The organism is Colwellia psychrerythraea, assembly GCF_000764225.1.
Taxonomy (GTDB): Bacteria; Pseudomonadota; Gammaproteobacteria; order Enterobacterales; family Alteromonadaceae; genus Colwellia; species Colwellia psychrerythraea_D.
The window spans coordinates 57672-115342 of sequence record NZ_JQED01000047.1; the positions used below are offsets into that span (position 1 = coordinate 57672).

Sequence of the window (57671 nt, forward strand, 5' to 3'; positions counted from 1 at the left end):
CATTTGTACGTTGGCACAGTAACCTGAGGTTTTATAATGACAATCGACTATCTAATAGAAAACGTAAGTGTAAACAAAAGTTTTGGCGGCTGGCAGAAACAATATAGCCATCATTCAAAAACATTGAACTGCACTATGCGGTTTGCTATCTACTTGCCTCCACAGGCATCAAATGGCAAGAAAGTACCTGTTCTTTATTGGCTTTCAGGGCTAACGTGCAGTGATGAAAACTTCATGCAAAAAGCCGGTGCACTGCGTATTGCTGCTGAATTAGGTATTGCTATTGTCGCGCCTGATACCAGCCCTCGTGGTGAAGGTGTGGCGGATGATGAAGGTTATGACTTAGGTCAAGGCGCAGGTTTTTATGTTAATGCAACTCAAGCACCTTGGAATCGTCATTACCACATGTATGACTATGTGGTTAACGAGTTACCTGAGCTAATTGAAGCGACTTTTCCAGTGTCTCAGCAGCGCTCAATCTCCGGACACTCAATGGGCGGTCATGGCGCGTTAACTATCGCGATGCTAAACCCTGAACGTTATAGTTCAATGTCAGCATTTAGTCCTATCAACAATCCAATGAAATGTCCTTGGGGGCAAAAAGCGTTTACCGCTTATCTTGGAAAAGACCAATCGACTTGGCGCAACCATGATGCGAGCGAGCTAATGCGACAAGCAACACAGTTTGTGCCAGCGAAAGTTGACCAAGGTTTATCCGATGATTTTCTTTCTGAGCAATTAAAGCCAGAAGTATTAGAAGCAGCAGCAAAAGTAAGTAACTACCCATTGGAGCTAAACCTTCATGAAGGTTATGACCACAGCTATTACTTTATTTCGAGCTTTATTGAAGAGCACTTGCGCTTCCATGCAAACCACTTAAATAAGTAGTCATCCTACTGTCTTAGATAAAACTGCCGTGTCATGGATGACATCGCAGCAGTTTTTATCCGTTATATTTTTCATCAGTCATATTAAGCTGCATCAATCCTCCCTATTTTAAGGAAAACAGTCTTGTCCGATTTATACCAGACTCGTCTTCAACGACTCTCAGCCTCAGAAAACTTACCCCTGTTAACCCGTATCCAGCGTGGTATTGAGAAGGAAGGTTTAAGGGTTACGTCGCAGGCAACAGTGGCTCAAACCGGACACCCACAGACACTCGGCTCACCGTTGACTCATGGCAGCATCACCACAGATTATTCTGAAGCCTTGCTTGAATTCATTACGCCAGTGTCTCAACAAGTTAATGACAGCATCGATTACCTGACTGATCTGCATAAATTTACCCTGAGCCAGCTTGAGGGGGAATACCTTTGGCCTGCGAGCATGCCTTGTCAATTAGCAGGGGATGAGAGTATTCCTATTGCCCAGTACGGCAGTTCTAATATTGCTCAGATGAAAAAGGTATATCGTCAGGGATTGGGACACCGTTATGGGCGCACTATGCAGTCAATTGCGGGTATACACTATAATTTTTCTATGCCAGATGACTTTTGGCTTTACTGTCAGCATCTTTGGGATGATAAAGGAGATATTCAGACATTTAAATCACAGCGTTATTTTGATCTTATCCGAAACTTTCGCCGCCATTCTTGGTTATTAATTTATTTATTTGGCGCTTCTCCAGCACTAGACAGTAGCTTTGTCGGCGACAATAAATCCGACAAATTAAGCAAGCTAGGCAAACATACCCTAGGATTACCTTTTGCCACCTCCTTGAGAATGAGTGACCTGGGCTATCAAAGTAAGGCGCAGAGCGAGCTAAATATTAGCTATAACAATCTAAAGAGTTACATTGAAGGCATGGAACAGGCAATGAATCGCCATTATCCAGACTATGAGCATATAGGTGTTAAAGTTGACGACTCGTATCGCCAACTCAATGCAAACATTCTGCAAATCGAAAATGAGTATTACAGCGAAATTCGTCCTAAGCGCATCACACAGACAGGAGAAAAACCTGTGGCGGCACTGAGAAAAAGAGGCGTTGAGTATGTTGAGGTGCGTATTCTAGACACTAACCCCTTGTTGCCTGTAGGCATTGATGAACAGCAGATCCATTTTCTTGATACTTTTTTACTGTATTGCCTGCTATTAGATAGCCCTGAGTTATCTACAGTGGAGCAGGAAGACATAAAATTTAATCAACAACAAGTTATTCTACAAGGTCGTAAACCGTCATTGTCGTTGAAGAAAAACGGCGAACTTATTGGTTTTGATATCAGAGCAAATGAACTCTTGGCTGATATGGTCGCTATTGCACACTTACTCGATACAGCACATGGAAATAAATCACACAATAAAGCGCTCACTGTCCAAATTAATAAGGTGGAAAATAGCGAGTTAACACCGTCAGCTATCCTCATGCAAACTATCGAAAAGGGGAATGAGTTTACGGATTCGATGTTATCTCAGGCTAAAGAGCATCAAGCTCACTTCACTAAGAGTGGCTTATCTGCTACAAAGGTTGCTCAGTTACAACTTGCCGCAAAAGAATCATTAAGGCTGCAAAAGCAGCTGGAAGCAAGTAATGAGAGTTCATTTGATGTCTTTCTACAGAGTCACAATGCGTCTTAAAGTTATTTATAGAGGGCTGAACTTGTGTCGGCAACCTATACTCAACACAAGTTAATTTGGTAATGTCTAATTCGAGGCAATAATGATTGTTCGTAATAAACCCAATGCATTTCAGCTGTTTTTTATTATACGCGGCTCTATTGTGTCGCTTATTTTCCCACAAATCGCTTTTATGACTACTCTTGGCGCAATGGTAGCGGCTGCTCAATATTATTATCCGGCAATATTTCCAAGTTTTACCTTGGCACCGTTAGCGTTATTGGGCATAGCATTGTCATTGTTCCTTGGTTTTAGAAACAATGCTTGTTATGACCGTTGGTGGGAAGCACGCAAGCAATGGGGGCAACTCATCGTTGATTCTCGTAGCTTATCCCGCCAAGTAATCTCCTATATTGATGGTCAGGCGCAGGGAGGTGAAGTAGTGCAGAGACGCATGATATATTTGACCATTGCTTTTAATCATGCATTACGGCACCAACTTCGACGATCAGATCCCTGGGGAGATATTGAAAAATACCTTGAGCCAGAGGATATGGAACCTTTACGTCAGTCGAAAAACTTACCTGATGCTTTGTTATGTCTGATGGGGAAAAAGCTAGGAACCTGCGGCCATAAAAAATTACTCTCAGACTTTTTAATGCAAAGTCTCGACGATCATATTACCTCAATGGCCTCAGTTCAGGCCGCATGTGAGCGTATTCAAAGTACACCACTGCCGTTTGCTTATATGTTGCTTGTTCAGCGTACCGCTTATCTTTATTGCTTAATATTACCTTTTGGTATTGTTGCCTCACAGGGGGTAGTTACGCCGTTGTTTTGCGCAATAGTGGCTTATACGTTTTTTGGTTTAGATGCCTTGAGCGAAGAGTTGGAAGAGCCCTTTGGTCTTTCTGCTAACGATTTAGCACTAAGCGCAATGTCTCGAACTATTGAAATTAATTTATTAGAAATTTTGGGTGAAACCGATTTACCAGATCCCATTCAGCCGGTAAAACATCGTCTTGAATGATCTATATGAAAAAGCTATTGAAGGATTTAAAAAATGAAAGAAACATTTAATGTATTTAGATTTATTAGTTGGATAGCGATTATCTGTTCGCTATTGGGATCAGTTTTATTGTTTATTGTTGGAGCAATGCAAACATTTTCGGCCTATACAACGGTATTGTTTGGTCAAGTAACCAATAAAAGTTTGTCACACCTTGCTACGTCAGAGGTAGCAACAACTTATTTGATTAAATCACTAGATACATTCCTTATTGCGCTTGTTTTATTTATTTTTGCTCATGGGGTATTTACCTTATTTATTTGTGATAAGAAACTTGCAAAGAAAACCTCTGTTCTAAAATGGATAAGCACACCAAACATTGGCCGTTTAAAGAGTATATTGGGTGAGGTCATTGTTATTATCTTATTTGTGAAGTTTCTTGAAATAATTTTAGTTAACTTAAATAACCTCACCTGGGAGATATTAATACTGCCTGTTTCTATTCTTTTACTTGCTTTGGCTTTAAAGTTTTTAGGGTTAGGACTTGAAGAGAAAAAAGGTGAAGGTGATGATATTTAATATCTGCCTAAATACACCTTAGTTATGCAATAAGTTCATTAACTACAAGTAAAATATAGCTACTTGTTGATGTGATTCACAAGAAAACTATTAGGGGCTGTTGATCTTTCAGGGTTAAAATTTATTCAATTGAAAACGGGTTTAATCGCGGCGCGAGCTTTGTATCATAGTTATTCTATTAAAAAAGCGAGCAACAATGAGTAAATTTGTTTTAAATGAACCCTAAAGGGCAGCACTTGTTTGAAATTTATACTACGTTATCGTATGTTCGAGTAGCCAGCTACACGTCACATACTCTGCCTTGTCTAAATACCAAACAAGTTGCTGTAAAAGTAATCTCGAAAGATCAACAGCCCCTAGCATATGACAAAAAACACATTTATTTTACACTCAAACTACGCACCTTTTGGTGACCAACCAGAAGCCATAGCAAAACTTATTACGGGTATAAACCAATTATTTTAAGTTATCAAACAGTGTGATTTTTTTCAATATTCATTTACATACGGTTTAAAGGAGTCTTGCTTAAATTTGAGTGTATATATTTAGATGGAATGTAACTCTTTGTTATTTAGGTTTTTATATTTTTAGAGATATTGAAAAGATTAAATTTGACACGCAATAAATTGCATTAACCTTACTGGTCACTTAAAAATCATCAGGCATCAAAAATAAAAAGTGAACACTATAACTATAACTATAATATAGAAGGGTATGTGATGAAAAAAAGTACACTAGCAATAGCGATTCAATCAGCCATTATGGGGGGGGCGATTTTATTATCGCCACAGGCATACTCTGCTGAAGAAAAAGAAGTAGCAAAACAAGCTATTGAAAATAATCAAATCATTGAACAAAAAATAGCACAAGAAGCCGATGAGAAAATAGTTGTTACTGGCTCACGCTTACGCCGTGATAATTTTACTGTTGCGACACCATTAGTCACTATGGATAAAGAAGCCATTAGTGATACAGGTTTAGGAGAGCTTGCTGAAATTTTAGTCGAGAATATGCCGTCTCTTTCTTATGGCACTAGCAACAGTAGTAGTCAATCGAGTGTATCAAATACAGGTATTACAACAGTTGAGCTACGTGACTTAGGCGCTAACAGAACCTTAACCTTGATTGATGGTCGTCGAGTAGTGTCTAACTCAAAAAGTGGCAACTATGTCAGTATGAGTACAATCCCTACAGGTATGGTGAAACGTGTTGAAGTTATCACTGGTGGTGCGTCTGCAACTTATGGTGCTGATGCGGTTTCTGGTGTAGTAAACATTATTACGCAAACCGATAAAGAAGGATTTGGTGCAAAAGTACGTGCCGGTGAAAGTGTTGATGGCGGTGGTGAAGAATTCACTCTTGATTTAGATTACGGAACAAGCTTTGGTGATGGCGACGGCTATGTATTTATGAGTGCCAACTATGATAAGCAATTTGGTTTAGAGTTTGAAGACAGAGAGCGTGCCGCAATAGAAGCGTCATGGGACTATAACTATGACACCATGCGCAACGAAATGCGCACTGCTGATGGTTGGCAGAATATGGCTGATATAACACAAGATCAATGGCGTAGTCGCGGTGATGGTACTTTCGGCGGTGTGTTTCTTGAAAAGAGCAAATATGACACTGAATATTGGTATGACGGGCAAGTATTACGTAATGATTGGAAAGACAATGAAGAACGTTACGGTATTAATACCAAACAATTTAGAATGTTGAGTGTACCCAGTGAACGTGTTTCTGCTGCAATTAAAGTTGATTATGATATTACCGATGACATCATGTTCTACTCACAAGTACAGTGGAGTGGTAATTATACAGTAAATGACAAATCTCCTGAAGATTCTTATGAAGGAGAGTTCGCCACTTATATAGACCGTGAGACTGGTGAACCAGGTATTGTCGAGTTAGGTTATATTCCTATTGACAACCCATATGTGCCTACTGAAATTCGTGAAACAGCTGGGCAGTACAAAGATAGAATATACTGGGATCGCCGTATGGCAGAAGTGGGTAATATACAAAGCGACAATACCCGTGAAACTGTTCGTGCTTGGGCGGGTTTGCAAGGTACTATGTTTGATGGTGAATGGGATTGGGATGTTTCAGTAGGTTACGGTAAGTTCCACCAAAAACAATTGCGAAATAATGAATTTAATATATTCCGCGCACAATATGCTTTAGATGCAGGTTATGCGGATGACGGCGTAACGATACAATGTAATGATGCACAAGCCCGCGCTGAAGGTTGTGCGCCTCTGAATTTATTTGGTGAAGGCTCTATTTCACCTGAAGCCGCAGACTATATTCGCGCTAACCCAAGATTAGATACTTATAATGAGCAAGCTAATATTATGGGTTATATCGCTGGGGATTTATTTGAAATGCCGGCGGGACCTGTTTCGACTGTTTTTGGTGCCGAATATCGACGTGATACGCAGGAAGCGATAACGGATGATGAATTAACATATGGCGGTATTACTTGGAACTTAGTGCCTGGGTTCAAAGGTGAATTGAGTGTTGCTGAAGTGTTTGCCGAAGCTTCTATTCCTCTTGTACGAGATGTGGTTGGTGTTGAATTTCTCTCATTAGAGACTTCATACCGTGCTTCAGATTATGATGTCAAAAATATTGGTTTAGTGTCTAGTTATAAGCTTGGTTTTTTGTGGACCGTTGGTGAAGGGTTAAACTTACGTGGTAACTGGGCTGTTGCACAAAGAGCGCCTAGTATAAATGAGCTTTACGAACCAGAGGCGGGTGATTTTGATGGATATAATGATATTTGTCATGACACAACAGCAACTTCAGATGATAAAGGCCATGATAACTGTCGACTAGAGCCAGGTATTGCAGCTGAAATAGCGTCTGAAGGTATTTTTGAAGATGAAAATAATGGTTATTCACCCGACGCTGGTAACCCCGAGTTATTTGAAGAGACAGGTGAGACATTAACTATTGGTTTCACCTATGAGCCGACCTTTGTTGAAAATTTAAGTATTGCAGCAGATTATTATGATATTACGATTACTGATGCTGTAGATCAGTATTCAAATGATCGAATCGTTGAAGAATGTTATGCCACGGGGATCCCTTTAGGTCAGGCGAATCAATTTTGTGACGCAATAACTCGTAACAGTGAAGGGCAAATAGATAAAATAGTGCAACGTAGCTATAACATTGATGAGCTTGCTACCCGTGGTGTCGACGTTGCTATGGTATATTCGTATGATATGAATCGTTTTGGTCGCTTAAAGTTCAAACTTGATTGGACTCATATGTTAGAGCATTCAAATACCTCTACAGGTAACGAGGGTAAAATCAAAGAAGATTCAGTTGGGTATTACGATATATTTGAAAATAAAGCCTCTGCCTCATTAGCCTGGTATTTAGATGATTTACGCATTCGTTGGAGTGCAAGCTACAAAAGCGATGTTATCGATTACCGCCAAACCCAAGAAGACTGGGAAGAAGGTATGGCTGAAAATGATGCGCGTTGTGCTGCCGGTGAGCCAGAATGTGTCGCAGATCCAGAATCATTAGCTTTTAATAGCCTACCTTCTTATATTAAACATAAAATATCAATTTCTTACGATATAGAGTTAGAAGATGATGCATCAATAAGAGTTTTTGGCGGTGTGAATAACGTTTTTGATGACAAAGGTCCATTTGTCTTAGGTGGTACGGGTAACTTTGGTGGCGAATATGACTCTGGTACTGGTCGATTTATATACCTAGGTGCTGAAATTCAGTTTTAGATCTCTGCTTAAAATAACCACACGGATGTGGTTTTCTTGTTAATTATTTTTAACTTTTCTACTTCTTAAGGAACTTCATGTTGTTTCGTTATATTATTTTCATGATTACTGTTTTTGGTCTTTCAGCTTGTGCATCCAAATCAGCACCAAGCAATGCTACGATCGTCAAGCAACCAGCTCAAGAAGAACTTACCACAGTTACTGACGGCCCTTATATTTTCGTAGAAAATCATCAAGCCGAGCGAGATTTATCTGCCTTTTGGTTGTGTCAAGGGGAGGTCATAAATAAGCAAATCAAAGTAGCACACTTTCCTATCACCACATCTGCTTGTGATTTACCCGCGAAAGTACATAGTTTTACTAGCTTAGAAACTAATGTTTTAGAATATAGTGGCGATTTTAAAGTCGCAGCATTAAGTGATTTTCATGGTCAATATGATCTCATGATTGAATTGCTGACGAATAATAGAATTATTGATGAACAGAAAAACTGGCTCTTTGGTAATGGTCACTTTGTTATCACGGGGGATATTTTTGACCGAGGCGATAAAGTTACTGAAATACTGTGGTTTTTATATGACTTAGAGCGCCAAGCTGAGCAATCAGGAGGTAAAGTTCATTTAACCTTAGCTAACCATGAAGTCATGATCCTTAATGGTGACCTGCGCTATTTACACCCAAAATACATTGAGACTGCACAAAAATTAAACAAACCTTTTGAAGCGTTATTTAGCAAAACGAGTATATTAGGTAATTGGTTACGTAGTAAGCCAGTACTCGTAAAAGTGAATAACATGCTCTTTACTCATGGTGGCTTCCATCCTAGCTTAGCTAGTAATAACCATAGCCTTGAAGAAATAAATAGTGTCTTCAAAAATAGTTTAGTTAAGGCTGAGTTAGCGCAACCTCGTCAGGGCTTTAGTGAGTATTTACATGGTAGCAATGGTCCTATTTGGTATCGAGGCTATTTTACTCAAGATCGTAATAAGACTCCTCAAGGTAAAGGCTCAAAGTCAAAAGCCACTGGGCCAAAAGATAAGGGTGCAACATCTGCTGAAATTGACTTTCTATTAAAACACTTTGATGTTGATCATTTAATTGTTGGTCATACTTCCCAAAAACAAATTGAAACCCGCTACCAAGGGCGCGTTATTGCCATTGATTCAAGTATAAAAAGTGGTAAGTATGGTGAAGTTTTGTTTGTTGAAAAGGGTCAAATGTGGCGCGGTAGCTTAACGGGCGATAAGCTCCCTTTAACCAACTAAAGTTTGGTAAACGACAATTAAAGTAAAGTAATCATCGAACTATAAAAAATATTATACGATGAATATCAATGAGTGTTAATACTTACCGCGTGGCGTGGCTTGTAACCACTGATAAGAAGATATTTACTACGCAGCGCTAAAGTAGAAACAAGGGCCTGTAGGGTGCAGCTATAAAATAAAGGCACCCTAGGACATTTTCAATTAAGTACATATACCCGCTCCACTTTAAGATGGCTGAAACGAGCATCTTCAAGTGGAACGGGTATATATTTCTAAAACTTGGATTATCATAAAAATGAAAACAATTAATTTTTTGTTATTACTAATAAGTCTTTCAGGCTATGCATTTGGGCAAGGTACAAGTTTAGATGAGATTCACAAACAGCTACTAATAAACAATGAAACTGAATGGAAATATCATGCTAAAACCAAAGACGTTCCTCACCAATGGAAAGAGATAACTTTTGACGATAGCCAATGGTCAACAGGCAAAGCAAGTATTGGTTATGGTGATGAGGACGATGTTACCGAGCTTAATAAAATGTACGGTAGTTTTGATAAAGTTTACTTACGTACAACGTTTACTATCGCCAATAAAAAAACACCGCTGCATTTATATATGTATTTTGACGACGCTTTTATCGCGTACATTAACGGCGTAGAAGTTGCTCGCTCTGGTATTGATTCCCAAGGCAATATCTCTGCAACGGGAGATCCAATAATAGATCGGTTCTCCATAAAACTACCTAAGACAAACAGTAATAACTATACTCTAGCGATAGTTGGTTTTAACCACCACCTAAAAAGTAGCGACTTTTCACTACTTCCTTGGTTAGGTACTACTTACCTTAATTCCTCTTCGCGAAGATGGATGGCAACGCCATATACATTGACAAAACAACAAGCGCAAGAAGATATTAAACAGTTGAAGTTTTATTTAGATGATAGAGCTAGCTATTTTACAAGCCGTAAGCAGCTTATTAATACCGGTTTAGATGAATTAGCAACAACATTGTCAGAGCAAGTGGCAATACAGACTTTTGCCGCGAAAATTAATCAGCAAGTGTTAAAAATGGTTGATTGCCATTATCGTATGTCGCCAAATCCTCTTTTGATAGAGAACAAAGGAAATTTACCATTCAGGTTGGCCAGAACAAATATAGGTTGGGTTGCTTTTGATAAGTCGAAAAATTCACTATTGAATAAAGATTACCCACTTATTGAAAAAATTAATGGTATTCCTTTTTCTCACTATATTAAACAAGCAAAAAGCCATGTAAACGCTTGTTCAAAACAAATGGTAGCCGATAGTGTTGTCTCTGTTTTGCAAAAACAATTCCCATTAATTCATCGTGAAATTGACAAAAATGAATTTAACAACCAAGAAATAAAGATAACTTTAGCTGGGACTAAATATAACGATAAAAAACAACTGACATTATCGTTAACTAAGCGCCCACTAAAACGTATCAAAATTGACTATCCAAGCAGTACGTTACTAGCGGGCGATATTGGTTATTTACGTATAAATTCTATGAACTCAGATACTGCACCGCTGCATAAAGCAATGACGGAATTTAAGGATAGTAAGGGCCTTATTATTGATATTCGAAATAACGGTGGTGGCACTTATGATATATTAGATGCTTTGTATGGTTACTTTTTACCCCCGGGTCATATTGGTAATATAGTCAATGTGGCGGCCATTAAAAACTCTCAGGCGTTTGCTCGCGATCACCTTGACTATCGTAGTACCTATGTTGCTGGAAGTGCGCATTGGAGTAAAAGTGAAAAGCTTTTAATTAATAACTTTAAGTCTGGCTTTACGCCTATGTGGCTATTTCCGCGAGAGGCATATAGTGACTGGCATTACCGAATTGTAAAGCCTTTAACAGATAAACAGTATTTTTATGATAAACCTATTATAGTATTAACCAATGCCGGCTCTGCCAGTGCCTCAGATGGTTTTGCTAGTGCGTTTAAGCAATTACCTCAGGTTACTTTGCTGGGTGAAGCATCGGCAGGTATGAGTGGCGCGAATCGACCGGTAGTATTAGCAAACTCTCGCTTGAGATTAAACTTATCTTCAATGTTATCCTTTAGACCCAATGGCAAGCTATTTGAAGGTAATGGCGTGCCTGTAAATATTAAGCAGTTGCCCAACTATAAAGACTACATCTCAGAGCAAGATTCAGTGCTAACTGCTGCACAGACACTATTAAAATGAGCTTTCTAATAATTCCGTAACCAAGCTAACAAGGCTTTAGTTGCATTTCAAAACATGCAGTGGCAAATAATAGATACAGCTGCCATTGCTATACCCGTTACCAATCAAGATGTATGTTTCACCTGCACTTTGAATGGTAACGGATATATATTCACCGATTCAATTAGTTATCTCTTAATTTGTCCGCAGGAGTCTGTTTAACCCACCGCCTTTAGGTTATGTTTGTAGAGTAACTTTCCATTTTTATCCTACCGCTATCATATTATTTCTCTACTTTGGTTATACCAGGCAAAAGTCATTCCATTGCCGGCTATAAGCTTCACCTTATAGTGCATTTGTGATTACGGACCATAAATCAACAACCTACTTTTATGGAGCCACTGTTAATATTAATAAGAGTGAAAAATTCCCTTTAAGTTGCCAAAGTACATGAAATAAAATTATCAATGAAATAAAACCAATAAAATACATGTTTAATACGAGTGTTTTAAACTCTGTTATCAAAGGAGGTAATACCTGATCCTTTTAGGTGCTTGTTTTAATCGAAATTAGGTCATTTATACTGTTGCTTTTGACTTTTTTATTCATTATAAATAATTAGGTCTGACCAGTTTTAATATAAATTTTCTTCTATTACAACAATAATAAAGGTGAAAAAATGATTAAAAAATTTCTATACTTACTCACTGTCTCGATTATCGCTCTTTGCTGTATATCGATGCCAGTTAAAGCTGATACATCAGGTAATACCAAGTATCCTATTGTATTAGTACATGGTTTATCTGGTTTTGACAGTGCGCTGGCCGACTATTTTTACGGTGTGAGAGGCGCATTAGCCGATGTCGGTTCGGTACAAGTTTATACACCTCAAGTGTCTGGCTATGAAACGAGTGAAGCTCGTGGGGAAGAGCTGTTAACTTATCTTGAAGAGTTAAGAGCCGTAACTGGAGCCACTAAATTCAACTTGATTGGTCACTCACAAGGTGGAATAGATTCGCGCTATGTCGCGTCTATTCGCCCTGATTTAGTGGCATCGGTGACATCAGTTGGTTCGCCTCATTTTGGTTCAGGTACAGCAGATTTTATTAAAGATTCTCCTCTTGAAAGTGTTACTTTATCAATAGGTAATGCTGTTGGTGCCTTTTTAGCAGCAGCAACAGGTGATGATTCACAGCAGTCTAACGCTATGGGATCGTTAGAAGCACTGAACTCGACCGATGCGGCAATTTTTAATGTAAAGTATCCAGAAGGTCTGCGTCAGGGAACATGTCAGGAAACGCCGAGTTATAATGCGGGTTCTTGGTGGTGGCCTAACTGGGTGAATGATTACTCGGTAAATGACGGAGAACACCATGTTAATGGTGTTGCTTACTACTCTTGGGCAGGCACCTATAACCCCATATTTGATTCAAATGTGTTAGATCTTGCCGATGGCTTGTTGTCAGTGACTTATTTAACTATTGATGAAGCTAACGATGGTCTAGTAGGGCGTTGTTCAACCCATTTAGGTAAGGTTATCCGTGATGACTACACCATGAACCATGCAGATGAAATCAATGGTATGTTTGGTCTACGTAGTTTGTGGAGTGCAAATCCGCTGCAATTATATAAAGATCATGCGAGGCGATTAACAGCTATCGGTTTGTAAAAAATCAAAAACGGTTCACTGGTGCGAACCGTTTTTATCAAATTTTTTTAGCTAGTTCAGTATTAAGGTGTTAATTTTGAATCTAAATAAATTGAAAGTTTTTGTTTTGTTGATAGCTCTTATTATGTTCACTGTGACGCTGTTCAACTCGTTGGAAAGTAATAAAAAAGTAGAGCAACAAAGGCAGGCGAGCACGTTAATTGAGCAGAGTAGAGCTAACACACCATTAAAACCTCAGTTGCTCAGTGAATTGGTACTATCTCAAGGTGACTGGGTAATACCTCCAGAATCCACCAAGCAATTACCAACATCACTACGTAATACCCCAATGCCTGAGCATCTTGATGTAAATCAAGACGGTAGCTTGTTCATTAATAAAAAAATACTTCATTTATTTGAATTCTATTTGTCAGCAATAGGAGAAGAGTCTCTAGAGCTTGTTATCACTCGGATTAAAAGCAACCTCAAAGAGCAATTAACGGCACAAGCGTTGGATGAAGCGTTACATATTCTAGAAGGGTATTTACAATACCGTAATGAGATCACAGCGCTCAAGCATGAGTACAATCAAGCTTTTAGCAATAATGAATATTCATTGGAATATGTCATTAATACCCGAAATGAGCTTATAGAGGCACGTTGGCGTTTCCTGCCAAAGGATGTTATTACCGCCTTTTTTGAACAAGAAGACGAATATGAAAACTACATGCTCAGCCTTGCGACTATTGCCAGAGATAATAGTTTAAGCAAAGAGCAAAAAACCAGTGCGATTTCTCTTCTAAATACGCAGACCCCTAGTTGGTTAATTGAACAGCAAAATACAGCTAATCAATTAAATAAATATCGGCAGCAATTCCGTGAGTTACTTTCGCAAGGAGCGAGTGATAGTGAGTTAAGAATACTCAGAGAACAGGAGTTTAGTAGTGAAGTCTCAGATAGATTGTCAAACCTTGATACGCAGCGATTACAATGGCAACAACGACTAAGCGAATATAGAGTTGAGTTGGTCACTATTCTGGCCATTGAGTCTGATCCTAAAGCTCAACAAGTATTGATTGATGAATTACGTAGCCAGCACTTTACTGTGCAAGAAATTAGACGGGTAAATGCTCTAGATAGCAGCTATTTATAGCAACTCCATTAGTTAAATTTCTATTTTATCCAGTTCCTGTTGGTAATGCCCACCCTTCGCTTTAAACCCGCTTAAGTACTAGTAAGGGAAATACTAGCTTAAACGCAGTCAAATTTCGCTTTATGAAGGTTTGTTTAATATCAGTGTCATGATTAAAGTTATGATGATGGGGATCTATTTGGAGCTAATGTGGACTAACTCTACGATCATAAAACGCGGGAGGAGAGTAACTGTGGCTATATACCCGTTATGGATTAAGTTTCGGTATGGGGAAATAGCAAGCAGATATTTGGTCCCGATATGGGCACTTAACAGGCAAGTATTCGACTAATTTACAAACATGATTGTGTTTGAGCATCGCTACCGGCAACTTGAAGCAGATATTTTTACAACATTTAAAAAGCCCTACAACCGCCAAATAAAAGAAAGACGAAAGTAGGGAAAGGGAGAAGCTTTTACTGCGTTTAAATTGGCCAAAGAAGATGAATGTTCAATCGTAGTGGCAAGGTTAGCACTCAAGTATTACGATATTGAGCCTAAAGTAGCTTTTGAAATTTCTTTATATTTTCATTCCTTATCTAAACCTATCTATAGTAACTCTCCATTACATTATCAAAAGACAATCTACCATCTATGGTATGATTAACTGTCATTCTAGCGGTATATACCTGTTACCATTCAAAGTGCTCGATTTCAGTGGGAATTAAAATGCCTTTAGACAAGGAGAATAATGTAAACATAGTCACTCTATGTTTTGATTATTTACCGCAGCATAAAGTCATTTTAAACCCATCGTAGAAGCGTTAGAGCAATTCCACTTCTTCGTTGCAGTGACTTAAAAGGGAATAACCATTCCTTCATCACTGCGCCTTGAATTGAAATCGCTCAACCGCTCTGAAACATGCATATTGAATGGTAACGGGTATAAGCAAAAGAGTTGTATAAAGTCACGTAATATTTTTTACTTATGCAAACATTGGCTTTGCTTTAAATCTATTGAAAAATGAACAAAACCCTCAGGCCTAACGGTATGAGACCTAGCAGGGAAAAAGCATATAAATAGCATTTCAAAATACTATTTATATCAAGCTCCATTGATAAGGTAATAGTTTAACTTACGACTTATATCGGTATTGTCCTGAAAGCCACGAAATGCTCTTGAGCCAACACCAGCAGCGAATACTTGTACATCAACAGCGTCATGGCCCTTTGTTGTCCAACCTGTTTTACTACGGTTGATTATTATTTGTCGGACAACATCTTTAATTTCATCTTTGTTATCAATAACGGCTGCTAGTGTGCGCTCTTCAGATTCGGTTAAAGAGAAGTCGATAAACTTATGCCAGTCAGTAGCGATTGCTTTGCTGCCTTCTAACTGCTCGGCTATTCTTCTTGTAGTTGCATGTACTTGTTTAACTATGTCTGCCTTCCATTGGTAAATTTTATTATAGCCAAGGCTTAGGCCACCTGTTGAGTGATCTGCCGTAGCGACCATAAGCGTGTTTTTACTTTCATCAACATAATGTTTAACCATTGTTAAGGTTTTAGCGAAATCATCCATTTCGGCCATAGCACATGAAATATCGTTAGAGTGCCCGCACCAATCAATTTGACTTGCTTCTATCATTAAGAAAAAAGGCTTCTCGTCTTTGCCTAAAACTCTCAATGCGGCTTCGGTCATTATACTAAGGCGATCAGGGTGTTCTGAATTAATGGCGGCTGTTAAGCCCTTTTCTGCAAATAAGCCTAGCGCAGGTAATGTGTTCAATTGGTCAAGTTCATCTAACGATTTGAAATATTTATAACCGGCGCTTTTAAGCCACTTTGTTACTGTTTTAGTTCGTTTGCCGAGAGTTAACTCTTTATTAAAATATTTTGTGCCACCGCCTAACATTAAATCAACAATTGGTTTGCCATCAAATTTATTAGTATAAAATTGTTTGGCTATGTCATATTTATTTTTACGTGATGTCGAATGAGCAACAAACCCCGCTGGTGTGGCATGGCTTAACTCGGAAGTAACGACAATCCCTGTATTATAACCACGACTTTTTGCTGTTTTTAATATAGACGTTAATTTTTGCTTGTTGCGGTTTATACCTACGGCACCATTATAGGTTTTATGACCTGTTGCTAGTGCTGTAGCGGCAGCCGCAGAATCAGTGACTATAGTATCATCATCTGGATAAGTTGAGGCTGACCCAATAAGCAAAGTATCAAAAATGGTCGATTCGACTTTGGGAGTTTTTGGGTTATCTGAATAATAGCGGTATGCCGTGGTGTAGGCTGGCCCCATTCCATCACCAATTAAAAAAATAATATTTGTTGGTTTTGCTTCAATGCTCATTGAAAGCAAAATTAGAGAATAGAAAATAAATTTTTTCATAAAATGATACTCCTAAAGTAGTGCTTTACTGTAAGGCTGTAAAACAAAGTTCTGATTAAATTAAAAAATCATCTAGCGTGTTAATAAAGCGCTTTTTATATTCCGCACTTGTTATAATGAGGCTAAATTAATAAACATACATTCACCCGATTGTTATTTGCTTACGATATTATTATTTATTGTGTCGAGTGATATTTTTTGAACGCTAATAGTTTTGTTTTTTTAATCGCAAAGGGAAAGTCCAATTGACTCGAAAAGTATCAACTAAATATCTCTAAATATCACCTAGAAGTGTCACTTGAATATTGTTAAATATCTTTATTGTTACTTATCAAGTTATTACGCACATTGTTTTTAGATGGCTTTATCAGAGCACAGGTATTTTTATTTGGCGAAATTTGCCATAATCTAACTATAGATTTATACAAAGGTATTCCAATTTGATAAAAGTGACACTAGGTAAGTTTGAAGTTAATCAAGCCACTCAATCACTGAGCTTTGCAGGCGAAGAAATAAGCCTAACTCAAAAAAAATTCTTTGAAGTATTGAGTTGTCTTGTTGATAAATACCCAAATTTTGTCACTCGAGAAGAGCTGATTGAACAGGTTTGGCAAGGTAATTATTTTATCGGTGATAAAGCGGTAAATAATGCTATTTGGGTGCTTAGAAAAACGTTAAAGGACTATGATCCTGAGCAACAATATATTGTCACTAAACGTGGTGTTGGTTATCGATTGGCCATAGAGCCCGTTGTCGCTTCACTTAAAGCTAAAAGACAGAATTTTATTTATTTGGCCGCTGTATTTGGGGTTAGTGTTATTGCAATAAGTTCGTGGCTTTATATCGATACTGAAAAGCCAGTTAAACTGTCCTTAATCACCGATTCTAGCGGAAATGAGTCTCAGCCTGCTGTCTCTCCCTCAGGAAAGGAGTTAGCATTTACCTGGAGAAAACCAGGGCAAAGTAGTAATTTGTACATCAAAGATTTAACAGATAATCAGAAAATAAGGCAAATAACATTTAATGATAATAAGGTTTATAGTCCTGCATGGATAAATCATGGAATAGGGTTAGCCTATGTGGAAAAAGACAAAACGAATAAGCAGTGCAATATAAAAAAGGTTATTTTATCAACACTAGATACAGAAGTGATTGCCACTTGTAACTATAATTCTAATACTTATGTCAAGGCAAACTTTGCTGGAGATATAGTGTTATTTAACAAATTTGACCAAGATAACTATCGCAGTGGCTTATACAAGGTTAACGTAAATGAACAGCCTTATAAGGAAGTCAGGATTTCTTGCGGGGATGAATGTTCATTTGAAGATCGGGAGGTCGCTTTTACACCTGAACCTGACAAAATTGTCGTATCGAGACGTTTTGATCGCCTATCAGAAAACTTGTTTTTGGTAAATTTAATCACCAGAGAAGAAAGTCAACTTACCTTTGAAGAAACTGATATAAAGGGCATTGCGGTTTCAACTGATGAACAAGTTTACTTTGGTGCAAAAGAAGGAGGACAAAATATTGCCAAACAGGTTTCTCTTGCTGGTGGAAGTGTGAAAAATTTAAATGTAATTGGTTTTGTTTCACCAAGTTTTAATCCACGAGACAGTAGCTTATATTTCTCTCATAGTAGAGCTGTCAAAGATATCCATTATATTAATTTAAACCATGCTCAAAAATTTTCTACCTCATTACTTACTTCAGCGTTTGCACATCGAAATGCTGAGTTTTCTGCCAGTGCAAATAAGCTCGTTTTTATTTCTGGTCAATCTGGGCATATGGAGGTTTGGTCAAGCAATTCCGACGGTAGTAATAAACAACAGCTCACTTATTTAAAAAGTGTTGCTATAACACCAAGTTGGTCGAATGATGGCAAAAAGATCGCCTTTTTAACACCTAAAAAAAATAGTGGTGGTAATGAAATCAAGGTAATAGACATTGTCACGCGAAAAATCACAACCATTAATTCCCCTTTTAATAATCATAATAGACCGACTTGGTCAAATGATGATAGAACGCTTTTATCTGCGATTTCTGATGATAGAGGTTCATTGCTTTATCGTTTTACTTTTGATACTACAGCGCCAATGCAACTTAGTGATAAGCAAATACGTTTTATTCGCCATTATAAAGGAAATAAATGGTTATTTAGCAAAGGCATTCAAGGCGGCTTGTGGATTGCCAGTGAAAATGAAGATGGGACTTTCACTCAACTTAATAAATTATTAGCAAATGATGAATTCAATTCTCGATATAATTGGACAATTCATCAAGAAACAATTTTTTACACTAGAAAGCATTCGGATAGAGTGGAAATTAAATCATATAATTTAGTAAAACAAATTGATAAATTGCTGATATCACTACCATCAGAAAAACTGGAAACTTATGGCAGCTTTACCTTTGATTCAATGAACCAATGGCTTATTTATACACAAAGAAAAGGTAATCCTTACGATATTGCGAAAATCACTCTGCCAAAGCACGACTGACCAATATAAGATAGATTGCCGTACCTGTTTATAGCAAATTATTACAAAATTATCCTGCCTATAGCACCTTTGATAAAGCGTATCAGTGATATTTAAAATGTGCGGCAATGATCAGTGATGATTATGCCGCTTGATGATGTGCTTGAATGATCTTTGCCATTGTATACCCGTGCTACTTGAACGTGCTCGTTTCAGGAAGTCTGAGCGACTCATCATAAATCACGTTCAATTATGGGTTTGCTGTAACTGACTTAAAATGAGTGATTTTTGTTAGTTACAATTTACTAAACTCACATTCTGAAAGTTATCATCATTATACTTGTTGCTTCCCCCTCCCCTCTGAACATTGAGCAATTATAGTATGCTCCTTAGATTGCTTTAAAATTAACACCTGTAACACATTGAAAAATAACCAGATAAATATTTAGAGATATTGATTAGTTGTTTATAGGGACTAAATGACTTGGTCGATGGTTATAAAAAACGTATTTTATATAATTATTTTAACGTTTGACTATAAACACTTGATTATTCTTGTACTGTTTGTTTATCACTAAATTGAAAATGGAAATTAGCAAGTTACCCACGTTCTAAATTCAGTAAAAACAACGCATCACCTATAACCATTTCAATATATATAGTAAAGCACCACTCTATTAACAGAACGCTCATAATGTAAACTTAGATTTTCTAATATCAAAGCGTTGCAGCATGAGTCATAAGTTAATAAGGGCAGAAACCAAAGGAGTTTTTAATGCACAGTATTTTTGACATGTTTACAATCGGAATAGGACCATCTAGTTCGCATACAGTTGGCCCGATGAAAGCAGCTTTCAGATTTCTTCAAGCACTTGGGAATGTTCCATATCAAAATGATATAAATAGAATAGAAGTGACACTTTATGGCTCCTTGGCTAGCACAGGAAAAGGTCATGGCACCGACACTGCTATAATATTTGGCTTACTGGGGTATATACCAGAAACGATAGATATAGAAAGTGCTAGATTTCAATTAGAAAAAGTCAAAAAGTTACAGTCTTTGAGTTTACATGGTTTCCACCCGATACCTTTTAAGCCTTATAGAGACATCATTTTTAAAAGTAGAGAATCTCTGACACAGCATTCGAATGGCATGACATTAGAAGCTTTTAATTGCAATAAAAAATCGTTATTAAAACAGACATACTTCTCTATTGGTGGTGGTTTCATTGTTAGGAACGATGAAAGTTTTGAGGTAATAAAGCAGGTAGATGCAATTAAGTACCCCTACAACAGTTTTGAAATGTTAAAAACCCTATGTAAAAAAAATAAAAAGAATATAGCAGAAATTATTATAGAGAATGAGCAAGCCTACACATGCAAAAGCGAAATAGATTTTAAATGTAATCAATTATGGCTAGCAATGTTTAAAAGTGTTGAACACGGTCTAAAAAATAAGGGTGAACTACCTGGGGGTTTAAAGTTAAAAAGGAGGGCAAATATGTTATTTGACTCCTTGATTAATCAACAACACGAAGATCCACTTGATAGAATAGATTGGTTAAATGTTTTTGCTTTAGCTGTAAGTGAAGAAAATGCCGCTGGAAATCAAGTTGTGACAGCACCGACGAATGGAGCAGCTGGCATTATCCCTGCTATACTTGCCTATATTAACCGATTTGAAGCTACTATATCGAAAGAACTATTAGTAGAGTTTTTTGCGGTAGCTACAGCCATAGGTAGCTTATATAAAATGAATGCGTCCATTTCAGGTGCTGAAGTAGGTTGTCAAGGGGAGGTAGGAGTAGCTTGCTCTATGGCTGCGGGTGCCCTAACTCATATTTGGGGAGGTGACACCGCACAAGTTGAAAATGCCGCTGAAATAGCTATGGAACATCATTTAGGCCTTACTTGTGATCCTGTTGGTGGACTAGTACAAGTCCCTTGTATCGAAAGAAATGCGGTGAGTGCTGTTAAGGCTATTAATGCAGCTCGGTTGGCTTTAAAGAACCCAAATGAGCCAAAAGTTTCATTAGACAAAGTTATACATACTATGTACCAAACTGGCAACGATATGAACCTAAAATATAAGGAAACCTCACGGGGAGGGCTGGCAATCAACGTAAAGCTAGTAGAGTGATAAATTTACAGTTTTATTGTCTCTTAAAATGTCAAACAAAATATATGAAAGTGAAATAAGCATTTAACATAATTCGGTTTATTCGCAAGTTCGTGATTGTCTATTTACGGTTAGATTCCATTTCATTGTTTATCGTTGGTGAAATGAAGATTTATTACGCTAAGATAATAGTTAACTAGCACTAAATGAAAAGGGAAGCTCTGTGTTTTTCCCTTTTCAAATTCGAACGTCCACATATTATCGGAATGATTTGGATTATTCTTGCTATTTACTATCAAGGTTATTTTTAAACAGCCAGCGTCAGGCTATTTATAATCACGGTGTAAACCTTTAATATCAATTTGTAGCCATTGCAGAGTTAAATCTGCCACGGCACCATAAAACAATCCATGGTCATGTTTAGTTACTTGCTGAGTAAAACCTCTTAGCCAAGTCATTAAGTAGCTGTTAATGAAATTAAGCTGCTCTTTAGGCTCAGCAGTAACAGACAGATGAGCAATATAGGCCAAAATTACTGCGATATGATCGCCAGGCTCAGGAAAGTCGCTGTGATTTGTAGCTTGTTGTCAGTTAAAAACTCAGTCATTTTCTGATGTAGCTCACCAAATATTTGTGGTCTATCTGACTTCCTCTTAACGTTCTTATCGGCACCAAGGTACTGACCTGCATAGGGCGATACACTAGCTCTGCCATCCACTAAAAATAAACCACAAAAATCTGCAGCAAGCTCAAGTAATGACTCTTTAGCGTTAAGCGCTGCCAACTTGGTATTAATCTCATTTATTGGCGCTGATAAGCTTGGCTCAAGGGCAAGGGAGTTTAAAAAACTCTGTCCTTGCTCAGACGTTAATTGCGACACTAAATCACTTGATACTTCTTTAGCAAAAAGTGAAGAGAGAAAGTTATACACTACCGCTCTTGCTGCTTTTTCTTCAGAAATTTCTTGTGTTATTTCTTTATTTACCTGACTCATGCGCCTATCTCCAATGGTCCTTGAAATGAAGTGACTTGCGGTAACTTACCACGAAATTTCTCATAGTCGACTAAACAAGTATAAGCTGAACAAGCTTGCGCTAATTTAGATGAACCAATATCTTGCGTTAAAGTATTTGGATCGCCATAGCTACACAATGCACCAACTTTAGCGCCACCAGTGATGCTGCCATCATCTCCAACAGGACCATACCAAGCTCCTTCATGAATACGAATAACGCCTTTAGGGAAGTTTTTGCTAACAACGGCACCAGCAAGTAATTGGCCTCGGTCGTTAAATACTCTCACCACATCACCACTTTTTATGCCACGTTTTTTAGCATCCTCTGGGTTTAAATAAACCGGCTCTCTGTCTTGTACTGTATAAGTTTGACGGTACTCTTTTGATTCACACATTTGTGAATGTAAACGTTTGTCAGGGTGACAAGATTGCATCCAAATAGGGTGTTTATCTGAGCCAGGACCGCCATGACTGCGTTCACTTTTTTCCATCCACGTTGGGTGACCTTTACAGTCATCGTATTGGTAGCGTTCGATTTTACGGCTGAAAATTTCTATTAATCCAGAAGGTGTGCCTAGAGGATTAATTTCAGGGTCGTCTCTAAAGTCAGCATGGCGTGTCCATGGTTTACCTTCGCCAAAGTGAACGTAACCATCTTGCCAAAATTGTTCAAATTCTGGCATAACAAACTTGCCGTCATTAGCGGTTTTACATTCGCTATAGAGCTTTTTAAGCCAATCAAGCTCAGTCATACCACGGGTATATTCTTTTTCTTTGCCTAAAATGCGGGCAAAACGGGTGAATATTTCATAATCCGACAAGCTATCAAATAATGGCTCAACCATTTTTTGCATAGCTAGCAAGCCTCTGTTTGCGTAACTACCATAAATATCAATATCGTTGCGTTCCATTGTGGTACAAGCAGGCAATACAATGTCTGAGAAGCGACAAGTAGCCGTCCAGTTAATATCAATACTTACTACACACTCTAGCTTATGAAATGCCTCTTTCATACGGTTACGGTCTTGATGATGATTCCATGGATTATTTCCTGAGAAAATCATCATTTTAATATCTGGGTAAGTGACTTTCGCGCCATTAGCATCAATCACTTTTCCTGGTTCTAAAATCGCATCAATCCAGCGTGCTACAGGAATAGTACTACTTGCGCCTTTAAAGTCTTTGCTATCAAAGATCGGCTTTTGGCCTTCATCTAAGTTTCTTGGGAAAGCCCCTGGAGCTGCTGCGCCAGAAGAAGGAACACCAATGCTTGAATAATGATGACCATAGCTTATACCACCACCAGGTAGTCCTATTTGACCAACCATAGAGGCCAATACTGCAGCCATCCAATAAGGCTGTTCACCATGTTGCTGACGTTGAATACACCACCCCATTAAAAACTGCGTGCGGTCAGCGACCATGGTTTTAGCCAAGTCTTTGATAACATCAACAGGTACTGAAGTGATTTTCTCTGCCCACTCAGGTGTTTTAGCAATGCCATCAGTTTCGCCTGTTAAATAAGGCACAAAGCGGTCGAAACCTAAGCTATAACCATCAATGAATTTTTGGTCATGTAAGTTATTGCTATAAAGCTCATAAGCGATAGCAAGCATCAGCGCGACATCAGTTTGTGGATTAACATAGATTTTTTCACAACCTAAATAATCTTGTGTTTTTGATGCGACGGGATCTATGCTGATCACGCGAATTTTGCCTTGTTTTACTTTTTCTTTTAACTGGGCAAGATACTCATAACTTTCATGGGTTTCGGCGTTCCAACCTACTTGTAGGTTTTTATAAGGATCGTTAGCCCATAAGATAATGGTTTTGGCATTATCTAAAATAAGCGGCCATGAGGTGCCTTGGGCATAAACCTCCGTTGAACCTAACACATAAGGCAGTATTGTTTGGCCTGCACCGGTAGAGTAGTCACCTATTTTCTTAACAAAGTTTCCATGCATAGCAACAGCGCGTTGCATATGACTGGTACTAGAGTGTAATTGTCCAGTAGCGCGCCAACCAGTTTGGCCTGCATGTAAGCCTGATGGTCCATAGTTAGTTTGCACTTCATCTAGTGATTGTTTGAACAATGTTAGCGCTTGATCCCAAGTCACTCGAACAAATCGGAAATCACCACGTTGTGTGGTATCACTTTTATGACCTTTAAGTAAAAAATCTAAGCGCACCATAGGGTAACGAATACGTGATGGGTTATAGACCAACCCCTTAACGCCGTTAATCATATCCGTTGGGTACTTATCTAAATCAAATGGCTTAACTTGGTCGATAACACCATTTTTACGTTTTATCTTAAAGGCGCCAAAGTGTGAGCCTGTCGTTAACCAATCATCACGGTTTTTTGCACCAACCTTTGCTAAAGCGCTTAACGGAGTTAACACTGAAGCAGCACTTGCTAGGGTAAAAGAGGTTGCTAATATGCCCTTTAAAAAACTTCTTCTTTTCATGACTATTTCTTTCATGGGATAAGCTCCAATTAGTGTTTTTCTTTAACAAACGTTGATGAATGTTGTTGTAAGTATTTTTGTACCAGTGCTTGAGTATCTTGGTCCATGTTGACAAAAGCTATCATACCTTGGAACATACCTGGCCAAGTGTTGGCGTCAAAGTGAGCTTCGTCAGGTTGGGTATGACAAACACTACAGCTGCTTCTAAAGGTGTCTCTGGCATAATCCCAAAGTGGTTGTTGCTCGGTAATTAAGTACTCTGCATCAGTCCAAAGTTCTGTTTCAACACGTTGCCATTTTAACCCCGTCATATCGTCTTCTTTTTCTTCAAAACCGTTAATAACACCTTCTGTTTTGGCTGCATCTTTGGTTAATTGTGCGGTGAGCATATTGATACCAAACTCAAGGTAAATGACTCGACCAGCGCCCATTTTTTTACGCCAGCCGTCAATGGCAATTCTTACGCGGTTATCTTTGCTTTCTAACACCTTAACCTTAGTCGCAACATTCAAAGTACCCGCTTCAACATCACCGTTTGAGCTAAAGAATAATGGTTTAGTTAAGGCGGTAAAATATTCTTCTCCATCGTCAAATTTACTTGGCCCAGTTCCTACTTCGGCAATTAATTCTGGTGCTCTAGCTGTCCCCATATCAGGTAAGGTATGTGCAATGCCTTTATGACAATCAACACAACTTTGATCTTTTTCAGCCGCACGCTTCATTTGCTTTTGCGCAAGTTTTGACATGTCATCCCATTTCATCGAGTCATAGTTGTGACAGTTTTTACACGCTAATGAGTCATCTCTATCAAAACGTCCCCATTCTCTTGATGCCATTTCTAAGCGTTTGCTTTCGAATTTTTCATCGGTATTAACCGTTTTAAAAAACCAGCCCCAAACATCACTTGATGCTTCCATTTTTCTGGCAATTTTTCGGCCCCAGCTATGTGGCACATGGCAGTCAGGGCAAGTTGCACGTACACCTGAATGATTAGACCAATGCACTGTTTTTTGTAATTCTTGGTAGGGTTTACTTTCCATGCTGTGGCAGCCGATACAAAACTCTTCGGTATTGGTTGCTTGTATTGCTGTGTTGAAACCACCCCAAAACATAATGCCCATCAAAAAAGCGGTTAAGCTGATAGAGCCTAATGTTAAGTATTTGGCTGGCGTATTAAGTGTTTGCCAGAGGTTTTTGAACCATTTCATAATGTTAATCCTCGTTATTCTTAATTTTTTACTTTACTGCTGAGAATGCTGTTTAGCTTGCTAATCGGTTTTACAATGACTCTCTAATGAATTCTCTAATGAATTCTCTAATGAGGAATGACACCGCCGAATACTTGAATCAACCAAATGATCAAGCCATAGCCACCGATAGCAAAAACGCTTAATACGGGAAATAGCACAATAATAATGAAGCCCAATGCTTTCAGCTCTTTCAGCTTTTTCTTTTCACCTGTTTTTTTATCTATATCTTTATTTAGCTGTTTCGCAGTCATGTCGAAACTCCTCTTTAATAAATCGCGGGTAATATTTTTTTGATAAACTAACTATAGATGAAAAATGTGAATAACCATGGGAGAGGAAATGACAGCTTACCTTAATTTGTGAAAGAATATGAACAGAAATGTGAAAGGGGGGGATATTTACCCTGAGCCATTAACAGGGAAGTTGTTAGGAGCGGTCTGCTACAATGTACAAAAGCAGGCAAATCAAGTGGAAGGTCTAGTGTTTTCTTTGTGCTTTATTACGCGTATTCTATTTTATACCAATCAGATTAATTAATGGTTCAAATTTTAATGAGTGTAAATTTTCAAGAACAAGGCGCTTGATTGAGCAATAGCTAGCTATTGTGATTGAAAGCAACGATGTTATTGAGTATTTAAGCCATTTTAAATGATCACTTAGTTAGTCTGATTGGTATTATTAAGGGCTAGCGGTAGTTAACTAAAAACTTTTACTGACACTAAAAACAAAGCGACTATCGAATATTCTTAGCCCTTGTTCATCGCCATATACAGGGTGTGAACTATCCATCGTAGAGTCGTGATAACGAAAATCAACATTTAGACCATAGAGTTCTTTGCTAAACCCTAGGTTCCAGTGACCCCAGCCATCAGCACCTTCACCTGTTAAATCTTGGTAACCGACTGACCCTGACAGTGTTATGCCATTCTCAAAGGTAGTACTAGGGTGAACTGCATAGTTAATGCCGCTCCAACCATCAACACCGAACCAGTCGTCTAAAGTTGGTGTAACTTCAAGCTTCATGTTTACCGGGCCAAAGTCTTTCGCAACTTCCAGCCAAAGTTCAGTGTAATTAGAGTTACTTGAACCAGAGTAGGTGTAATGATAAACAACAACATTGTAGCTAATATCACTGTTACCAAAAGTACCAAACCTACCTATATAAGGTGAAAGGTTTGCTCTTATGTCAGGGGTTGATTCGTATTGTGCGGTGGCGCCAGACACACCAGCATAGAAGCCATTATTGTGTGTCCAAGTAAAGCCTGCTGACATTGCTGCTGTATCTCCATCTGCTACGGTTGACTCACCTCGAAAAACTGAATCTGTTGCTATTTTTGCTGAGCCACTGAAAGTACCATTAAATAATTCTTCTTTGCTCTGCTCTGCACTTGCTAATAAAGGGCAAGATAGTAACATTGTGCCAATGAGAACGCGGTTTGCTGTTTTTATTACTTTATTCATAACGTAGTACTCCAAGATTGATATAAATCAGATAAATTATTTTTGATGGCGTTATTGTATCGCTTAGTTATGAACAGCATTATGTGCTTAGATGAACACAATATGTAAAAATAATTATAAAATTATCTTTAATTGAACAGAGATAATGGTATTTTTGTTGATCAGCCCTAATAGGAAGCTAGTTTGAACGATAAACATATTTTAGTGGTAGAAGATGAAGCAATAACACGTGCCAAGCTCGTTGGTTATTTTCAACATGCTGGGTTTTATGAAGCTGCAAGGGTTTGATTTAGTGGGCGATCACCAAGCTTGTTAAGCACCTTAACTCTTCCTTCGCATACGGAAATTATTGCTTTGCCTTTTTTGAAACTCGGAGCAATAACCACTCTGCCTGATTCAGCCAAAGGACACTCACCTATATATACTCCTAATTCTACGGAGTCTTCACAATAATAGAATATGCTTACAGTTTTCTTTTTCATTGGCTTCTTAGTATTTGTTGTCTGTATTTTAAGTCTATCGGTTTAAAAAATGTTTGGTGATTTACACGGTACATTTAACTTATATACCCAAATCACTTCAAGATACGGTTTTTAGTACCTGAAAATTGTCATTAATTCTACTCCCTAATGTATCACCGACACTTGGGAGTATATTGATAAAAAAGTTATCGATGGCTTCTCGAAATTCACGAGCTGTTGCAAAATACTTATTATTCCTGACATGCTCATTCATCACTTTCCATAACCTTTCTATTGGGTTTAGGTTTGGACTGTAAGGGGGTAAATAATAAAGCAATATATTTAATTCAACTGCCCTATCTTTAACTACTTGCGAACGATGATATCCAGCTCCATCTAAAATTAGATGAATTGTTTTGTCCGACTTTTCATTACTTCTTAATTCAGTAAAACAATCAACAATGGTTTCACTATTTACTTTTTCATAGCGGTTGACATAAGCGGATGCAATGTTTTGCAAATCAACCGCGCCAACTAAGTTCAAACGGGTGCGACTACCTGTAGTTTCGATACTTTTATCTGTCCCTGTTTTTATCCAACCACAACAGATCTTCGTCGCTTGAGTGGGGTGCATTGCATCCATGAATAATATAGGCTCATTGCCAACACTGTTTTTCAATCTGTCATATTGTTCAATAAAATTAGCTTGTTTAACTTCATCAAACTTATGAGGAACACCTTTAGGTTGCTTGTAACTGAAGCCTTGTTGATGAAGCCATTTGTTAAGACCTGAAATACTAAATCGAATCTCACACGTTTCCCAAATATATGCGCTGATTTGATGAGCATGGCAATACGTATGCGCTGTTATGTGTGAAATGATTAGGCTTGTTTGCTCGGCAGATAAACATGAGACAGAGCCGCCCTATCAAAAATAACCATAAGAATCTAAAAGTACCACGTAAAATAGATGTGTGTTAGTAAAGTTAGGCTAAAAGAACAAGTGCTTATATTTTCTTATAACTCACTAATTTTTAACAACTAGAATACTTTTTAAATTTAATTTAGTGTGGAATGTAGTGGGTTATTATACTTATAAATAGTAGATGATTAAGTATTATTAGACATGAAAGACGCTACAATAACGATGGATGCCATGGGCTGTCAGTTTGTTATTGCCGATAAAATAGTAGAAGCTCAAGCCAATTATGTTTTAGCGTTGAAAGATAACCAGGGTGAATTTCATGATGACATTAAGCTATTCCTAGAAACAAATTTGGCAAATAAATTTAAAAATATTTCTCATACCGTCAATAAAACAGTCAATGGTGATCATGGACGCATTGAACAGAGAAATGTTTGGTTGACCTCTGATATACAATGGCTAATTGAGCGCCATCCTAGATGGAAAAGCATGGCAGAAAACTTCTCAATGATGAACAAAGTAGCACTGAATCTATTAGAGAATGAGAAAAGCATCAAAGTAGGAGTTAAAACTAAACGGCTAAAAGCGGGCTGGGATGAAGCTTATATGATGAAGGTAATCACCGTTGGCTTTACATCTGTATAGTTTAAACCCGTTTGCCCTGTAGAGGTTGATAATTGCTGTTGTTGGCTATAATCAAGGATGGTTAAAGCGCTGGTTTGTTGATCTTCAATAATGGATTGCCATTGATCTTGGCTACGAAAAATTCTCATGTTATCTCCTAAATTAAGTGAAGAGATATGTATCTGAGAACAAACGCTAGAGGCAGGTACCGTTAGCTATACCCTTACGAATTTTACCCATCAAGACCAAAAGACGAACAAGCAATCCCCACAGGACACCGATTTTGATTTCCGCGGTTTCTTCATTGTGAGCCTTTTAGACATCAGCCTTTGGATAATGGGCTGCTGATATCTAAAAACCTTAACGATACGGACGTGACCTTGGCATACCTAACGGCAAGTAATCCGACAAAGAGCGAACATTAGCATTAATAATTTGAAGTAGTTCAGACATGCTCTAACACTGCCAATTGGCGTCAGGCTTCCAGTCATGAATCCATAAAGGAATATCACTCGCAGGCATCGGTTTGGCAATGCCGTACCCTTGTGCTAGTTCACAGCCCAATTGCAATAAAGCTGTGCCATGGTCAATGGTTTCAACCCCTTCAGCAATCACGTCACGTTTGAACGATTTAGCTAGGCCTATAACACCTTCAACAATCGCCCTATCATTCTGATCATTTAACATATCTCGTACAAAAGTCTGGTCAATTTTAATCAAACCTGCGGGTAACCGTCTTAGTTAAGTCAGGGATGAATAACCCGTACCAAAATCATCTAGCGCAAAATTTACGCCTAGCTCCATACAATCATTCATGATAGTGGAGACGTGATGAACATCTTCTAAAGCGCTTGTTTCAAGTATCTCTAACTCTAAGCGGCAAGGGTCAACCTCAGGGTGGTCGGCTAGCTGTCTAATTAGCCTCTGTGTGAAGTCAGACTGTTGCAATTGTACTGCGGCAATGTTTACGCTAGCGCTTATAGGGAGGGTAAGCCCCATTTTCTGCCATTGGCTAATTTGTGATAATACGCTATCAATAACCCACTCCCCCATTTCAATCATCATGGCGTGATTTTCAATGGCAGGTAAGAATTCCATTGGATTTAATAATCCACGTGTTGGATGCTGCCAGCGGATAAGCGCTTCAGCGCCTATCACTTTCCCTGTTTTCATATTAACCTTTGGCTGATAATGCAGAATAAACTGCTGATTATCTAATGCACTGCGAATAGCCTCTAGGCTTTCCCGTTGCACTTTAATCGCGTCATCTTGAGCCGTATCAAATAAGTGATAGCGGTTCTTACCTGATTGCTTAGCCACATACATAGCTTGGTCTGCATGACGTATGAGCTGTTCGGCATCAACATTATCTTGAGGATAAATAGTGACACCAATACTGGCAGATACATTTAACACCACATTACCAATATTGACTGACTTAGATGCTGCTTGTAATAACCGCTCCAATACGGGTTCACAGTCTTCAACTTTGTCTAAATCTGCTAATACCGCGATAAATTCATCTCCCCCAATACGAGATAAGGTATCATTTTCACGTAACGCTTCTTTCATACGCAATGATAAAACAATCAATAAGTCATCACCTACATCATGACCATAGCTATCATTAACGGCTTTAAAGCCATCTAAATCGAGAAATAGAACCGCAAGTGACTGCTCATGACGACCACATTGCAACATAGCTTGATTTAATCGGTCAGCAAGTAATACACGGTTAGGCAAATTCGTCAGTAAATCAAAATGAGCAACACGCTGTAATTGTTCTTGATGTTTTTTTATTGTGGTGATGTCGTTAGCTAAGGAAACATAATGGGTGGTAACTCCATGTACATCTCTAACCGCACTTATCGTTGTCATGACAGCGTACACTTCGCCATTTTTACGCCTGTTCCAAACTTCGCCAGACCAATAGCCTTCATTTAGTAACGCTTGCCACATCTCAACATAGAACTGGTGGGATTGTCGGCCAGACTGCAGAATGCGTGGGTTATTGCCTATAGCCTCTTCACGACTATAACCTGTGGTGTGTGTGAAAGTATCATTCACATCAAGTATTATGCCTTCGGCATCTGTGATAGCAATGCTTTCACCTGCATGCGTAAATACGCTGGCCGCTAATTTCAGTTTTTCTTCTGATAGCGTTTGCTGAGTAATATCAACATGAGTACCCACCAAACGCGTTATTTCTCCTGCTTCATTTTCACTTGCGAATGCGCGTGAAAGAATATTGATATATTGCCCATCCTTATGCTTCATTCTGAACTCAGCTATATATTTTTTAGTTTTATGGTTCAAAAACTCTCTAATACTGGATAAAGTGATGGCTAAATCATCCGGATGTACTAATCGTTCCCATTCTGAAATTTCATCTTTAATTTCATTTTCTGTATACCCCAACATGCTTTTCCATCGTGGGGTATACATAATTTCATTAGTTAGTATATTCCAGTCCCATATTCCATCTTGAGTTCCTTTCATGGCGAGGGCATAACGCTCTTCGCTAGACTGTAATGTTAATTTAGTCTGGATATTCTCTATAGCAATACTGGCCAAGTCAGCAACTTGCTCGATTAATTCAATATTATCTTCTGTTGGTTTATGTACATCACGGTGATAAATAGCAAAAGTACCAAGTACTTCTCCTTCGGTTGAGCGTATCGGCTGTGACCAACAAGCACCTAACCCAGCTTTGCCTGCGGTTTCTTTGATGTCTTTCCAATACGGGTGGCTTTGAATATCATCAACAATAACGCGCTTACCTGTAAAGGCTGAAGTACCACAGGAGCCTTCCCCTACACCAATATCCATACCGTGAGTCGCTTCGTTATAAAAATCTGGAAGACTCGGTCCTGCACCGTTCAATAGATGTTTTCCTGTCTCGTCAAGTAAGAGAATACTACATAGCATTTCTGAATTTTCATCTTCAACGCCAAGCACAATGGCTTCTAGAATTACGGGTAATAACTGACCATTCGTAATGAGCTTTAATATATGTCTGTGGTACTTATCACGTTTTTCAGCAAGTTTTCGAGCGGTAATGTTACGAGATAAAACAATAAAAACAGGCTGGTCTTCATAACTTAGTTCTTTTTTCTCTACCGATATTTCAAACCACCTATCGTGATTATTCAAAGACAATGTAATTTGATGACCTGCACTAAAGTTCTTAACATTCGCTTCTTGCAATGCTTTTAAACAAGTCTTTGCTGCTTCTGGCTCCATTACATCAGAAATTTTCTTACCTATTAATTTGCTTTCTTCTGCTAATAGAAAATTGGAATCAGGAGTCCATATTCGATAATAGGTTCCGTCAAGGCCAAGCTCAAACATAGAGTCAGGAATAGCATTCAAAGTACTATTTAAGTTATCTTGAACGGATAATAGGTGTAGTTCTTTTTGCTTTATAAATCGGTTTTGAATGATTAACCTTAAACCTATAATGATGAGTAGCAAAATTAACCCCAATATGATGGCAATTTCGCCTTTCTTCTGTTCCCAGATTTCCATCACTGTTATTTCAGGAACTATATTAAAGGGGGCAATGCGCAGCTCTCTCAATAAGTTTTCCACCTGAGTATAATTAGCAGGAATGGTAAACCCATGAATATCTGCTTTAATAGCCGCAGGGTTTTTTGGTTGTAATGACAGTAAAGCAACGGTAATTTGACGAGCTAAATGAGCTTCTACATGACTCATAGTCGCTATCGGCCATTCCGGATAAAGCTGAGTTGACGTTACAAACGGAAATGGCTTAAGCGCTTGGGGATTTAAAATGTTAATCGCAGCTAATTTTATTTTCCCATCTTTTGTCATCGACTCTAGTACGCCTGAGCGAACAAAGCCGACATCGGCTTTTCCTGATAATACGGCATTAACAACATTATCATGTGGCATACCTGTAATAAGTAATTGTTCATTTTGGGGAGCTTTTAAACCTAAAAGAAATAATTCATAAGCCTGCATTTGGTAACCGCCCAGTGACCCGTACTTAGTTACCGCAACTTTATGTTCATGAATGTCAGATAGCTTCGTTATATGTGAATCAGCTCTTGTGAACATGACACCACCAAAAGAAGTTAACTCGTTACCATTATTATTAGTAATGAGAGTAACTAGGGGAGCCGATAGGTTATTATTATGTTGCAATAATATATAGTTAGCCGGATTAGTTATTACAATATCCAATTTTTTGTTCAACACCGCATTTTCAAGCTCTGGATAACTATATGCTGTTAACCTTACGCTGTGTCCAAGTTCCTTTTGAAGATATGAAGCTAAAGGTCCCCACTGTTCTATCACTTGTATTTTAGGCCGAAAAGCGAGAATCCCTACCCTAATAGGTTCTTTGGCCCAACTAGGTAAAGCAAGAACAAGTAAAAGCCAAAGAAGTAATAATGTTAACAAGCGCTTTATTGGTAATAAACCAACTTGAACAAGGGAGTTATAAAATATGCTTTTTAAGGGGGTACTGCTTCGATCCATTAATATAGGAACCTTTATTTTATGATGGTCAGTTTAGCCATCTTTAAATTATTTATGTAACCTGAACTCGGTTTAAGATATTTTTAACTACCTGAAATATATAAATTAAATATTTCAATGTATCTCTGGCCCCTAGATAGTTTTACTTAATTCAAGGCAAATTGACGCGTCAATAGCGAGTCTATTGCAAGTGAATTTAACGCAGAAGTCAGTAAAAGTAGCTGCTAGAGAATAATTTATTAAACCGAGCTCAGGTTATGTATGTTAATAATTTAAAAGCTCGTAATAAACTAGATAAAGTTATTCGTCATCAACCTTATCTAGCGATAAGTGAAGCAAAATTGCAGTTATTAACATCAATAACTTTTTCAAACATTTTTAGTATTCATGTGGCGTTGCTCTACCTTTAACTTAATAGACAACCAAGTTACTTAAATTCTATGCCGCAAATTCAGTCAAGAGGCTAAGATTAGGTGTTGATTTTTATCGATTGTTCTGTTTTATCGAGTAAATGAACAATATTATCCGATAATGGGGAAAGCTCTTTATAAAGGCTATCGGCTTTATTTAAATCTCCCATTTCGTATAGTTGATAAACCTCTTTAACTATTTCGTGTAACCTAGCATGAGGAGCTTCAATTTCCTTAAATGTACTTAAGTGACCGTAATTTTTAATGCCTTCAGAATAATACCATTTCCCGAGCATGCACTCACGATGAGAACAAACCTGCTCTTTAGTGATAGCCTGTAAATCTCCTTGAAGAAAATCCCGTACTTTTGATTTCCAAGAAAGGTGAGCACTTTTAGCTTTATTGAAATCAAATTGGCTTGCTGTTTCTCCCAAATCATATTGATTGATTTGTAACCTTAATGAAGCCAACATATCTGTTAATGAATGTACTCTCTCTTCAAGGCTTAGTACATTTTGACTTGTTTTTTCGGATTGAGTATTGATGGAGTGAACATTGCGATTCATTTCTTCGGTCACGCAGCTTTGCTCTTCGGCAGCTGTTGCTATTTGTAAATTCATGTCATTAACACTAACAACAGAATTTACTATTTGGTTAAACGCATCTTCTGTATTGCCTATTTGCTCAACGGACTTGCTAACTTTTTCTAAACTGTGTGTCACTGCTGATACGGCATCCTGACTTCTGCTTTGTAAGGATTCGATCATAGCATTTATGTCCACTGTAGAGGATTGCGTCCGTGAAGATAAAGTTCTAACTTCATCTGCAACTACTGAAAACCCTCGTCCAAATTCACCCGCTCGGGCGGCTTCAATTGCTGCATTGAGAGCCAATAAGTTAGTTTGGTCGGCTATTTTACTAATAGAAGCTGTAATATCTTTAATTTTCTGACATTCAAGTGCAAGATTATCAACAGTTTCACCAACATATTGTATGTCTTTAGAAAGTTCTACTATTGTGTCTTTGGTTGAATCAACTATCTGCTTTCCTGTAGTAGCATTTTCATCTGCATAAGCCGAGAATTCCGAGGTTTTAGTTGTATTTTGAGCGATTTCTGAAACAGTAGCACTCATTTCATTCATTGCTGTGGCAACTTGCTCCGTTTCTATATTTTGCCTATCTATATTTATTTTAGTTTGATAACTACTTTCAGATAAAACGTCAATGGCGACACTTAAGCTTTGAGTCGACTCGGAAAACCTCCCTATAATGGCCTTAATTCGCCCCTGAAGCATTTTAGTAGAAATAATGGTATTACCGATTTCATCAAACTTATTAATTGTTATATTTTCAGTTAAATCACCTGAGGCTATAATTCTTAACGATTTTGTTAAACTTGCCAGCCTTTTTACAACATCGATATTAAACATGTATACAAGAATGAGTGATAACGAACAGAAAGTTATATTCAATAAAATATCACTTGGAGCTAAAGTAAATAGCTGTCCTGAACTCACTTGTTCAAAAAGAAAGATGGATAATAACAAAAGTATTAACGCATTGATTTTTGTCGATAACTTGATTCGTTTATGAAGTGAAGGTTTGGGTAACTTCTTTGAACTATCATTTTTAAGTAAACTATAGAGCCGTTCAGCATCCTTTATTTGTTGATGAGTAGGGCAACTTCTAACAGATTGATACCCCACCTTTTTACCTTTTTCAAAAATTGGCGTTACGTGAGCTTCAACCCAGTAATAGTCACCGTTTTTACATTTATTTTTAACTAGACCTTGCCATGGTTTATCCTTCTTAACAGTTTCCCACAAGTTTTCAAATGCCGCAGCTGGCATGTCCGGATGTCGAACTATTTTATGATGAGAAGATATTAGTTCTTTTTCTGTGTATCCACTGATTTCTATGAAATCTGAATTACAATACTCTATTCTCCCCTCTAAATTAGTAATAGATATTAAAGTGGAGTTTTCAGCAAATTTCTTTTCATTACCGGACATTTAACACCTTTTAAATTGTAAAACAATAAATGAATTTAATTATAAATTATCAATTTTTTTGGTCAAGAAATATATGTAATATAGACCTGTAATCGTAAATTTTAATTACTTTTAAGAGATTTTGCATATTGTTGAAGCGACTCCTTCGACAATTGAACTAGTTCTTCGATCATGAGTAACTGTGAAGAGTGAAGTTTATTCTCTGCAGTGTTGATTTCAAGTGTCTGACAAAGCTGATATAACCTAATTAAGCCTAAACCGATAGCCGCGCCTTTTAGTTTATGTAATTTTGCTTGTTGAGCTATGGCCGATAAACTTGAAAAATCACTATACTCGCTATTTAGTTGTTGGCAAAATAACTGAATAAGTTGCATTACTTTATCGCTACCCAAATACTCTATATCTTGATTGGGAATACTGGCATCAAATAAATCAAAATTGCTAAGCTCCTGACTTTCAACTCGAGAGTCCTTATCAGCTGGCACAAGGGCTTCTACTATTTCAAACCTCTGTTCAACCTCAGTATCAATTCGCTGGTTTATTAATCCTTCAATATTCGACATTACTTTAGCTATGCTTGGCTTTAATTTTTTCATTTGTACTGGTTTGGCAACAAAACCATCAAAACCTGATTTTATAAATTTAGCTATATCTTCATTAAATACATGGGCAGATACAGCGATAGTTTTGAAGGGCGTTTGCTTTTCTTTAGCAATAACTTTGAGTTGTTGAGATAAAACCACGCCATCAATATCGGGTAGATTGATATCAAGTAAGGCTAAATCAAAGCGATTATTGTGCATACATTTCAGCGCGCTCGCACCATCTTTGGCGGCTATTACTTTATGACCCAATTTTTCAACCAAAGCGCAGGCGACCTCAAGGTTAATTTCATTATCCTCAACGATGAGTACTTGATATTGTTGAGATAATGCTTGTGATGGCGAAAATAACACTTGCTGAGCGTTAATTGCTTCCGTTGAAGCACGAACTAATGGAATGGTAAAAGTAAAACAACTCCCTCGATTTTCTTCACTTTCAAGAGATAAAGTCCCTTGCATAGCACTGACAAGTCGCTGACATATTGCTAACCCCAAACCAGTACCTACAGCACTTTGAAGATTATCTACTTGAGTAAACGCCTGAAAAACATCGGCTTGTTTCTCTTTAGCAATGCCGCAACCGGTATCTGTCACTGAAAATGTTACCTCTGAATCTCCGGTAATATTTTCATCATTAACCGCTATTGATAAAACAATACTGCCCCGTTGAGTGAATTTAATGGCATTATTAATCAGATTTATTAATATTTGTCGCAACTTTCCTAAATCAGCAAGGCGCCAATGTTCAATACTACCTCTTTTTTCAAAGTGCAGCTGCAGCGATTTATTTTGTGCTCTGGCACGCATTAAATGTACAACATCATCTCCTAATTTAGCTAAATCAATGGCGCGGTATGAAAGTGCTATATGGCCAGCTTCAATTTTAGAATAATCAAGAATATCATTTAGAATATCTAATAAACTTTCTCCTGAATATAAAATAGTTTGAGCATATTTTTGTTGCTCTAAGGTAAGCTTGGTATCGGTTAATAGCTCTAATGTGCCTATCATGCCATTCATGGGGGTACGTATTTCATGACTCATGCTCGCTAAAAAGACTGACTTAGCTCTATTGGCTTCATCGGCTTGCTGCTTTGCTAAGGCATGTGCCTTAGATTCGCTGTTTAATTTTTCGTTGGAATATTGTAGCTCTTGCGTTCTAACATTAATCAATTGCTCTAGGTTTTCTTTATGTAAGCGCAATTCTTGTTCTGTTTGTTGTTGCTCATACTCAAGCTGTTGCTTTTTAATAGCATGCTCTCGAAAAACATCGAGTGCTTCAGCTAAATGTTTTAACTCTTCATCATTTGATGACTCGACCGTAATTGCTAAATCGCCAGCAGCTAGTTTTTCTATTGCGTCAGTATGTTTTTGTAATTTAAAAACAATGCCTTGATAAACAACTTTCCACATCACTAAGATAGTAACAACGAGTGACAATAAAGTAGTAATTAAAAAGACGTTCTGAGACCAGGAAACTAACTTATGATGCTGTTGACTGGTTTGCTTTGCTAAAACCCCTTGTTTTTCAATCAGTGACAATATGCCTTGGTTTAGCTGGGTTAATTGATTGGAAATATGCTGATGTAGCAAACTTTGTTTTTGCTCTAATTCAATGGCTCTTTGTTGATTAACAAACAAGCTATCAAATAAATTAAGTTTAGTCAGTGCGATACTGGCCAAGTTCACTCTATAGGGATCAGTAATCGAATCTACTAAGTTTGAAATCAGCAATAAAAGTCTATCTCTGTTTTGAGCTAGTTCATTAAGTTGCTGGTATTGTTGTGTCGTAATAACCAAGTTTGCTATTTGCTCTAACTCCAGAGCATGACGCTCTAACGCAGCCATTTTATCAAGTAAGTTAAGGTCTTCATCAATGACTAAATCAATATCTTTTTTTGCTTGTACCAGTTTATTTTTCTGTTCAATTAAATCATAAAGCCCAGTCAAGCGTACTAGGGCAAAGGTACTCGCGTTGGCTACTTGCGATTGAGATAGAACAGAAATCTCATGTACTGAAGCTTTTACTACCTTAAAGGCTTGCTCAAGTTGTTGTTGATTGGTGATTTTATTTTTCGCATAGACATCAAGTTGTCCAATGCCTTGATTAATATCTTTCTTTAAATTAACTAAAGTGGATAAACTTTTCTTGTTGAGATTGAGTAATACAAGGGCGGTAAACTTATCTTCAACCGCTAAATGCAGTGATGTGAGTGTTTGACTGATTTCTTGGCGCTGCTTCTCATCGTTGACATTTTTCAATAACGTCGTTTGATGAGTGATGTGTAAACTAAGGTTCGCTAACTCTCTTGCACTTGAAAGTGTAGGTAAGGTTTGTTGAGTAATGATATCACCCGTGCTGGCGATAAGGCTGAGACCATTCCAAGCAACAATACTGACAAACAACAGTAAACCCGCAACAAAGCTAAAGGCAAATAATAGTTTGTTCCCTATACTTCGACGAAAGTGCAATGTAATATCCTCTTTTACACGACCCGTGTATTCATTTTAAATAGAGTTTTTTGTGAAAATACTTTTAGTGTTACAACTAATTTTTGTTCATTGCTTATTACTGTTATCAACTGCAGCGACAGCTAACCATGGTCACATAAATAATAACCTATCAATGGCTACTATATCAGGTAGCGAGCTATCAGTAGGTAAAGTATCCCAAGATAAAATTAAATTATGTGCGGTCTACCCACATCTGAAAGATTCTTATTGGCTTAGCATCAATTTTGGCATGACTGAACAGGCAAAACAAAGATCAATTGAATTAAAAGTTCTCGATGCCGGAGGCTATCAGAATAAGGATGAACAGTTAAGACAAATTGAGCAATGTATTCACTGGCAAGCAAGCGCAATATTAGTCGGCTCGGTTAATTTTGAAGCCTTAAATCAAAAACTTGCCCAAGTTAACCAGCACACGCCAGTTTTTGCCTTAGTAAATGAAATAGCCACGAATAATATTACTGGCAGAACAGGGGTGTCTTGGTATCAAATGGGCTATCAATTGGGTGAGTACCTAGTTAAGCACCATCAAAATCAGTTCAATGACACTCCTGCCACACTTGCTTGGTTTCCAGGTCCTAAAAGGGGAGGAGGAAGTTTGCAATCAACTCAAGGTTTACAGGCTGCGCTTGTCAATAGTCCTATTGAAATAATCGCCATAGAGCATGGCTTAAACGAGAAGATAGCGCAGTTTTCGTTGTTAAAAGGCGTCTTAAAAAAATATAACAATATCGATTATTTAGCAGGTAATGCCGTGATGGCTGAAATGGCAATAAATGAAGTGGCGGGATTAGCTAAAGCGCAGCAGCCTGAGATCTTAAGTCATTATCTTAGCCATGGGGTTTACCGTGGTATCAAGCGCCATAAAATCTTAATGGCTAATTCAGATCAAATGGTATTACAGGGAAAAATGGCGATTAACCAAGCTGTTGATTACCTGATAACAGGAGATATAAAAACAGAACAAGGGCCTAAAATAATCACCATTGATCAAATCAATATAAAGAAGGTGGCTGCTGACTTATCGTTATCGCCAAGTCACTTTAAGCCAATTTATAGTATTAAACCTGAGAAGATAAAATAATCGCTAGCAGCTGACAACTTTGGTAATTGAATAGATCATCTATTGATTGAGCTAGGTTATATCAGCAGCGAATAAATACCCTTCGCCATGAATCGTGGTGAAAATCTGCGGTTCTTTCGGGTTCTCTTCTATTTTGTGACGTAAACGACGAACAAGTACATCGATGGTTCTATCATTGGGGGCATCCACTCTATGCTCAATTAAATTAAGTAATCGTTCACGGCTGAGAACACGGCTAGGATTAGCGACAAAAGCCACTAAAATATCGTATTCTGCTTTGGTTAATTTGATTGGAATATTATTTTTGAGCAACTTTCGTTTTGGAATATCGAAGCTGCATTGACCAAAATGAAATAAATCGTCATCTTCTTCATCTTCTGTTGCGATAACTGATTTTTGTTCCGTCAATGATATGCGCCATAAAATATTTTTAACACGTACTAGGGGCTGTTGATCTTTCGAGATTACTTTTACAGCAACTTGTTTGGTATTTAGACAAGGCAGAGTATGTGACGTGTAGCTGGCTACTCGAACATACGATAACGTAGTATAAATTTCAAACAAGTGCTGCCCTTTAGGGTTCATTTAAAACAAATTTACTCATTGTTGCTCGCTTTTTTAATAGAATAACTATGATACAAAGCTCGCGCCGCGATTAAACCCGTTTTCAATTGAATAAATTTTAACCCTGAAAGATCAACAGCCCCTAATAACTCTCTTAGCTCAAAAGGCTTAGTGACATAATCATCAGCGCCCATCTCTAAACCAATTATTTTATCGATAGAGTCTGTTCGTCCCGTTACTAGTACTATACCAATATCAGAATGGCTACGTAGGTTTCGCGTGATCATCAAGCCATCTTCATCAGGTAGAGTGATATCAAGCATGATCAAATCAATGTGATGGTTTTCCAAGACCACATTCATTTGCGCTTTATTTTCTGCCTCGCTAACTCGATAACTCGATAACCTGTATGGAATATTTATATCTCCGGCACTAGCCATAAATCTATGGAGGACTTTAAAACCTTCTTCACCATAATCACAAATAACATCATCGTCACGTAAATTACTAACTAATAATAGCCCCAGCTCTTTTCTCTGGGTATCATCAAACTCCGCGCTTGTCCAATGAGATCAAAAGCATCTTGATTTAACACGCGAGCATTAAACGTAGAAAAGCGAGAATGTTTCACTTGTTTAACACCAGCCCCCTTACTGAGTAATTTTTTAAATAAGCTCATTTTACTACTTCGTTAAAATACCTTATAGCCATGATACACACCTAAAATAAAATAGTTTTTTTATCCGGCACTTTACGAAATAAATAAACAAGCGATTTATCGCCCCAATTGTTTAGCAACTTTTCCCATACCCGTTAATTTAGCCGATGCTTTTTTAGTGTAAACCGCTGGCATGTGTTCACTGGCCCAACGCCCTGCACGTTGTATATCAAAAAGTGTCGCGCCAGATTCGGCTAATGTGACCGCAGCTCCAACACGCCCGCTATGTCCCGTATAATAACCATATTCCTTCCCGGCCAAAACTGAAGCAGAACGAAAAGCATCGAGTACCGTTCTGTATTTTATCGGGGCACTTCTTATGTGCTTTTTCGGGCTTAAACTACGCAATAAATAACCATTTTTAACAGTAAGCAAAGCAAGCCAAATACCAATTAAAGTCAATGTGGTATTTGACAAAAACAGGTATTCTCCTTCCCCTTCTTTATCCGTTTTACTCGAGGGTATAAAAAGTGTTTCTGCTGAAAAATCAATATGTTCAATTTTAATCGCGCACACTTCCTCTGCCCGTAATAAGGCATCAAAAGCGATATTGAGTATGAGTTTGTTTCTCAGATCTAATGGGCAATCATTTGACAGTTTTGAGTTAATCATTTCTAACGATTTATTGCCCATATCTTGCGCTTGCTTTTTCGCTGACGGTTTTTTATTTAGCGCTAGTTTTAACCAATCATTAAACAGGCTATTAGCTGTGAATGGGTTCGCTAACATCATCCCTTTAAGTAACTTTTTAATGGATGTTTTCTGACGAACTATCGTAGAACGCTTCAAGTCACTAGCAATCATCTCCGTGAAATATTGCTTCAAAACATCTTCATTATTGATTAAGTCAGTATTTAAAATCAGATCAGGATTTTGGTCTAACCACGCTTTTAAGCAATTCCCATCATATTTCAGCGCGTCTTGAGAGTTTTTAGTAGTAAGGGCGAATATTTCTGCAAACCATTTTGCATTGCGCTCAGCATTCTCGGTATGCTGTTTATTTGATTTCGGCTCGATATTATTGTTGTTATTGCCAACATGCGTTTTTTCAACATCACGATGTGTTGGAATAATTGTGTTTTCTGGTTGAATGATTTCTAACATCACAAAAAGCCTAATTAATATGTATGTAATAACAGTCTGTTTAAATATACATGTTATTTTTTAGAAAGCAAGGTAAGTGAGAATAATTCTCTAACACACATAACTGTAATTATGTGTGGTTAGCAATTATTCTCATTTATAGCTAATTTTTAGCGAGGGAAGGGTATGACAATAAAAATTGCCCAGGAGTAGGGTGGTTAATTATTGTGCCTTCGTGGTAGTGCGTACAGTGTTTTTTTGTGGGGAATTACTCACTAAGTCTATTAAATTTCACGTAGCGCACGACTTTTTTATCATTAACATTGCTTATCGTCAGGTATATAGAGGGATGTAGGGAAATTTACACCATATTGAACCCCTTACTTTAAAAGCGATGAATATGAAATACATTCGAAATTTCGGGGGCCGGGCTGTAAATATAAGTTCATAGTTCAAATTGTAGACTCAAGGTTAATTTCGACGGGAGTGAATACAAAAAACCAACTGGCTTGTTTTTCGTAAACATTACGGTCATTACAGCAAGATTTATCCAAGAAAACCTGCTGTAATTTTCAATAAAAATATTCATTAAAATACTTTTGAATAATAAGATCCCATTCTCATATTATGCTTTCACCTTATCACTAGAAAACATAATAATGAAAAAAAAGAGAAGTCAACCATACCTTCCACAACAGCTACAACCACTTGATTTTATGGTGATTTCACGAATAAAAATCTTCATAAAACCTTATAACAATACAATGAAAATCTAAAAACAATATAAAAAATCATCAGAAAATAACATGTAAAATTATAATTCGAACCTTTAAAAGCCCTTTCAATAACCTTTAAGTAACCTTAAAATAATATTTTTAAATTATTTAAACACCCTTAAGTAAATCTTTTAATAATTCTAAGTAACATTTAAAAAATAAAAAAAGATTATATGATTGGGGGAGGGCTTAAAGTTATTCCATAACAGCACTTAATTGACTTATTGAGCGTTAATTAATAAACGGGATTGTTGCTTTTATGTTGTTATATATAGTGAAGGTTGCTGTTTTTAGTTTCTAAATGGAGGATTTGCTTTTTTTGATGTTGTATAAATTCCTGTTATGACTTTGTCAAATCACGATTTGGAGTCCTTTATTCTGAGTCCGGTAAAGAGCCAAAATGACTGTACTCAATGATAAAATCAGCCAACTTCGATTGATCACCAACTCTAAACTTGATGGATGAAATACTGCATGGTGATTCAATCGTTATAGATTTTGAGAAAGTTTTATCTAAATAAAAGGTATTTTTATGAACCACAGTTTAAAAAATAAAGAATATGATGATCAAAATTTTTTGGTTAAGCAGATAGCCAAAGAATCGCAACTGTTTAATAGCTACATTCAAGAAACATTAAAGGATGTTGATACTGATTGTCCAACTAGGGGTTTTGCGCCCATCCCCTCGAAATCGGCATTAAGAATTTAGTTTTTTTTAATATTCAAAAAAAATCGTATCTAGTGGTAAACACATAAGTCATTGAAAAACCTTGTGACCTCACAACTGGTGGTAAACTCCACCATGAAAAGCTTACCACTTAGCAGCTTAAATAGGTCTTTTGGTAATGTTCAGCAGTAAGCTGGTAATCCTTAATCTCATATGTTGTTTTATCCTATATTCATTATCTGATTGATTAAGGTATGATTATTACAAATAATAATTACCAAGGCTTGCCACTATCGCTGTTCAACATACTAAACGTATTCAAATACTCACATCGTCAGAAATTAATGAACTCTATGCTCTACCAAACTTTAGCCGTACTGATCGAGAAGATTATTTCTCTCTCGATAAAGAGACTCAAAAATTAGTTAATACGTTAAGGCAAGCTGAAACGCGAATATACTTTATTCTTTATTAGGTTACTTCAGGTCACGGCCAGTAGTTTTTAATTTCACGTTTTCAGATGTTGAAGCCGACTATAACTATATTAAGACGGAGTACTTCAATGATAAAAATGTCGATACTGAAGACTTGCCACTAAGAACTAAAACAGCATTAATTAAAAAACTACTTAGCTATACCGGCTTTTCAATTTTCCAAAGTAAATTAGATAAAGACCCGTTATTAATAAGGCTCAACGGTAAAGATGGCTTTCTGAATTTGCAAATATTATTATCCACGAATACTTTATGACTTCAATTAGCCCAGCCTGTGTGAAAACTAATTATTGTAAGTTTTTACTATTGAAGTTTTATATCAGCTCTTTATAAGGCTTCGCGTAGCGAAGCCGATATTTATGAATATCCATGCTTTATATTTTTTATTCGTTCAAAATTGCTGATATTGGCTCCTATTTGGAACATATTTGGGTCTTTTAATGAAAGAGTTACCTCTTACGGCAACATCACTTCCTTCATCAATATTTCTGATCCAAATATACTGAGCATTCTTTTTAAATTATACGCCAATACATGCAGGTTCAATTCTGTACTGACATTTTTAAACCCTCTTGTTAAAAGATGCGTGACTCCTGCCCACAACTTAATCGTACCAAAGGGATGTTCAACCGTTTGTTTTCGTTGAAGCATCGCATCAGGCATTGCTTTGAGCAAGGCTTCCATTTTTTCCATATCAGCTTCATGGATCCAACGTCTCATTCTTCTTGGGTCTTTTTTAGAACGGGTACATTGGCTTCGAATAGTACAATTTTTACAAGCCATACCATTGAAGTAAATTTTGATATCTAACCCTCCTTCTATCGCATTGAATCGATGTTGAAGCTCATTGCCCGCGGGGCAAATATAAACATCATTATCTTGATTGTATTGAAACAGTGACTTGTTAAAAATCCCCTTCTTTTCTGAGCCTGATGTATCGGTTTTAGGTACAAGAGTCGATACACCTAAATCTTGAGTATCTTTAATATCTTGTCTGCTGTAATAACCTTTATCTGCCAATATCGTGGTAACACTTTTCCCTAACGCATTAAGTGTCTGTTTGGTCATATTGCACAACTGGCCTCTATCGGTTGTATTGGTGACTTCGTGAGCAACAATTAAATGATGTTTCGTATCGACAGCGCTTTGTATGTTATAGCAAACCGCTCGTGTCATACCCTGTGTTTTCATCAAGCGACTATCTGGATCGGCCGTTGATATTTGTTTATCAGGATGATTATTTACGGTTAAATCCATCTCTTTTAGTTCAACGAGATATTGTTTTAGGAAATCTAACTTAGATTCAATATTAGCAATGTTATTTGGTGATTTCTCTTGTGAATCTGATTGTTCAAGTTGCTGAAAATATCTATTAATATGTTTTTCTACTCGCTCAATATGTGACTTTATTTTACTCGGTGTGTAGTTTTTATCTTTGTTGTTGGACGCCTTAAATTTACTACCATCAATGGCAACGGTCGCTTCACTAAACATATTGAATTTATGGCACATTTGAACGAACGTTTTAAAATCTGGTGACAAACGTTCTGTGAGCCACATAAGTTCAACATTACGTTTTGTTTCTCGCTCTAGACAGCGTGAAGACTGAATTCTGTTTAAATAACCATAGATATAAATCTTGAGTAATATGGCGGGATGATAACCAGGACGTCCAGTTGCTTTAGATTGAACTCCTTTAAAACCAAGATTTTCTAAATCTAACCCATCGACAAATACATCAATTACTCTAACGGGATTTTCTTTAGCGACAAAATCTTCAAGAATTTCTGGAAAGAGAGTTGCTTGGGAGGGAGATGAACCTTTAATATGACGTGACATATAGCCAACATATAATCAATTAACCTAATGAATATTATAGCAAATATAGAGTGATTTATTATCTTGTTTTGAGATTGATTGATCATAAGTATTCGGTGCTTATTCGAAAAAGTGATCAAAACGTTTTCACACAGTCTGAGCCAAAAGCTGACTTTATCTTTTGTGAAATCATAAACAGATTTAGGGTGATTTTAACCAAATTTACTATATGTTTGAGAGACTAATTTAAGCTCATTAATGCCATTGAACTTTCATCACTTGATGTTAACTTTGAGCCTAAAGCTGCAATTTTCAATTAAAAACTCACACACATTTACAACTGAATTTTTACCTAACATTTTTTGCATGGAGTTAGGTCACAAATCACCGAAGCGGACATTAGAATTATTTAAGTTTCAAACGAAGTTAGATTATTAAATCTAACTCGCTAATGAGATGGTCCGCCTCCCCTAATCTACACTTAGGGCAGACTTTTAAATGAGGAGAACCATCATGTCTACTATTAAGATTCTTGGAATTGATATAGGTAAGTTTACTTTTCACCTTGTTGGCCATGACTTATCTGGTCGAGAAGTTTATCGTAAAAAGTTTAGCCGTCCAAAACTGATTCAAGTACTTTCTACTTTAGAGATGACAACTATTGCTATGGAAGCCTGTAGTGGCTCTCATTGGCTAGCAAGAAAGTGTCAAGAGTTTGGGCACAAAGTAAAGCTCATTCCCCCGCAATACGTTAAACCTTATGTAAAAACAAATAAGAATGACTTCATTGATGCTGATGCTATCGCGGAAGCTGCTGCTCGACCTACTATGCGTTTTGTGAGTGTAAAAACTGAACCATCTCAGGTTATCTCTGTGATTCAACGCATACGCTCAAGTTATGTAAAAGATAGAACTGCGTGCATGTCACGGATTGGAGCTACCTTATTAGAGTTTGGCATGAGTTTCCCTAAGTCTCACGCCAAAATGAAAGTATTATTCCAATGGCTAGCTGAGCATGGCGAGCCAATACCACCGATGTTACTTTTAGAATTAAGAGACCACCATGACTACTACTTGAAACTTAATCAACTGATTTTGGTACAAGAGAAAAAACTCAAAGAAATAGTTGACCATGACGAACGAGCTCAACTGCTCCAAACGATCCCAGGAGTGGGAACTCTAACAGCTAGTCGTTGTTTATCAGATATAAGCAGTGCTACTGATTTTAAGAATGGAAGAAATTTTGCGGCGTGGTTAGGACTAGTACCTCGCCAATACTCAACTGGAGGTAAGCCAACATTACTCGGCATAAGTAAACGAGGAAATAAAGGTTTACGAGAGCTATTCATTCACGGTGCAAGAGCTGTTCTTGTTAGGCCAGAAAAGGCCGTTGCCGTTTTTGGTAACTAGATATTAGAATTACTATCGAGAAAACATTTTAACGTTGTGGTGATCGCGTTAGCCAATAAACTAGCACGTATCGCCTGGTCGGTGCTTTCAACCAAACAAGCATTCGAAGTTAGAGTGCAAGCCTGATTTGCAAATGATGATAAAGATGACACAACGGGTAGACCACTGGATTGAAGACCTGTGGGGCGTTACAGCAACATAAGTAAGTATGCTTACTCGTTTTTGAGGACAATCTAGCGCGGATCTCATCGTGGAGCTGAGCCTAATATATTGGGTAACCAACAAAGACTCCGAATACATTAGCGCAAACCAACTACGTTATCGATATTATTACTTGCAATATCGAGGCGGACCATACAAATCGCCCCCAAAGGCTCAGGGCGTGAAGCGAGTTAGAAACCATACATTTGTGGTCAATATTATTAAGCCACAATACTTGGTAGAAGCCGGAGTACATCATGCCGCCCACACATCGGTTATCTATCGTTTTTTATCAAACTAGTTACATTGGAAAAAGTAGCAATACCCCGCCTTAACCCCTTGAATATATCGTTATAGCACTAACTTATTTAAATGTATGAAATTTCAAGGTTCACTGCTAATAAAAGTTGTATTCTTACACAAAATACATAGTCAATAGTCACTATTTATTAAGATAGACTACCATGTTAAAGTGTTATGTTATAACATAACACTTCAGCATAAAAAATAGAGATATTAACAACGTGATTGAACAGAAATTACCTGTCACTGTGCTATCCGGTTTTCTAGGTGCCGGAAAAACGACTGTGCTAAGTCATATTTTAAATAACCGTCATGGAAAGAAAGTAGCCGTTATCGTCAATGATATGAGTGAAATAAACATTGATGCGTCAATAGTGAAAAATGATGTATCACTCAACCGTAGTGAAGAAAAACTGGTAGAGATGAGTAATGGCTGTATTTGTTGCACTTTGCGTGAAGACCTTCTTCTAGAAGTAAACAAATTAGCAAGAGATGGACGCTTTGATTACTTAATTATTGAATCAACTGGTATTTCTGAGCCACTACCTGTGGCTGAAACCTTTACTTTCGCCGATGAAGATGGCATTTCATTATCAGATGTAGCTACTTTAGATACCATGGTAACGGTTGTTGATGCGGTAAATTTTTTAAAAGATTATGACAAAGCTCAATATTTACAAGACACCGGTGAATCACTCGGTGATGAAGATGAAAGAAGCGTAACTGACTTATTGGTTGATCAGGTTGAGTTTGCTGATGTCATTCTTATCAGTAAAGCTGACTTGGTAGACTCATCAGATATAGCAAGACTTACTGCTATTATTAAAGTGCTTAATACACACGCTAAAATCATACCTATATCATTAGGAAAAATTGATCTTAGTGAAATACTTAATACAGGATCATTTAATTTTGAACGTGCTGAGCAAGCGCCCGGCTGGCTCAAGGAACTGCGTGGCGAACACGTGCCAGAAACAGAGGAGTATGGCATTGGAAGTTTTAATTATATCGCACGAAAACCATTTAACCCTGAAAAATTCTATCAGTTTCTACATAGCACAGAAAAATTTGGCAAGCTAATACGTTCTAAAGGTTATTTTTGGTTAGCGTCTCGCCCTCAGTTTTGTGGGCAGTGGAGCCAAGCAGGTGGCATAGCACGTTATGGTTTTGCCGGTATGTTTTGGAAATCAATTCCAAAGGACAGTTGGCCAACCGATAAAGAGTCTCTAGAAGAGATACAAAAACAATGGGTTGAACCTTTTGGTGATATGCGACAAGAGCTTGTTTTTATTGGACAGAAGTTAGATAAAGCAGCCATGACTTTAGCGCTTGATCAGTGCTTATTGTCAGAAGAGGAGTTATTGAGAGGAAAGGACTATTGGCGGTCATTAAGCGATCCTTTTCCTCAATGGGAGGAAACCGCATGAACACCTTAGCGATTAACCATAATATTAGTGGGAAAGCACAAAATCACACCGATAACGACAATCACAGCTTACTTTTTAGACGCTCAGTTGAAGGAAGTACCCCTGACGTATTAACTGATATATACCAAGATGATGTAAATATTGTAACTTGGCAACGTAACCTTGAAAATGAATTAACGACTGCCGTAGGTTCATTTTTAGAGCATAACTCAACATTAGCCTCTGTATTGGTTGTAGCGCCAGAGAACTGCGTTGAAGTTCTGAGTGAAAAATTTGATAAATCAGACGCTATTACTGCATTAATTGATGATATTACCTTACTAGTGGATATGTTTTGCTGCCTATTTGAACTTAAAGGTGCAGGATTAAGACTAACAGTACTCGACCGACCTATGTGCCCTCGTTTTCATGTTGATCGCATACCTTGTCGTTTAGTAACAACATACCACGGCACAGCCACACAATGGCTTAATAATAATATCATAGAGCGCACTAAACTAGGCTCAGGAAGCCAAGGAAAACCTGATGAACAATCAGGTTTAATGAAAAATATCGATGATATTAATCAACTAACTCAAGGTGATATTGCTTTACTTAAAGGGGAAAATTGGGATGAACAGGAAGGCGCAGGGCTTGTTCATCGCTCACCTGCTGTATATCAAGGCGAACGTAGGTTATTACTAACACTCGACTTTATTAACGATTAACAAGGTTCGATTGAATGAAAAATAATATTATAGCGTGGAAACAACAGATAAATCACGTCATAAAATTATGTGTGGAAGTGGGCATTGTATTATTTTGTTCTTTTATACACATACATAGTTCGGCCAAAGAAGGCGCGATACTTAGCACTCATGCCCATGGTTTATCCGAAATGAATATTGCTCTTGAAAACCAAAAACTTGTCATTGAACTATTATCGCCAGCGATCGATTTAGTCGGATTTGAACACAAAGCTAAAACAGAAAAAAGCATTAATAAAGTAAAAAAGGTAGAAACAAAGCTACGTAAGCACAATGATATAGTTTCCCTTTCAGGTGGGAATTGTCAGTTGATAAGTACATTTATCGATGTATCAAACTTAACAAATATTCCTGATGACCATCAACATCACCAAGTTCATAGTAATAAGAAAAATAACCACAGTGAAGTAATATCTAAATATGATTATCACTGTGAAAAAATATCAGAATTATCCTCGATAACTGTTAAAGTATTTCATCTATTTACTAGCGTGAAAGAAGTACAGGCCATATGGATTACAGAAATACACCAAGGAGCTGAAAGACTAAACGCTAAAAACAACGTTATTAACTTGAGATAACAAAAATGCACTCAACACAGAACATCAATCAAATAATTACACATGCTGAGACCCTATGTAAAAGTCATGGCGCTCGTTTAACCACCAAGCGAAAGCTTGTATTGTCATCACTGATTCAATCAGGAAAGGCGCTTTCAGCCTATGATTTAATCGATTTGTGTAAAGAGAATTTTAACGAGAATATACCTGCAATGTCGGTTTATCGTATTTTAGAGTTTTTAGAAAATGAAAAGCTGGTACATAAACTAAAGTTAGCCAATAAATATGTCGCTTGCTCTCATATAACCTGTAATCACGACCACGGCGTACCGCAATTTTTAATCTGTGGCACTTGTGATCACGTTAAAGAAATAAGTATCAACAAATCAACCATTTCTCAACTGAAAAATGATGTTGAACAGGCTGGTTTTCAATTGATTAATTCACAACTAGAAATGAATTGTATTTGTAATAGTTGCCAAGATAAATCAGCATAAAAAACAAACTAAATTAAGGGAGAAAATGAAAGAAATACAAGTATTAACAGACAAATTTTCTATAGGGTTATCCGTTTTATGTGCAGTACATTGTTTACTTTTACCCTTGTTATTAGTTTCATTACCTAGTTTAGGCGCATTACAACTTCAAAATGAAGCGTTTCATACATGGATGTTAGTAGCCGTTATTCCAATCAGTATTTACGCCTTAACAATGGGCTGTAAAAAGCATCAACGTTATCACTTACTCTTTTGGGGATTTTCAGGGTTATTACTCATGGTTATCGCCGTTATTTTCGGGCATGACATCGGTGGAGAAGCAGGTGAAAAAAGCTTAACCTTATTGGGTGCGATATTTGTGGTAATAGCGCACTGGGGAAATTTTAAACATTGCAAAAAAATCAATGTTCTCACGAAAAAATAGAATGTAAAAAGTAGTTATAATCATGCAACGAACTTATTTTAAACAACTCGAACACGCTGATGCTAGCTTACCTCTTGAGTTAACAGAGGTAGTAAATCAGTTACCCTTTAACGAGCAAGGCCTTCTCCCCGTTATAACACAAGACGCCACCAGTAAAAAAGCACTGATGCTAGCATGGATGAACAAAACCTCTCTTTGTCAAACGATGCAAACTAAACGCATGACCTATTGGTCTCGAAGTCGAGAATGCTTATGGATAAAAGGGGAAACAAGTGGCCATATACAATCGCTCAAATCTATATCTTTCGATTGTGATGGTGATGCTATTTTATGCCAAGTAGAGCAAGTTGGAGCCGCCTGCCATACGGGTCGTCTAGATTGTTTTTATTTACACGTCGATCTTAATAAATCACGCGTTTTTGTCAGTGGAAAAGGTGATTTATGAATCAACAACTATTAATTAAAAACGCTAAAATCGTTAATGAAGGAAAAGTTTTTGAAGGTGATCTAAGAATACAAGATCAACGATTTGAACGTATTGATAAAAATATTACCGTCTGGCCCCAAGACAACGTCATTGATGCAAAAGGTAAATTTTTATTACCCGGAATGATTGACGACCAAGTACACTTTCGTGAACCAGGTATGACACATAAAGGAACTATTGCGAGTGAATCACGTGCAGCAGTTGCTGGGGGGATTACAAGTTTTATGGAAATGCCAAATGTGGCTCCAGCAACCACGACAATTGAAGCTTTAGAAAACAAATTCGCTATTGCTAAGCAAGATTCTTTCGCTAATTATTCATTTTACCTAGGTGCCACCGAAGATAACATAGAGCAAATTAAACGCTTAAATCCTAAAATTCATTGCGGGGTTAAAGTGTTTATGGGCGCTTCTACGGGTAATTTATTAGTTGAAAATCCTGCCGCATTAGAAGCAATTTTTCGTGACAGCCCCGCGCTAATTGTTACCCACTGTGAAAGTGGAGCAGTAATAGAAAGTAATTTAAAAAAAATAACCGCACAAGGTCATATACCAACGATATCTGATCACCCTAGAATAAGAAATGCTGATGCTTGTTTTTCCTCATCTTCTTATGCTGTTTCTTTAGCAAAAAAGTACAACAGCCAATTACATGTTTTGCATATAACAACAGCAAAAGAATTAAGTTTGTTTGAAGCAGGTCCAATTGAAAACAAGCATATAACTGCAGAGGCTTGTGTTCATCACCTTTGGTTCAGTGAAGATGATTATTTACCATTAGGTAACCAAATAAAGTGTAACCCTGCCATAAAATCACCGGCAGACCGAGCCGCATTAATACAAGCATTACATACCAACCAAATAGATATCATTGCGACAGATCATGCCCCACATACTTGGCAAGAAAAACAAACAGATTATAACCAAGCACCCGCAGGATTACCGTTAGTTGAGCATGCACTGTTAAGCTTGTTTGATCATGTACATCACAACCGATTGAGCCTAACACAAGTTGTTGAAAAAACAGCTCATAATCCAGCAATACGTTATGCGATCAAAGAGCGAGGTTATATTCGAGAAGGCTATTTTGCTGATTTTGTAATAGTGGATATGGATAAAACCACCAAAGTAAGTCATGAAAATTGCCGTTACCTCTGTGGTTGGACACCATTTCACCAATATGAATTTTCATCACGCATTGAAGGTACCTGGGTTAACGGACAGCAAGTATATGATGGAAAGAAAGTCATTAAGCACACCGCATTGTCAAAACGATTAGAGTTTGATCGCTAGGGGCTGTTGATCTTTCGAGATTACTTTTACAGCAACTTGTTTGGTATTTAGACAAGGCAGAGTATGTGACGTGTAGCTGGCTACTCGAACATACGATAACGTAGTATAAATTTCAAACAAGTGCTGCCCTTTAGGGTTCATTTAAAACAAATTTACTCATTGTTGCTCGCTTTTTTAATAGAATAACTATGATACAAAGCTCGCGCCGCGATTAAACCCGTTTTCAATTGAATAAATTTTAACCCTGAAAGATCAACAGCCCCTAGATATAATTAGTTTAATAAGGAGAATAACCGAAAAAATGAATGAAAAAGAAATATTATCGTTATTTGAACAATGGAATAAAGCATTGCAAACAAGAATGCCGAAAAACGTCGTCGCACTGTATGAATATGACGCAATACTTTTGCCTACAATATCTAATACTGTATGCCAAACTCATGAAAAAATTGAAGAATATTTTGATAAGTTTTTATCACTAGAGCCTATAGGTAAAATAGACGAGTCTACAGTCCGTATGTTTGGTTCGATAGCAATGAATTCAGGCACATGCACATTTACATTTAAAAGTGGTAACCCAATACAAGCACGATTTACTTTTATATATCGTTGGAATGGTGAAAAATGGATGATTATGACTCATCATTCATCACAAATGCCTGAACAATTCAACCTAGAAGAGACTTAATGATGAACAAAGATAGTCAAGGTAATGCCAATCAATCATCAGCTGATGAAACAAGTTGCTACAGTAAATCAAGTTGTTGTGCGCCAGCGGCACCGATAGTTCATGCACAACCCAAAATTGGTCGTAATGATCCTTGCCCTTGCAAAAGTGGCCGTAAGTTTAAAAAATGTTGCGGCTAGTTACCCTATTTGAGAATCAAGATGAAAATGACTTATTAGAAGCGCAGCTGATGGCTTGTATTAACGCTTAGAGACTCTTAAACAAAGCGGATACAATACTGAAATTACCTTCAGTATCAGTCTTTATATAGTATTGCTATTCATCGGTATAAATATCTAACGCGTGAACTTCCATAGAATAAGCCGCTATTGCCGTATCATTTTCTACCAATGAAGTTTTTATAACACCTGAAACCCAATAAGGGTCATAGAGTGATTCAAGCGTGAAGCCTTGAGGGTAATTAACGAAAATGGTTTGGTTAGGTGGCGGCGGTGGCAGGTGAATACAAGCACCAAAAAATGGCACCAAAAAAAATTGTGTTACGCGTTGAGCATCGTCAAATTCAAGCGGTACAATATAAGCAGGTAATCTAATAGCAGCATCATTAATGGCCGGGATAATACGGGTAGACGCTAAAGCCTGATGATAAGCATTTTCTTTACTATCCGTGATAATACCAGCGTTAGTTTCTTTATTAGTAAGATCTGCATTATTAAGTTGATCTTCAGCGGAATTCTCTGCTATTTCATCGATATAATCAGGTGGGTTTAACAGCGCATCCAAATCGTCTTTAGGCATTAAATCTGTCCACTGTGCCGACATAAACGTCAGTGCAGGTAAGGTTTTTTCTAGCTTTTCAACCGGTTTTACTTCACCCGAAAACTTAGTAACCGCTGATGTTTTTTGCGCTATTTCCTTCGAGATAACGTTTATATTTTTTGATTCAACAATTTGAATTTCTTTTGGTTTTCCACAACCAAGCAACAACAACACGATACTACCTACGAGGCTAAATTTTATCATATAGAATAAGGCTAAAAAATAAGTTTAATAGATAAATGATACACTGTATCATTTATCTATTAAAACTATCTATAATAATTTTGAGTATTAAAGTAAGTCATGGCAATAAACCTTTCTAATGTTCACTTTAGCTATCCTGAACACCCCAAATCTCCCGTATTAAACATTCAATCATGGTCGCTAACAAAAGGCGAACATGCATTTATTTATGGCCCTTCAGGTTGTGGAAAATCGACATTGTTAAGTATTTTAAATGGTTTACTTTGTAGCAATGAAGGCAATGTTACGGTATTAGATCAACGCTTAGATAAAATGTCTCGAAGGCAACGGGATGCATTTAGAGCAAAACATATTGGTTATGTGTTTCAGCAGTTTAATTTGATCCCTTATCTTAATGCTATCGACAATATTCGTTTAGCTCATTATTTTGGTAAATCGGTGTCAACATCTTCATTAAATAAAGAGATTACGGCATTGCTCACCACCTTGAATATGCCCGAAAAGGACTGGAAAAAACCTGTTCGTACCCTGAGTATTGGCCAACAACAACGTATTGCGATTACGCGTGCATTAATTAACAAACCAACGTTATTTATTGCCGATGAACCAACCTCTTCTCTTGATAAAGGCAACACCGATAGTTTTATGGCGCTACTCATGTCAGTGATTAAAAAATACGGCATAACATTATTGTTTGTTAGTCACGATATGTCGCTATCGCAATATTTTAATAGAGTTGAGTCATTCACTGATATTAACAGTGAAGAGGCATTTCAATATGCTAATTAACATTGCAATGAAAAGCTTACGTGATCGTAAGGGCTCCGTTGCACTGTCAATCATGGCGATGACTATTAGTGTTTTTGTACTATTGTCGGTTGAGCATATTCGCCATCAAACAAAAGAAAACTTTGCCAATACAGTGTCTGGTGTTGACCTTATTGTGGGTGCAAGAACAGGTAGTTTAAATCTATTACTGTATTCAGTATTTAAAATAGGTAGCCCTACTAATAATATAAGCTGGCAATCATTTAACACTATTACCGCTAACCCCAAAGTGAAATGGGCTATTCCTCTCTCGTTGGGCGACTCACACAAAGGCTATAGAGTGCTTGGCACCACTAAACAATACTTTGAGCATTTCAGCTATGGTAAAAAGCACCGTTTAGCATTTAAACAAGGTAAGGCGTTTACTGGCATTTTTGATGTTGTGCTAGGGGCTCAAGTTGCTAAAAAACTAGGATATCAATTGGGTGACCAGCTTATACTTGCGCACGGTATTGCAAAAACGAGTTTCAGTTTACATAACGATAACCCATTTAAAGTAACCGGTATTTTAGCGCCAATAGGTACCCCTGTTGATCACACATTGCATGTTAGCTTACAAAGTATTGAAGCTATTCATCATGACGGTAAGTTCACTCCGCTTTCTAATGCACTTGAACACCTTCAACCTAAAAGCATTACCGCTTTTATGATCGGCTTACATTCAAAAATCACTACGTTTAAAATGCAACGAGAAATTAACTATTATACGCCAGAGCCGCTGTTGGCGATAATGCCAGGTGTGGCTTTGTCTGAACTGTGGCAAACAATGAAAATATTAGAAAACACACTCATTTTAGTGTCTATTTTAGTACTTATATCTGCTTCTTTAGGTATTTGCGCCATGCTATTATCATCGATTAGAGAACGTAATAAAGAGATTCAATTACTTCGAGGAATTGGTGCGTCACCTTTTTTTTTATTCCGCTTAATTGCATTAGAAGCATTATTTATTCTCGCAATGAGCATAGTCTTAAGTACAGGAATACTGGTAACGATTCTTGTATTAACCCAAGATTATCTAGCCTCTTCCTTTGGCGTACAAGTCAGCACTAATATAGTATCACTGGGTAATTTATACTTAGTATCATCACTGTTAAGTACATCAGTCATTATCGCGATGTTTCCATCTATATTTGGCTTTATAGAATCGAAAAAAAATACGTTAAGCGAATAATGTCATTTA

Annotated in this window: 39 protein-coding genes and 7 pseudogenes; 27 read left to right on the plus strand and 19 right to left on the minus strand. The window is 37.4% G+C overall.

Features of this window, described 5'->3' with window-relative positions:
* The first annotated feature begins 36 nt into the window (after positions 1-36).
* From fghA to ND2E_RS04560, 9 genes are all read left to right on the plus strand, one after another.
* Positions 37-888: an S-formylglutathione hydrolase gene (gene fghA / locus ND2E_RS04600; RefSeq protein WP_033095134.1), complete on the plus strand. Its 852-nt coding sequence runs from the start codon at positions 37-39 to the stop codon at positions 886-888.
* Between the two features lie 123 nt (positions 889-1011).
* Positions 1012-2577 (plus strand): glutamate--cysteine ligase, encoded by a 1566-nt coding sequence (gene gshA, locus ND2E_RS04595; protein ID WP_033095135.1) that lies wholly within the window; start codon positions 1012-1014, stop codon positions 2575-2577.
* A gap of 82 nt (positions 2578-2659) precedes the next feature.
* A complete protein-coding gene (locus ND2E_RS04590) occupies positions 2660-3586 on the plus strand; it encodes a bestrophin family protein (protein WP_033095136.1) in 927 nt (308 codons plus the stop codon).
* 33 nt (positions 3587-3619) lie between these two features.
* Positions 3620-4144: a YqhA family protein gene (locus tag ND2E_RS04585; protein ID WP_033095137.1), complete on the plus strand. Its 525-nt coding sequence runs from the start codon at positions 3620-3622 to the stop codon at positions 4142-4144.
* 719 nt (positions 4145-4863) lie between these two features.
* Positions 4864-7899, plus strand: coding sequence for a TonB-dependent receptor plug domain-containing protein (locus tag ND2E_RS04580; protein WP_033095138.1), 3036 nt, complete (start codon positions 4864-4866; stop codon positions 7897-7899).
* Positions 7900-7976: 77 nt separating this feature from the next.
* On the plus strand, positions 7977-9164 hold the full coding sequence (locus ND2E_RS04575; protein WP_033095139.1) for a metallophosphoesterase: 1188 nt from the start codon (positions 7977-7979) through the stop codon (positions 9162-9164).
* Positions 9165-9459: 295 nt separating this feature from the next.
* Positions 9460-11391 carry a S41 family peptidase gene (locus ND2E_RS04570; RefSeq protein WP_033095140.1) on the plus strand — a complete coding sequence of 644 codons (1932 nt, stop codon included), beginning with the start codon at positions 9460-9462 and terminating at the stop codon, positions 11389-11391.
* A gap of 658 nt (positions 11392-12049) precedes the next feature.
* Complete coding sequence (locus ND2E_RS04565) at positions 12050-13039, plus strand: esterase/lipase family protein (RefSeq protein ID WP_033095141.1); 990 nt, start codon at positions 12050-12052, stop codon at positions 13037-13039.
* Between the two features lie 76 nt (positions 13040-13115).
* The gene (locus ND2E_RS04560; RefSeq protein WP_052056862.1) at positions 13116-14171 is read left to right on the plus strand and encodes a lipase secretion chaperone; all 1056 of its coding nucleotides are present in this window, start codon (positions 13116-13118) and stop codon (positions 14169-14171) included.
* A gap of 1084 nt (positions 14172-15255) precedes the next feature.
* Here the strand turns inward: ND2E_RS04560 and ND2E_RS04555 are convergent.
* Positions 15256-16557 (minus strand): alkaline phosphatase, encoded by a 1302-nt coding sequence (locus tag ND2E_RS04555; protein ID WP_033095142.1) that lies wholly within the window; start codon positions 16555-16557, stop codon positions 15256-15258.
* Positions 16558-17006: 449 nt separating this feature from the next.
* Here ND2E_RS04555 and ND2E_RS04550 point away from each other — a divergent pair, with 449 nt between their 5' ends.
* Positions 17007-19058, plus strand: a complete 2052-nt coding sequence (locus ND2E_RS04550) for a winged helix-turn-helix domain-containing protein (protein ID WP_223303676.1) — start codon at positions 17007-17009, stop codon at positions 19056-19058.
* Positions 19059-19812: 754 nt separating this feature from the next.
* Entirely contained in the window at positions 19813-21177 is a 1365-nt protein-coding gene (locus ND2E_RS04545; protein ID WP_033095144.1) for an L-serine ammonia-lyase, read from the plus strand.
* Positions 21178-21482: 305 nt separating this feature from the next.
* Here ND2E_RS04545 and torD read toward each other — a convergent pair.
* The 7 genes and pseudogenes from torD to ND2E_RS0121815 all read right to left on the minus strand — a co-directional run.
* Positions 21483-22150, minus strand: a pseudogene (gene torD / locus ND2E_RS22230) (molecular chaperone TorD).
* Positions 22147-24639, minus strand: a complete 2493-nt coding sequence (gene torA, locus ND2E_RS04540) for a trimethylamine-N-oxide reductase TorA (protein ID WP_033095216.1) — start codon at positions 24637-24639, stop codon at positions 22147-22149. Before torA ends, torD begins: the two are co-directional and overlap by 4 nt.
* Positions 24640-24668: 29 nt before the next feature.
* A complete protein-coding gene (torC, locus tag ND2E_RS04535; RefSeq protein WP_033095145.1) occupies positions 24669-25847 on the minus strand; it encodes a pentaheme c-type cytochrome TorC in 1179 nt (392 codons plus the stop codon).
* Between the two features lie 107 nt (positions 25848-25954).
* On the minus strand, positions 25955-26140 hold the full coding sequence (gene torE, locus ND2E_RS04530) for a trimethylamine N-oxide reductase system protein TorE (protein ID WP_033095146.1): 186 nt from the start codon (positions 26138-26140) through the stop codon (positions 25955-25957).
* Positions 26141-26588: 448 nt separating this feature from the next.
* Positions 26589-27350 carry a TorF family putative porin gene (locus ND2E_RS04525; RefSeq protein WP_081962092.1) on the minus strand — a complete coding sequence of 254 codons (762 nt, stop codon included), beginning with the start codon at positions 27348-27350 and terminating at the stop codon, positions 26589-26591.
* Between the two features lie 266 nt (positions 27351-27616).
* Positions 27617-27832, minus strand: coding sequence for a TIGR02922 family protein (locus ND2E_RS04520; RefSeq protein ID WP_033095147.1), 216 nt, complete (start codon positions 27830-27832; stop codon positions 27617-27619).
* Between the two features lie 97 nt (positions 27833-27929).
* A pseudogene (locus tag ND2E_RS0121815) lies at positions 27930-28736 on the minus strand (IS630 family transposase); the annotation flags it as partial.
* 222 nt (positions 28737-28958) lie between these two features.
* Here ND2E_RS0121815 and ND2E_RS23630 point away from each other — a divergent pair.
* Positions 28959-29174 (plus strand): annotated as a pseudogene (locus tag ND2E_RS23630) (hypothetical protein); the annotation flags it as partial.
* A 164-nt stretch (positions 29175-29338) separates the two neighbouring features.
* Here ND2E_RS23630 and ND2E_RS23165 read toward each other — a convergent pair.
* The 5 genes and pseudogenes from ND2E_RS23165 to torS all read right to left on the minus strand — a co-directional run bounded on the left by ND2E_RS23165 (position 29339) and on the right by torS (position 39359).
* Positions 29339-29509 (minus strand): hypothetical protein, encoded by a 171-nt coding sequence (locus ND2E_RS23165; RefSeq protein ID WP_190277856.1) that lies wholly within the window; start codon positions 29507-29509, stop codon positions 29339-29341.
* A gap of 307 nt (positions 29510-29816) precedes the next feature.
* A pseudogene (locus ND2E_RS23375) lies at positions 29817-31934 on the minus strand (sensor domain-containing protein).
* 39 nt (positions 31935-31973) lie between these two features.
* Positions 31974-33863: pseudogene (locus ND2E_RS23635) on the minus strand (PhnD/SsuA/transferrin family substrate-binding protein); the annotation flags it as partial.
* A gap of 469 nt (positions 33864-34332) precedes the next feature.
* Entirely contained in the window at positions 34333-36285 is a 1953-nt protein-coding gene (locus tag ND2E_RS04510) for a methyl-accepting chemotaxis protein (protein WP_033095148.1), read from the minus strand.
* A gap of 101 nt (positions 36286-36386) precedes the next feature.
* On the minus strand, positions 36387-39359 hold the full coding sequence (gene torS, locus ND2E_RS04505; protein ID WP_033095149.1) for a TMAO reductase system sensor histidine kinase/response regulator TorS: 2973 nt from the start codon (positions 39357-39359) through the stop codon (positions 36387-36389).
* Positions 39360-39411: 52 nt separating this feature from the next.
* Here torS and torT point away from each other — a divergent pair, with 52 nt between their 5' ends.
* Positions 39412-40482 (plus strand): TMAO reductase system periplasmic protein TorT, encoded by a 1071-nt coding sequence (gene torT / locus ND2E_RS04500; protein WP_052056872.1) that lies wholly within the window; start codon positions 39412-39414, stop codon positions 40480-40482.
* Between the two features lie 51 nt (positions 40483-40533).
* Here the strand turns inward: torT and ND2E_RS0121825 are convergent, their stop codons facing one another.
* The 4 genes and pseudogenes from ND2E_RS0121825 to ND2E_RS04495 all read right to left on the minus strand — a co-directional run bounded on the left by ND2E_RS0121825 (position 40534) and on the right by ND2E_RS04495 (position 42868).
* Complete coding sequence (locus ND2E_RS0121825) at positions 40534-41046, minus strand: winged helix-turn-helix domain-containing protein (RefSeq protein WP_223303669.1); 513 nt, start codon at positions 41044-41046, stop codon at positions 40534-40536.
* Between the two features lie 143 nt (positions 41047-41189).
* A pseudogene (locus tag ND2E_RS0121830) lies at positions 41190-41456 on the minus strand (response regulator); the annotation flags it as partial.
* 101 nt (positions 41457-41557) lie between these two features.
* The gene (locus tag ND2E_RS23170) at positions 41558-41725 is read right to left on the minus strand and encodes a hypothetical protein (RefSeq protein WP_190277857.1); all 168 of its coding nucleotides are present in this window, start codon (positions 41723-41725) and stop codon (positions 41558-41560) included.
* A gap of 96 nt (positions 41726-41821) precedes the next feature.
* Positions 41822-42868 (minus strand): tyrosine-type recombinase/integrase, encoded by a 1047-nt coding sequence (locus ND2E_RS04495; protein WP_033095150.1) that lies wholly within the window; start codon positions 42866-42868, stop codon positions 41822-41824.
* Between the two features lie 1287 nt (positions 42869-44155).
* Here ND2E_RS04495 and ND2E_RS23175 point away from each other — a divergent pair.
* Both ND2E_RS23175 and ND2E_RS23640 read left to right on the plus strand, forming a co-directional pair.
* Positions 44156-44332 carry a hypothetical protein gene (locus ND2E_RS23175; protein ID WP_190277858.1) on the plus strand — a complete coding sequence of 59 codons (177 nt, stop codon included), beginning with the start codon at positions 44156-44158 and terminating at the stop codon, positions 44330-44332.
* 280 nt (positions 44333-44612) lie between these two features.
* Positions 44613-44765 carry a DUF4158 domain-containing protein gene (locus ND2E_RS23640; RefSeq protein ID WP_223303677.1) on the plus strand — a complete coding sequence of 51 codons (153 nt, stop codon included), beginning with the start codon at positions 44613-44615 and terminating at the stop codon, positions 44763-44765.
* 475 nt (positions 44766-45240) lie between these two features.
* Here ND2E_RS23640 and ND2E_RS04490 read toward each other — a convergent pair whose 3' ends face one another.
* Positions 45241-46623 (minus strand): IS1182 family transposase, encoded by a 1383-nt coding sequence (locus ND2E_RS04490; RefSeq protein WP_033095151.1) that lies wholly within the window; start codon positions 46621-46623, stop codon positions 45241-45243.
* A 492-nt stretch (positions 46624-47115) separates the two neighbouring features.
* Between ND2E_RS04490 and ND2E_RS22240 the strand changes: the two are divergent.
* The 10 genes and pseudogenes from ND2E_RS22240 (at position 47116) to ND2E_RS04445 (ending at position 54816) form a co-directional block, all read left to right on the plus strand.
* A pseudogene (locus ND2E_RS22240) lies at positions 47116-48138 on the plus strand (IS110 family RNA-guided transposase).
* 602 nt (positions 48139-48740) lie between these two features.
* Positions 48741-49943, plus strand: coding sequence for a zinc metallochaperone GTPase ZigA (zigA, locus tag ND2E_RS04480; protein WP_223303678.1), 1203 nt, complete (start codon positions 48741-48743; stop codon positions 49941-49943).
* Entirely contained in the window at positions 49940-50650 is a 711-nt protein-coding gene (locus tag ND2E_RS04475) for a DUF1826 domain-containing protein (protein ID WP_033095153.1), read from the plus strand. The genes zigA and ND2E_RS04475 overlap by 4 nt, the downstream gene beginning before the upstream one ends.
* Positions 50651-50664: 14 nt before the next feature.
* Positions 50665-51270, plus strand: a complete 606-nt coding sequence (locus tag ND2E_RS0121835; protein ID WP_052056874.1) for a ZrgA family zinc uptake protein — start codon at positions 50665-50667, stop codon at positions 51268-51270.
* A 5-nt stretch (positions 51271-51275) separates the two neighbouring features.
* Complete coding sequence (locus ND2E_RS04470; RefSeq protein ID WP_033095154.1) at positions 51276-51746, plus strand: Fur family transcriptional regulator; 471 nt, start codon at positions 51276-51278, stop codon at positions 51744-51746.
* Between the two features lie 25 nt (positions 51747-51771).
* Positions 51772-52170 (plus strand): MerC domain-containing protein, encoded by a 399-nt coding sequence (locus ND2E_RS04465; protein WP_033095155.1) that lies wholly within the window; start codon positions 51772-51774, stop codon positions 52168-52170.
* Between the two features lie 22 nt (positions 52171-52192).
* Positions 52193-52615 (plus strand): phosphoribosyl-AMP cyclohydrolase, encoded by a 423-nt coding sequence (gene hisI / locus ND2E_RS04460; RefSeq protein WP_033095156.1) that lies wholly within the window; start codon positions 52193-52195, stop codon positions 52613-52615.
* The gene (locus tag ND2E_RS04455) at positions 52612-53949 is read left to right on the plus strand and encodes a dihydroorotase (RefSeq protein ID WP_033095157.1); all 1338 of its coding nucleotides are present in this window, start codon (positions 52612-52614) and stop codon (positions 53947-53949) included. Before hisI ends, ND2E_RS04455 begins: the two co-directional genes overlap by 4 nt.
* A 301-nt stretch (positions 53950-54250) precedes the next feature.
* Complete coding sequence (locus ND2E_RS04450; protein WP_033095158.1) at positions 54251-54637, plus strand: SgcJ/EcaC family oxidoreductase; 387 nt, start codon at positions 54251-54253, stop codon at positions 54635-54637.
* Complete coding sequence (locus ND2E_RS04445; RefSeq protein ID WP_223303670.1) at positions 54637-54816, plus strand: SEC-C metal-binding domain-containing protein; 180 nt, start codon at positions 54637-54639, stop codon at positions 54814-54816. Before ND2E_RS04450 ends, ND2E_RS04445 begins: the two co-directional genes overlap by 1 nt.
* A gap of 136 nt (positions 54817-54952) precedes the next feature.
* Here the strand turns inward: ND2E_RS04445 and ND2E_RS04440 are convergent, their stop codons facing one another.
* On the minus strand, positions 54953-55630 hold the full coding sequence (locus ND2E_RS04440; RefSeq protein WP_223303671.1) for a DUF3299 domain-containing protein: 678 nt from the start codon (positions 55628-55630) through the stop codon (positions 54953-54955).
* A gap of 129 nt (positions 55631-55759) precedes the next feature.
* Here ND2E_RS04440 and ND2E_RS04435 point away from each other — a divergent pair, with 129 nt between their 5' ends.
* Complete coding sequence (locus ND2E_RS04435; protein ID WP_033095159.1) at positions 55760-56449, plus strand: ABC transporter ATP-binding protein; 690 nt, start codon at positions 55760-55762, stop codon at positions 56447-56449.
* On the plus strand, positions 56439-57662 hold the full coding sequence (locus tag ND2E_RS04430) for an ABC transporter permease (RefSeq protein ID WP_033095160.1): 1224 nt from the start codon (positions 56439-56441) through the stop codon (positions 57660-57662). The genes ND2E_RS04435 and ND2E_RS04430 overlap by 11 nt, the downstream gene beginning before the upstream one ends.
* Positions 57663-57671: the final 9 nt, after the last annotated feature.

Bases quoted from the DNA above. Each gene is read 5' to 3' on its own strand.
- ND2E_RS04470 (WP_033095154.1), top strand. From the start codon at position 51,276: ATGCACTCAACACAGAACATCAATCAAATAATTACACATGCTGAGACC.
- fghA (WP_033095134.1), top strand. From the start codon at position 37: ATGACAATCGACTATCTAATAGAAAACGTAAGTGTAAACAAAAGTTTT.
- ND2E_RS23165 (WP_190277856.1), bottom strand. From the start codon at position 29,509: ATGAGAATTTTTCGTAGCCAAGATCAATGGCAATCCATTATTGAAGAT.
- ND2E_RS23175 (WP_190277858.1), top strand. From the start codon at position 44,156: ATGAACCACAGTTTAAAAAATAAAGAATATGATGATCAAAATTTTTTG.
- ND2E_RS04580 (WP_033095138.1), top strand. From the start codon at position 4,864: ATGAAAAAAAGTACACTAGCAATAGCGATTCAATCAGCCATTATGGGG.
- ND2E_RS04510 (WP_033095148.1), bottom strand. From the start codon at position 36,285: ATGTCCGGTAATGAAAAGAAATTTGCTGAAAACTCCACTTTAATATCT.
- ND2E_RS04475 (WP_033095153.1), top strand. From the start codon at position 49,940: ATGAACACCTTAGCGATTAACCATAATATTAGTGGGAAAGCACAAAAT.
- ND2E_RS04445 (WP_223303670.1), top strand. From the start codon at position 54,637: ATGATGAACAAAGATAGTCAAGGTAATGCCAATCAATCATCAGCTGAT.
- torE (WP_033095146.1), bottom strand. From the start codon at position 26,140: ATGACTGCGAAACAGCTAAATAAAGATATAGATAAAAAAACAGGTGAA.
- ND2E_RS04575 (WP_033095139.1), top strand. From the start codon at position 7,977: ATGTTGTTTCGTTATATTATTTTCATGATTACTGTTTTTGGTCTTTCA.
- ND2E_RS04490 (WP_033095151.1), bottom strand. From the start codon at position 46,623: ATGTCACGTCATATTAAAGGTTCATCTCCCTCCCAAGCAACTCTCTTT.
- ND2E_RS04570 (WP_033095140.1), top strand. From the start codon at position 9,460: ATGAAAACAATTAATTTTTTGTTATTACTAATAAGTCTTTCAGGCTAT.
- torA (WP_033095216.1), bottom strand. From the start codon at position 24,639: ATGAAAAGAAGAAGTTTTTTAAAGGGCATATTAGCAACCTCTTTTACC.
- hisI (WP_033095156.1), top strand. From the start codon at position 52,193: ATGCAACGAACTTATTTTAAACAACTCGAACACGCTGATGCTAGCTTA.
- ND2E_RS04520 (WP_033095147.1), bottom strand. From the start codon at position 27,832: ATGAAAAAGAAAACTGTAAGCATATTCTATTATTGTGAAGACTCCGTA.
- ND2E_RS04435 (WP_033095159.1), top strand. From the start codon at position 55,760: ATGGCAATAAACCTTTCTAATGTTCACTTTAGCTATCCTGAACACCCC.
- torC (WP_033095145.1), bottom strand. From the start codon at position 25,847: ATGAAATGGTTCAAAAACCTCTGGCAAACACTTAATACGCCAGCCAAA.
- ND2E_RS04450 (WP_033095158.1), top strand. From the start codon at position 54,251: ATGAATGAAAAAGAAATATTATCGTTATTTGAACAATGGAATAAAGCA.
- ND2E_RS04565 (WP_033095141.1), top strand. From the start codon at position 12,050: ATGATTAAAAAATTTCTATACTTACTCACTGTCTCGATTATCGCTCTT.
- ND2E_RS04430 (WP_033095160.1), top strand. From the start codon at position 56,439: ATGCTAATTAACATTGCAATGAAAAGCTTACGTGATCGTAAGGGCTCC.
- ND2E_RS0121835 (WP_052056874.1), top strand. From the start codon at position 50,665: ATGAAAAATAATATTATAGCGTGGAAACAACAGATAAATCACGTCATA.
- ND2E_RS04495 (WP_033095150.1), bottom strand. From the start codon at position 42,868: ATGTTAGAAATCATTCAACCAGAAAACACAATTATTCCAACACATCGT.
- ND2E_RS04585 (WP_033095137.1), top strand. From the start codon at position 3,620: ATGAAAGAAACATTTAATGTATTTAGATTTATTAGTTGGATAGCGATT.
- ND2E_RS04525 (WP_081962092.1), bottom strand. From the start codon at position 27,350: ATGAATAAAGTAATAAAAACAGCAAACCGCGTTCTCATTGGCACAATG.
- ND2E_RS23170 (WP_190277857.1), bottom strand. From the start codon at position 41,725: ATGAGCTTATTTAAAAAATTACTCAGTAAGGGGGCTGGTGTTAAACAA.
- ND2E_RS04590 (WP_033095136.1), top strand. From the start codon at position 2,660: ATGATTGTTCGTAATAAACCCAATGCATTTCAGCTGTTTTTTATTATA.
- ND2E_RS04465 (WP_033095155.1), top strand. From the start codon at position 51,772: ATGAAAGAAATACAAGTATTAACAGACAAATTTTCTATAGGGTTATCC.
- ND2E_RS04455 (WP_033095157.1), top strand. From the start codon at position 52,612: ATGAATCAACAACTATTAATTAAAAACGCTAAAATCGTTAATGAAGGA.
- ND2E_RS04545 (WP_033095144.1), top strand. From the start codon at position 19,813: ATGCACAGTATTTTTGACATGTTTACAATCGGAATAGGACCATCTAGT.
- ND2E_RS04555 (WP_033095142.1), bottom strand. From the start codon at position 16,557: ATGAAAAAATTTATTTTCTATTCTCTAATTTTGCTTTCAATGAGCATT.